Genomic DNA, 55,183 nt, shown 5'->3' with positions numbered 1-55,183 from the left:
GCGGCGATCGGGAACGCGTGCCGCTGCCCGGGAACGGGCCGCCAGACGTAGGTCAGGTATTCGGGCATCGGAACTCCCCAGTGAGATCGTTTTGGCAAGATTGCCAGCGGTGTTCAGGCTGATCAATTACACGAAAGAGGGAGGTCAGCAAGGCCCTTCGTCGCTCGTAAGCTGTCGTCATGGCCGACACCCCAAGGGCACGTGCGCTCGCGAAGGAGCTCCGTGCCGCACGAACGGCGACCGGGCTGACGGCGAGGGAGCTCTCGCGAATGCTGGGCTGGTCGGAAGCCAAGGTGAGTCGGCTCGAAACCGCGCGCCGCGGAATTCACGTCGAGAGCGTCGAAGCGATCCTCACAGCCCTCAAGGTGAACGGTTCCGAGCGCGACCGCCTGATCAAGTTGGCCCGCGAGATCCGTGAGCCCGCGTGGTGGGAAGTCGGTCGCGACATCCCGGAGCAGCTGACGGCCCTCCTCGACGCCGAACAACGCGCCAAGCGGATCACCAGTGTCCAGCTCAACCTGATCCCGGGCGTCCTGCAGACCGAGGAGTACGCCCGGGAGATCATGACGCTCTCCGGGGTCGATGCGGCCGACGTTGATGAGCGAGTGCCGATTCGCTTGAAGCGGCAAGCGATCTTGACGCGCTCCAACCCCGTCGAACTGCGTGTGTTCGTCGACGAGGCCGTGTTCGCCCGCCCGGTCGGCGGTGCCGACGTGATGGCGGAGCAACTGCGGCACGTGCAGTCGGCGAGTCGCACGGAGAACGTGGAGATCCGGGTGCTCCCGCGATCGGTCGGTGCGCACGCCGGGTTGAGCGGCGCGTTCGTGCTCTTCGAGTTCGAGCGTTCGCGCCCAGTGGTCTACATCGAGGCTCGCCGGTCGGGAGCCTTCATCGACTCCCCGGATGACGTGGAGCTCTTCCTGGATTCAGTTGGATTGTTGGAGTCTCAGGCATCTGATTCCGCGTCTTCCGGCGCCATACTCGACTCGTACGTTCTGAAGTACGAGAGCGAGGCGACATGACCAGCGACTTAGCCGGCTGGAAGAAGTCCTCCCGCAGCGGCGCTGAAGGCGACTGCGTCGAGGTCGCGGTGGCGCGGGAGCGGGTCGGAGTCCGCGACTCGAAGAACCGCGAGGGCGATGTGCTGGTGTTCCCCGCGCAGCGTTGGGCCGATTTCGTGATGGGGCTGCGCCGTTCCCGGTGAACCTGCTCGGCTGTTCGGTCGGTGTGTGATCCAGCTCCCTCAAAACTGTCCCCGGCAGCGGAGCCCGACTTGTACTCTCTGCCTTCGTGATCGCTCATCTGAGTGACGGTCGTGATCACGAACGTGGAGGGGGCACTCGATGACCACCGGGATGGAAGGCTTGGCCGCCGGCGCCTCAGCGCTGCAGGGTCAGTCGGACGGCCTGCGCGCGGCCGTCGACAACGGCCAACTCGTGATGGATCCCGAGCGGGCCGAAGCTGTGGCCAAGGTCTATGACGAGAAGGCCGACGACTTCCGTGGGTTTTACCGGAACGGGCAGCGATTGCTCACCCGCAACGCCTACGGCGACTGCTTCATCGGGCATGACTTGGAGAACAAGTTCAACGAGAAGGTGCAGCCCAAGCAGGAGTCCGGGGCGGGACTTCTGCCCATCCTTCGAAAGATGGAGCAGACCCTGCGTGACATGGCGCAGGCGTACAGGGATTCCGCGCGTGACATGCAGAATACCGATGACGAAAACGCTCGAAATCTTCCGAAAGTCTGATCTGATGGTGGGTATGCACAAGGCGACTATGGGCAGCGCGCTGTTCGCTGCGACGGCGTTGTTGATCGCTGGATGCTCGGGTGGTCAAGGTACCCCCGGCCAGCCAGCCGGTGAGGCGGACAACGGCGCGCTGAAGAGCTTCGACCCGTGCACAGCGCTGCCCGCGGACCAAGTCCAGTCCTTCGGTGGTTCGTTTCCCGGGGTACCGAGCGATCTTGGTGTCGGGGAGGTCGGGTGTGACTTCCGTGGTCAGGACGTTGAGTTCGGTGTGCTGAAGGCGGAGACCAGCGACGAGAAGTATTGGCAGGGGCAACGAGACCAGTTCGACCAGTTCACTCCGAACCAGGTCGGCGCGCACAGCGGTTTCGCCGGTATTGCTTTGGGCGGTAAGGGTTTGGGTGGTTGCCGCCAGATCATGTATGTCGGTTCTGGTTCGGTGATCGTCGACATCACCTACAGCTCGGACAAGATGCCGAGTGACGAGGAGACCTGCGGCAAGGCCAAGGAGATCGCGCAGGCCGTCGAGTCGAAGCTGCCGAAGTAGGAACTGTCGAGGGGGAACGACATGGGGAACCAGTTCACCGACTTCGTCGGCGACGTCGGCTCGTCCGCCAAGGACGCGTTCGTCGGTGTCGCCGGTGGTGAGACCTCCGTGCAGGAGGAGGCTCGGCTCGCGCGGGAGGACGCTGCCAAGGCCGGGCGCCAGGATCTGAAGGCGCTCACCCAGCAGCAGCAGAACCTCCAGGTCAACGGCCACGACCCCACGTCGATCACCCAGCAGGACAACTGGCAGAACTGGGACCAGGCACGCTTGGCCAGTCAGCTGAAACCGTCTTTGAACATCGAGGCGATCAACCGTTCCGGGCAGGCGTGGGAAAAGCTCGGCCAGATGATCACCGAATCGCTCGGTGACCTCGATCAGCGGACCCGCGCCGCTGCTGGTGACGGGATGCGGGGGCAGGCCGCGGAGGCCGGGCTCAACGCGGCGAAGCCGCTGCAGGAGTGGGGCCGTGCCTTCGGCGACTCCGTTCGCGGAACGGGCCTGAAGATCCAGGAGGCCGGGGTCGCCGCAGAGCAGACCAAGGCCTCCATCCAGGAACCCGCCGGGTACGACGGCGCGCGCACCGCGGTGTCGGCGATGGTCTCGCCCGTCGGCGGTCTGATGGACGGCGCCGCGCAGATGCGGGAGCAGAAGGAAGCCGATCAGCAGGCTCGCCAGGTCGCGGAGAACGTCTACGGCAAGGGCTACCAGGGCGTCGACTCCAGCACTCCGACGTTCCCGCCGCCGGTGAACCCGCTGGCTCCGCCACCACCCCCGCCTGGAGGCGAGACGCCCGGCGGTCCCGGAACCGGAACCGGTAGCGGCTATTCCGGCAGTGGTTCCGGGAGCGGCAGCGGCAGCGGATCCGGCAGCGGCTCGGGCTCGTCCGGTTCCAGCGGTGGTTCCGCTCCCGCTCAGAGCAGTTCTCAGTGGGCCTCGCCGTCCCCGGCCGGTCCCGGCATCGGTGGCGGTGGGCAGCCCGGCACGACTCCGCCCGGGGCGGGTGGCCAGCCCGGCGGGTTCGCCGGCGCCATGCCGCCCGGTGCGGGCGCGGGTGCCGGTCGCGGGGCCGGAGGCATGGGCGGCGCTCGTGGCGCCGGTGGCGGCATGGGTGCCGGAGGCAAGGCCGGCGGTGGCATGGGCGCTGGTGGCCGGGCCGGCATGGGCGGACTCGGCGCAGGCGGCGCTGCCGGTGGTGCCGCAGGTGCCGGAGCGGGCGGCCGTGGTGCCGGAGGTGCCGGTGCCGGTGCCGGAGCGGGTGCGGGCCGCGGCGGTCAGGGCGGCGGAGAAGACGCCGAGCACGAGCGTCCCTCGTGGCTCGAAGAGCAAGAAGACATCTGGATGGACGACATGCCCAAGACCGCGCCACCGGTCTTCGGCGAGTGACGAGGGTGGGGGAAGTTTTCATGAAAACTTCCCCCCACCCATGATCTTCAGTAGCTGGGGGAGGAAGCGTGTCCGAGCGTTGGCTGCTGCCACCGCTGTGGTTCGACCTGTGCTGGGAGATCGGCGGGTTCGACGAGCACCCGTTCCCGATCTCCGTTCGCTCGCACGGTGAGACGCTCGAAGAGCGTGCCGTACTTCGCCAACGGGCCGTGCCTGAACTGCAGAAAGCCGGTCTGCTCGCGCAGAGCGGGTTGACCCAGCGGTTCGCGGAAGTCCTCGGGCAGCTCGCCAAGCCCGGCTTGTGGATCGAAGGGCTGTGGATGCCCGACGAGAGCACCGATTCCCCGTTCCGGCTGCTGTCGGTGGCCACCGAGCAGGGCGCGCTGCTGCTCGTCCAGCAATCCGGGGACGCCGAGAACTACGGCGGTGACCTGCGGATATCGGTTCTGCCGCGGACGTCGGTGGGGGCGGCTGCGGTGCAGGGCATGCCTCCGGCACCGGTCGGCAAGCGCCCGCGCCTGGCCGTTCCGTCGGCCGACATGGTCGTGCGGAGGCCTGCGGACGACTTCGAGAGCATCGACCACATGCAGTCCTCGGGCCCGCGCAAGGCTCCCGCCGCTGAAGCGCTGCGGAACTTCGTGGAGGCCCCGCACCACCGGGACGGCCAGTTCACGGCCAACCTCCGCGACCGCTACGGCCGCACCCACCGCTCCGCGGTGCTGAAGTGGTTCGACGCCCCGGAACCGGACGGCCGCTACGGCCTCACCCAGGCGCAACGCCCCGGTGTGGGCCCGGAGCTCGTCCTCGCGGGCCTCGGCGCACCAGAACTCACCTCCGCTCTCGAGAACCGAGTCGCCGAAGTCCGCGCCCTCGCCAAGGCCTGACCCTCCTTATCCGGTCGATCACGCACCGTCGTCGGCTGGTTGCGGGAGGATGTTGGTGCGTGGGCGCCCGTGGGCTCTAGGGTGCTCATCCGGGGGGACGGCACCGCCGGGACGGCGGGGCCGGATGACGACGTCGCCGCTGGCGAGCGCTTCGGCGACGGTGAATGGAGTTCTGGGTGTCCCTGCACGTCTCGATCGACTTCGGCACATCGAGCACATGCACGGTGGTCTCGGTCGGCGGCGCTGAACCACAGGTGGTCGTCATCGACGGGCAGCCGTTGGTGCCTTCGGCGGTGTTCGCCGCAGCGGACGGCACGTTGTTCGTCGGGCACGAGGCTGAGCGGCAGGCGGCGGTCGACCCCGCCCGATTCGAGCCGCACCCCAAGCGCCGCATCGACGAGGGCGAACTGCTCCTCGGCAGCACCGTGCTCAAGGTCGGCGACGTCATCCGCGCCGTCCTGCAGCGCGCGGTCGGCGAGGCCCGCCGATTCGCCGGTGGCGCGGCCGTCGACCTGCTCGTCCTCACTCATCCCGCCGACTGGGGTGCTGTGCGCTCGGCGGAGCTCCGGCAGGCCGCGACCGGCCTGGGCAAGGAGATCGTCCTGGTGCCCGAACCGGTCGCCGCGGCCGTCTTCCACTCGGCGGGCAACGGTCTGCCCGATGGCGGTGCGCTGGCCGTCCTCGACCTCGGCGGCGGCACGGTCGACGCGTCCGTGGTGCGCAAGCAGGGCGCGTCCTTCCAGGTCCTGGCGACCAGGGGGGAACCGAACTTCGGTGGCGCCGACATCGACCAGCTGCTGCTGGAACACGTCGGCAAGCTCGTCGGCGGCATCGACCCGGACGCGTGGCGCAAGCTCGTCGAGGGCCGCGAGATGCCCGATCGCCGACGCCGCCGCGTGCTGCGGCAGGACGTGCGCGGTGCCAAGGAGACCCTGTCCCGCCACGCCTACACCGACGTCCCCATGCCACCGCCGTTCTCCGACGCCCACGTCACGCGCGCCGACCTGGAGAAGCTCATCGCCGCGCCGCTGGCGAAGGCCGCCGAGCTCGTGCTGACGACGTTGCGCGACGGGCAGGTCGCGCGAAGACAGCTCGCCGGGGTGTTCCTGGTGGGCGGTTCGAGCCGGGTGCCGATGGTCGCGCGACTGATCCACGAGCGGACCGGCGTCGTCCCGGCAACCCTCGACCAGCCCGAAACCGTGGTCGCCCGGGGCGCTTTGCGCGCCGTGCGGCTCGACCCGGGACGCAGCGGCGGCCTGGCTCCCACCGGGACCTGGGCCGGCACGACCGTCCGCGACTACCCGGTCCCCGGCCACCAGCCGATCAGGGGAGATTCGGGAAGCCACCCCCGGCCGGTGGTCATGACCGGCGACGAACCGACCCGGCCGGTGACCAAGCGCCCGAAGCTCAAGCGCAAGCGGAAAACGCCGTGGCTGGTCGGCGCCGGTGCGGTGGTGCTCGCGGCGGTGGCCGGGATCACGGTGCTGCTGCTGTCCGGTCAACGGCCGCAGGCCGAACCGCTCGTGCCCGCGCAGCAGACGGCGAAGTACGACTACCAGTTCGCGCATCCGGGCAGCTGGCGCGACGTGGGCGGCGATCCGGCGAAGTTCCAGACCCTCATCGAGCCGGGAGACGCGCCGCAGGGATCGCTCATCGCGGTCGAGGAGGGGCGGCTGACCTTCGACACCGACGGCGACCGCACCCGGGCCGTCCAGCTGCTGCGCGGGGAGTACGAGAAAAGCGTTGCGGCGGGCGAGAAGTTCTCACTGTTCACGCCGTCCACCAGCTTCGCCGGACGAGACGTCGTGTACTACCGGGAAACCCTGCCTGAGGCGACGGTCGAGTGGTACACGCTGTACAAAGGTCAATTCAAACTGAGCGTGGGCTGCAAGTACGGACCGGCCGGGAAGGACGAGGTCGTTCGCGCTTGCGAACAGGTCGTGGGATCACTCGCCGTCCGGTGATGCATTTGCGAACGGACTCCATTCGGCGGAGCCACGTTTCAGGTTTTCGCAACCGCAAAACCGTCGGTGACCTGCAGGTTCCGGATTTCGCGTTTACAACAGCAACGGCTTGACCAGAAATCCAGGACAACGGGGAACCGAACGTGGCAATGTCTGCGTCGCAGGTTCATCAGAGCTTGATACCGAGTTTGAAGGGGGTCATCCAGAGATGGCTGGAATTGGTGCGGACACCGAGGCGATCCAGCAGGCGTCGGTTGACATCGACGAGGCGCGCAACGCCGTCGAGCAGGCGCTGCAGCAGCTGCAGGGGCAGCTCGAAGGCCCGGTCCAGAACTGGAAGGGCGCCGCGGCCGACGTCTTCCGCAAGCTGATGGAGCAGTACGAGCAGAGCGGCAGGACGATCATCCAGAAGCTGGACGAGCTGGGCCAGAACGTGCAGTCCTCGGGTCAGGACTACGCGGCCACCCAGGAGGAGCAGGCGCAGGAGATCTCCAAGATCACCAGCATGCTCGACGGCTGATTTCGTTTTACCGCGTGTCGCAGATTCCACATTTCTTGAGCTAGACGCATTCGAGGGGACAGGTAATGAGCGAGATCAACGTCAACTTCGCGGAGCTGCAGCAGGCTTCCGACGACCTGCAGCAGGCCGCCCAGAAGATCCAGGGTGAGCTGGACGACCTGGAGGGCAAGATCCAGAAGCTCGTCGCCACCTGGGAGGGCGAGGCCGTGGCTTCGTACCAGGAGGCTCAGGCGAGCTGGGACCAGGAAGCGGCCAAGATGCAGGAGACCGCCGCGAAGATGGGCATGGCCGTGGGTGCGGCCAACGAGTCCTTCCAGGCCGGCGAGAAGAAGAACGCCGGTCGCTTCGGTGGCTGAGCTCACCTCGCACTGATTTCCACGTCGATGGCTCCGGTGTTTTCTCCGGGGCCATCGGCGTGTCCGGCGGTTGATCTCCATTTGCGGAGGTCCGATCGCCTTTGCCGGGGTCCCCGACGGGGACCGGCGAGCATTGGCTATGCTGGATCCGGTTATCTGCCAGGTCAGAACCTCGAATTAGCAACCGAGGACCCGTTTTGACCGGGCCAGAAGCCACCAAGTACCCTCATTCTTTGTTGTGCGGTGCGCGGCTGCAGTTCGCGCCAGCGGAACGGACCCGCAAAAGCGGGTCTCGGTCCCGGCGGCGGTACTGGACGGACGTGCCGGTTCCACGAGAAGACCTCGTGCGGACCGACCGGCGTGATCGAGACGGGCTCCGCACTGACGATTCCGACGCGAACGACGACGAGGTAGACCCGTGCGCACGTACAGCCCGAAGCCCGGCGAGGTGACCCGCGCCTGGCATGTGATCGACGCCGAGGATGTGGTGCTCGGCCGGTTGGCAACTCAGGCCGCGACGCTGCTGCGCGGCAAGCACAAGCCGACCTACGCGCCGCACGTCGACACCGGTGACTTCGTCGTCATCATCAACGCCGAGAAGGTGGCCCTCACCGGTAACAAGCGCGACCAGGCGTTCCACTACCGGCACTCCGGGTACCCGGGTGGTCTGCGCAAGCAGTCCTTCGGCCAGGTGCTCGACTCGCACCCCGAGCGGCTGCTGGAAAAGGCGATCAAGGGCATGCTCCCGAAGAACAAGCTCGGCCGGGCCATGGGCAAGAAGCTCAAGGTCTACGCCGGCCCGGAGCACCCGCACCAGGCCCAGAACCCGCAGGCGTTCGAGATTAAGGCGAAGGTCGAGAAGTGACTGACGAACTGCAGCAGGAAGAGGCAGTGAACGCTGCCGCGGAGGAGACGGCCGAGACCGTCGCCGCTGACGAGACGGCCGACGCTGCCGCCGAGGAGACGGCCGACGTCGCCGCGGACGAGACGGTTGACGCCGTCGCCGCGGACGAGACGGCCGCCGACGAGCCGGCTCCCGCCCCCGTTCCGGTTCCGGTCGGTGGCGCGGTGCAGACCGTCGGCCGCCGCAAGGAAGCCGTGGTCCGCGTGAAGCTGGTGCCGGGCTCCGGCCGCTTCAAGCTCAACGGCAAGACCCTCGAGGACTACTTCCCGAACAAGGTCCACCAGCAGCTCATCAAGGAGCCGCTGGTCACCGTCGAGCGCCTCGAGAACTTCGACGTGCTGGCGACCCTGCGCGGTGGCGGCCCCTCGGGTCAGGCCGGCGCGCTGCGCATGGCGATCGCCCGTGCGCTGACGGTCTTCGAGTCGGAGGACCGCCCGGCGCTGAAGAAGGCCGGCATGCTCACCCGTGACGCGCGGGAGAAGGAGCGCAAGAAGTACGGCCTCAAGAAGGCCCGCAAGGCGCCGCAGTACAGCAAGCGCTGACGCGAACCCCAGCATCACCTGCGGGAGCAGGTTTGCCCACTCGGGCGAACCTGCTCCCGCAGTTTTTTCAGGCTCGGTCCCAGTTTTAGTCCAAACTGAGCAGGCAAAACGGACATTGATCATGCTCAGTTTGGACTAAAACTGGGAGTTGCCGCGCTCGGGGGATGCGTCGAGTGCCGGATGACCGGTTGTGCGAGGCTTGTCCGAGGACCGGTCGCAGACACGAGGAGGACTTGCTGCTGATGGCTCGGTTGTTCGGCACTGACGGTGTGCGCGGATTGGCCAATGGCGATCTCACGCCCGAGCTGGCGATGGCGGTGAGCTCGGCCGCCGCTCGCGTGCTCTACGACCGCGACGACTCCCGGCGCCGGGTGGCGCTGGTCGGTCGCGATCCGCGGGCCAGCGGCGAGATGCTCGAAGCGGCGGTCGTCGCAGGTCTGACCTCCGCGGGTGCGGACGTCCTGCGCATCGGCGTCCTGCCCACCCCTGCCGTGGCCTACCTGGTCAAGGAGCTGGGCGCGGACATCGGCGTGATGATCTCCGCTTCGCACAACCCGATGCCCGACAACGGGATCAAGCTGTTCAGCGCGGGCGGCAACAAGCTCCCGGACGCGATCGAGGACGAGATCGAGGCTCGCCTCACCGAGGATGTCGAGCGCCCCACGGGCGTGCACGTCGGCCGAGTCCGAGACGTCCCGGACGCCCTGCGCCGCTACACCGACCACCTGCTCATCGCCGCCCCGCATCGGCTCGACGGCCTCAAGGTCGTCGTCGACTGCGCCAACGGCGCGGCCTCCGAAGCCGCCCCGGACGCCTACCGCCGGGCCGGCGCTGAGGTCGTCGCCATCAACGCGGACCCCGACGGGCTCAACATCAACGACGGCGTCGGCTCCACCCACCTGGACGTGGTGCAGGCCGCCGTGATCGAGCACGGCGCCGATCTGGGCATCGCGCACGACGGTGACGCCGACCGCTGCCTCGCCGTGGACGCCGCCGGTGACGTCATCGACGGCGACCAGATCATGGCGATCCTCGCGGTCGCGATGTGCGAATCCGGCGAGCTGGCGGACAACACGCTGGTCGCGACGGTCATGAGCAATCTCGGCCTGCACCTGGCGATGCGCGAGCACAACGTCTCCTTGCGGACCACCGCCGTCGGCGACCGCTACGTGCTGGAGGAACTGCGCTCCGGTGGGTACTCGCTGGGCGGTGAGCAGTCCGGGCACGTCGTGCTGCCGGGTCACGCCACCACCGGTGACGGCCTGCTGACGGCGCTGCGCCTGATGGGCCGGATCTCGGCGACCGGCACCGACCTGGCCTCGCTGGCCAAGGTCATGCGCCGGCTCCCCCAGGTGCTGATCAACGTCCGCGTCGCGGACAAGGCCGCCGCCGTGGTCGCTCCCGAGGTCGTCTCGGCCGTGGCCGAGGCGGAGGTCGAGCTGGGCGAGACCGGCCGGGTCCTGCTCCGCCAATCCGGCACGGAACAGCTGGTCAGGGTCATGGTCGAGGCGGCCAGCGAGCAGAACGCTCAGGACGTCGCGGAAAAACTGGCGAAAATCGTTTCCGCAATTCGGTGATCTTTGTGATGTGAGTCTCCACGGGGCCCGAATCTGTGAGACCCTGCTCACATGGGTGCCATCGTCGTCGCCATAGCCGTAGGGCTCGTTGCTGTCGGGCTCGTTGTCGGGATCATCGCTCTAGGTGCGCTGATGATCGTCGGCCTGAAGGCCGTCAACACAGCTCACGAGGGCCGTTCTTGGTACGTCAACCGACGGCAGCAGCACAAGGTGTGAGCGACCGATGCGCCTCCTCGGCGACCTGTTCACGGTCTTGATCATCCCGCTCGTCTGCATGCTCCTGGGCGCGCTCATCTTCGCGGTCGTCCTCGCGCAGGGATGGGGCCTGCAGACGCTCGTGCAGTGAACGCCGTCCCACCAACGCCCCGCGTTCGTTAGGCTCGCGGGGCGATCACGGTTGGACGGAGGTTGGCGTGCTTCAGATTTTTTGGCCGTTGGTGGGGCTCCTCATCGGCGGCGGTCTGGGTTTCCTGGTCGGCTTTCTCGTCTTCCGCCCCAAACAGGCCGGGCACGGTTACGCCCAGCAGCCGCAGTTCGCCCAGCCTCAGCAGTGGCAGGCGGCGCCTCAGCAACCGTGGCAGCAGACGCCGCCGCAGCAGTTTCCTCCGCAGCACGGCTACGGTCAGCAACCGCGCCCGCCTCAGTGACGACGCGCTAGTCGTCACCATCGTCGCCGTCTACGGAGTAGAGCTATGTGGGATCTCATCCTGTTTCTGCCCATCGGTTTCGGGATCGGATTTCTGATCGCGTTCCTGGTCCACCGCAAGCGTTCGGTTCAGCATGCCTACCCGCAGGGGCAGCAGCAGTGGGGCCAGCAGGCGCCCCAACAGCAATGGGGCCACCCCCAGCCACCGCCTCAGCAGCAGTGGGGTCAGGCGCCTCAGCCACCGCAGCAGCCCCACCCTCCTCAGCAGGGGTACGGGCAGTACCCGCAGCGATGACTTCGAGCCCGGTGACAAGAACGAGCTGATTGGAAAAACGCGGGGTTCCTGGCCTGGCAGGATGCGGACCCATGGGATCCATCGTGCGCCCCTTGATCGGAATCGTTCTCCTGCTGCTCGTCGCGGGGGCGATCACCCTCGTGATCGTGCTGGCGAAGAAGCGGAACAAGCCTGGCCAGCAGCCTTACGGCCACCCCCAGCAGTACCCGCAGCAGCCCCAACAGCATTGGGGTCAACTCCAGCAGCAGTGGGGTCAGGCGCCTCAGCCACCGCAGCAGCAATGGGGGCAGGCACAGCAGCCCCACCCGCCGCAGCAGGGGTACGGGCAACCTCCCCAGCAGTGAATGCTCGGCTTCGCGGATGCAAGTACCTGGGCCGTTCCGACCTCAAAGGCGCCTGACCCTGCGAAGATGAGGAACCAGATCGTCTTGGTTCACGTCGGAACCTGTGCTTGAGCGCTTCGAGAGCGACGGCAGGTTTCACTGATGGAGGGGGAAGGGTGACCGGGTTCGGGGCTAACGCCGGTGAGTTCTCATCGGCAGGTGGAAGTATCCGTGCGGCGGCGGATCCGGTCCGCGACCAGCACAGCAAGAACATCTCCGACATGGGCATGGGGCAGGCCGACTTCGGCAAGGCCCATGGCGAGAACTTCCAGCCGTACGACCAGGCCATGAAGAAGATCGGCAAGTGCGTCGAAAGCCTCGCCGCCGGCATGGACGACTTCGCCGGAAAGCTGGAGCAGACCGGCTCCGGCTACGACTGGTCTGACGCGGATGCCGCCAGCACCGTCGGAAAGTCCGGGGGTAACTGATGGGCGACGACTCGAACCTCCCGCCCTGGGAGGACGTTAAGACGGTCCTCGACGATCCGAACGTCTCGGACGACAAGAAGCGCCAGCTCGCGATCGCATACGGCCAGAACTCCGACGAGATCTGGGGCAATGGCATCAATGACGAGGTCGAGCCCTACCTCGACAAGTACGACGACGGGTACTGGCGTCTTCATGGCGAGGGTTTTCTCAATTCTGACATTGAGCAGAACCTCAAGGACTCCTACAAAGACGCCAAAGACGAGTCAGACAAGGCCGCGAAGAAGGAGAAAGAGCACGACCAGGCGGTCAAGGACGGCAAGGGCAAGCTCGACGACGCCAAGCGCAAGTCCGAGAACGGCGAAAACGGCGGCGCAGGCGCCAAGTCCGGTGATGAGCTGCTCGACGCGGGGAAACCCGGGCTTCGGTTCTTCGACACCTGGATCCCGCTCTACGAGAAGATCGAGAACGACTACGGGGACAAGACCAAGGTCCGGAAGCTCGACCAGATCCACGAGCTGTACGACCAGCAGCGCCAGCTGAACTTCGACAAGTTCGCGAAGAACATCGAAGACCTGAAGAACGCCGAAAAGGGCATGCGCGAGTCCGTGCAGACCATGTCCGACAAGCTCGGTGGTTTGTGGAAGAGCTGGACCGGTGGAGCGTCGGACGCGTCGCAGGACTTCTTCTCGTCGAAGTTCACGCCGACCGCGCAGGAACGTGTGATCCAGAAGGTCAGCGACGCTGCCTCGAACACGCAGGACACCGTGAAATCCGTGTCGTCGATGATCCAGGACAAGGCGAACGCTGCGCTGGAGCTCGACAAGTTCTCAGAGCGCATCGGCGAGAAGGCCGAGCAGGACTGGGACACCACCATCACGGTGGCGAACGACACCGAGGACGACACGACGCTGCGCAAGGCTTGCCAGATCTGGGGAATCCCGATCGACGAAAGCTGTGGCGACTTGAAGCCGGACGTCCGGGACAAGATCAAGCAAGAATGCCACAAGGTCGTCCGCCACACCTTTGCCAAGTCCGTGGAAGACACCTGCGCCGGCTTCGTGAAGATGTGCGAGGACACCAAGAAGAACATCGACGACGCCTGGAAGAAGCTCAACGACGAGTTGGGCAAGGCCGAGGAGAACCCCTTCCAGAACCCGGGTCCGGCCGACAAGGGCGGTGACCAGAAGCCCGGAGGCCAGCAGCCAGGCGGTCAGCAGCCCGGTGGTCAGCAGGGTGCCGGTGGCGCGGGTGCAGGAGGCGCCGGAGCGGGTGGTGCTGGAGCCGGTGGTGCCGGTGCCGGAGGCGCGGGCGCTGGCGGCGCTGGAGCTGGTGCCGGCGCTGGTGGTGCCGGCGCTGGTGGAGCGATGCCTCCCACGCCCGAGATGCCCAAGCCTCCGGAGATGCCCGAGATGCCGCAGGGCCCGGGCATGCCCGGACAGGGCGGGCCAGGCGGCCCCGAGGGCGAGAAGGTCACGCTCGGCGAGGGCCAGAACGCGGTGACCGTGCAGGAACCGGGCGCCGACGGCAAGACCCAGGTCCAGCTGATGGGCCCCGACGGCCAGCCCAAGACCTACGCGGTCGACTTCGGTCATGGTCAACCGGGTCAGGTGCCCGGCCAGCCCCCAGCCGGTCCCGGTGGTGTGCAGACCATGCCCGCCCCGGCTCCCGGAGCCCCTGTCCCCGGCGGAGGTCAGCCGATCCCGGTCGAGGCAGGACCGGACGGGCGCGCCGTCATCCACGAGGGCGATCGCACCATCACGCTGGAGCAGGGCCCCGGCGGTGAGATGAAGGTCAGCGTCGACAACGGCGGCGGCCAACCTCCGCTGAACCAGACGGTCGACTTCGGCGACGAACCGAAGCCGCCGACCCTCGGTGGACCGGGAACCCCGCCAGGGGAAGGAATCGTCGGCGGCCCGTACCCGGCGGAGCCGCCGCAGCCCGGTGTTCAGCCCGGCGTCCCGCCGGTCGAGCCCGGGATCCCGCCGGCCGATCCCATTTCCCCTGCGCCCGCACCTGATCTCGCCGGAGCCGGAGCCGGAGCCGGAGCCGGAGCCGGAGCCGGAGCTGTGGGCGGTGCGGCAGGTGGTTTCACGACCATGCCCGCGCCGGACACCAGCGGGTTCACCACGATGCCCGCGGCGGACGCGACTGGCGAGCCCGTTCCCGGCTCTCCGGCGGCGACCACGGCTCAATCGGCGGGTGTCGGTTCGCCGGCTCCCCAAGGCGACGGCGTGCAGAACTCCTTCGCGAGCATGGCGGGCAACCTGTTCGGCGACGGCCCCGACGGGGCCGCTCCAGGGCAAGCTGGTTCCAGCGGTCTCTCGTCGCTGGGCGGAGGTGACCCCGCTGGAGGAGCACCGCACGGTGCGGGTTCGGCCGGGCTCTCCTCGCTCGGCGGTGACCCGGGTGGCGGTGGTCAGCCCGGTGGCGGGCAGAGCGGCCAGGGCGGTTCGTCGGCGATGGGCGGCGGCATGATGGGTGGCGGCATGATGGGCGGCGGTCAGGGCGGCCAGCAGGGCGGCGACCAGGAACGCACCAACGCCAGCCCGTGGCGCACCGAGGGCCAGCTCTTCGACGACGGCGTGGACGCGTCCAACGTGCGCTTCCGGTCGGTGCTGGGTGAGGACCGGGACCGGTGAGCCCGGGTTCCGGTGAAGGGGTGCAGCGGTGACCGCTATCAGTGAGAACGCCAAGGCTTTCCGCAACGCGATGGAGGGCCTGGCGCGGGAGAACTCGGCGAGCGTCCGCGCCGTCGAGCAGAGCTGGGCCGATTCGGCGAAGGCCGCTGACAAGTCCGCGCAGGAGACCACGGAGAAGGGCCAGAAGCTCGTGGAGCGCATCCGCGAGCGTGCCGAGAACCTCCGTCGCGCGGACGAGAAGTCGGGCGTGCAGGAGATCTCCGTCAGCGAGGAACCGGAGACCGTCGATCCCGATCCCGAGGTGGAGCGCTTCTCCCAGCAGCTCTACGCGACGCAGAAGAGCAAGGCGGAGGAAGCGGCTGCGACAACAGCGCAGTCGGCGGAAACCCCGCCGCAGCAGGTTAATACCGGGACGCAGCAAGGGAACTACGGCCAACAGGCCCCCCAACCCCCTGCGCCGCCGGACAACGGGTGGAACGTCCAGGCGGGCCGGTTCGGGCGCCGGAACGAGCAGCAGGCACCGCCCGCCGCTCCTCCGAAACCGCCGGCGCCGCCCAAGCCGGCCCCGCGGCGCAAACCTGCCGCCTTCGACGATGACGACGACTACGAGAACCAGAGCTGGTTGCGCTGAGCGCGCTTTCGGGCCGTGATCCGCTGGATCACGGCCCGAGTCATCACTGCTGCGGGTAACCGCCAGGCGGTTGCTGAGGCGGGTACCCGGGCTGCTGCGGGTAACCCGGTTGCTGCGGCTGCTGGGGGTACCCGGGCTGCTGTGGAAAGCCTTGCTGCTGTGGGTAGCCCTGTGGGAGGTATCCGCCCTGTTGCGCGGCGGCTCGACCGGGCTTGGGCTTGAAGGTGCTGCGGACCACCGGCAGCAAGGAGAGGCCGGAGACGATCGCGCCAGGCAGGAAGGTCGCCCAACCTGCGAAGGGCGTGAGCGCTTCGAGAACCGTGTCTCCGTGCTCCGGATCCAGGGTCATGAAGAGGAAGACGATGAGCCACACCAGGTTCGCCAGCAGCAGGATCGTGCCCCCGAGCAGGACGAATGGCGACACCCAAAGTCGAAGGGACAGCAGAACGCCGCCGACGATCAGCGCAAGGCCGCCGGTCCCGCAAAGCAGGATGTCGACCAGCGCAGAATCGATGCCGTCGAAGAAGATGTAGATGCCGGAGATGATCGAGATCGCAGCGGCGAGGATCCCGATGATGCGTCCGGCGTTGGCGCTCTGCGGCTGCTGTGGATAGCCCTGCTGTGGGAACTGCTGCTGTGGATAACCCTGTGGATATCCGGCCTGAGGCTGAGGATGGCCAGGCTGTTGGGGGTATCCCTGCTGCTGCGGATAGCCCTGCGGAGGCGGGTATCCCGGCTGCTGGCCAGGCTGCTGGGGCTGGCCGTACGGGGGCTGCGGGGGAGTCATGGTGATTGATTGTCGCGCACCAGGTCACCGCTGTGGGAGAGATCGGCCCGGTGACCTCGCGGAGCCGGAACGGGCAGGTCTACGCCGCGAGCTTGCCGTGGGTGTTGACCTGGTCGATGGTGCTGCCCTTGATGTTCTCGTTGAGCAGGAGGTCGCCTCGGCGGTCGCCTGCGAGGGAGCGGAGGAAGAACGCCGTGAGCAGGCCCTTGGTGATCCGCTGGGTGGTGTACTCCGGCTTGCCGTGCAGCAGCAGCTGGGACCAGTGGATTCCCTCGGTGAAGCCGAGGTGGGTCGCCTTCTTGATCGTGCGCAGCTGCACCGGGCCGCCCCAGGCGCGCGAGATCGGTTCGGCGTTGGCCACCGGGGGTGCCAGCAGGTCCTCGGCGGCGGCGAGGTGCAGGGCCGGGGCCGTCACCTGCGGGGCCGCGTCGAGCGCTGACGGGTGCGTTTCGGCGGCGGCGAGGGTCGCGACCGCCTTGATGCGCGGGTCCTCGGCCGCGGCCAGGACCGCGCAGCCGCCGCCCATGGCGTGACCGGCCGCGCCGAGCTTGTTCGCGTCGACGCTGATCTTGCCGTCGCCGAGCCGGACACCGGCCGCGATGTCCAGCGCCGTGCGCATGTCCTCGGAGTAGAGGCGGTGGGAGGCCAGCGGGCCACCGTGGGTCGACGGCGTGACCACGACGATCCCCCAGCTCGCGAGATGCCTCATCAGAGCCAGGTAGCGGCGCGGTGGCTGGAGCCAGCCGTGTCCGAACACGATCGCGGGCAGGCCGGTCCCCTTGCTCGGGGTGCAGACCATCCCGGGCAAGCCGACCAGCGCCAGGTCGCCGTGCAGCACCTCGTGCGGGCCGCGGCGGGACAACTCGACGAACGCGTGCTTCGCGGTGGGAAGCTTCTTGGCTTTGCGCGCCATGGTCGACAACGGTAGCCGATCTCCCTCCTCCCGCGCGTTGGACGCTACTTTCGTGGTCCTCCTGCCGGGCGGTGCTCGCCTGATGATCGTGGCGGCCGCTCCCGCTCGCGCGGGGCGACGTGGGTCACCAGGGCTCCGTCATGTTCCTTCCTGCCGGAATGGCTACCCTGACTCGCGTGTGCGGCATCGTGGGTTACGTAGGACATCGCCAGGCGCTGGAAGTCGTGCTGGGCGGGCTCCGGCGACTTGAGTACCGGGGTTACGACTCGGCAGGCGTGGCTCTGCTCGACGGCGAGGGCGGCCTCGCGGTCGAGCGCGCGGCCGGAGCGCTGTCGAACCTGGAGAAGAAGCTCTCCGAGAGCGACGACACCAAGTTCCTGGGCAACGGCGGGATGGGGCACACCCGGTGGGCCACCCACGGTGCGCCCACCGACCGCAACGCCCACCCGCACCGGGACGCGGCCGGCCGCGTCGCCGTGGTGCACAACGGCATCATCGAGAACTTCGCCGCGCTGCGGGTTGAGCTGGAGGCCACCGGCGTCGAGATGACCAGCGAGACCGACACCGAGACCGCCGCGCACCTGGTGTCGGCGGCCTACTCCGCGGGTCCCACCGCCGGTGACCTCTCCGCCAGCGTCTGCGCCGTCGCACGACGTCTGGAAGGCGCCTTCACGCTGGTCGTGACGCACGCCGACGAGCCGGGCACGATCGTCGCGGCCCGCCGCTCCTCGCCGCTGGTGGTGGGAGTCGGCGAGGGCGAGCACTTCGTGGCCTCCGACGTGGCGGCGTTCATCGAGCACACCCGCGACGCCGTGGAGCTCGGTCAGGACCAGGTCGTCACCATCACCAGCGACGGCTACCGGGTCACCGACTTCGACGACAACGACGTCGAGGCCAAGCCGTTCCAGGTGGACTGGGACCTCTCGGCCGCCGAGAAGGGCGGCCACGACTACTTCATGCTCAAGGAGATCGAGGAGCAGCCGGGCGCGCTCGCCGACACGCTGCGCGGGCACTTCGTCAACGGCCAGGTCGTCCTCGACGAGCAGCGGTTGACCGAGCAGGACCTCCGCGACATCACCAAGGTCTTCATCGTCGCCTGCGGCACGGCCTACCACTCGGGCATGCTGGCCAAGTACGCCATCGAGCACTGGTGCCGCATCCCGGTCGAGGTGGAGCTGGCCAGCGAGTTCCGCTACCGCGACCCGGTTCTGGGGCGCGACACCCTGGTCGTGGCGATCTCGCAGTCCGGTGAGACCGCCGACACGCTCGAAGCCGTGCGGCACGCGCGAACCCAGCGGGCGCGGGTGCTGGCGATCTGCAACACCAACGGCGCGCAGATCCCGCGCGAGTCCGACGCGGTGCTCTACACCCACGCCGGCCCCGAGATCGGCGTGGCCGCGACCAAGACGTTCCTCGCGCAGATCGCGGCGAACTACCTGGTCGGCCTGGCCCTGGCGCAGGCTCGCGGCACCAAGTACTCCGACGAGGTGGCGCGCGAGTTCGACGAGCTCGCCGCGATGCCCGAAGCGGTCCGCGCGACGCTGTCCACCGTCGACCAGGTGCGCAAGCTCGGTCACGAGCTGTCCGGGTCGAAGGCGGTGCTGTTCCTCGGCCGTCACGTCGGCTACCCGGTGGCGCTGGAGGGTGCGCTCAAGCTCAAGGAGCTCGCCTACATGCACGCCGAGGGGTTCGCGGCGGGCGAGCTCAAGCACGGCCCGATCGCGCTGATCGAGGACCGGCTCCCGGTCGTGATCGTGATGCCGTCGCCGACCGGCAGGGCCCTGCTGCACGCCAAGATGGTGTCCAACATCCGCGAGATCCAGGCGCGCGGCGCCCGCACGATCGTCATCGCGGAGGAGGGCGACGAGGAGATCAAGCCCTTCGCCGACGAGCTGATCACCATCCCCGCCGTGCCGACGCTGCTGCAGCCGCTGGTCTCCACGGTCCCGCTCCAGGTCCTGGCCGCGGAGATCGCCCGAGCCCGCGGTTACGACGTCGACAAACCCCGCAACCTCGCCAAGTCCGTCACCGTCGAGTGATGTTCTCCTGGGGTGTCTGACCGGTTCGGCGAGAGGGCTCGTGATGCAGGGCGTGTGGACTCCTGACCAGGTTCGAGGTGCCGAGCAGCGGTTGTTCGCGCGGACCCCGGAGCCCGTCGTGATGCGCCGGGCCGCCTACGCGGTGGCGGGGCAGTGCGCCCGGGCGCTGTCCGACCAGACCGGCGGCGTGGCCGGTCGCCGGGTCGCGCTGCTGGTCGGCGCGGGGAACAACGGCGGAGACGCCCTGTGGGCGGGTGCGTTCCTGCGGCGGCGCGGAGTCGGGGTGACGGCCGTGCTGCTGGTGCCCGAGAAGACGCACGCGGCCGGGCTCGAAGGGCTTCGCCGCGCGGGAGGCCGGGCCGTTCCCGCCGAGGGCGCCAACGCCGACACCTCCGGGATCGGCGCCGAGGCCTCCGACGCCGTGGAGCGGGCTGACCTGGTCATCGACGGGATCGTGGGTCTGTCGGCGCGCGGCCCGCTGCGCCCCACCGCCGCTGAACTCGTGCGCCGGGTGCTGGTGCCGATCGTGGCCGTCGACCTGCCCAGCGGGGTCGATCCGATGACCGGAGCCGTCGAAGGGCCCGCGGTGACGGCGGATCTGACCGTGACGTTCGGCGGGCTCAAGCCCTGCCACGTGCTCGGCACCGGTGCGGTGCACTCCGGCGAGGTCACCGTCGCGGGCATCGGCATCACCGAGGAATTGCCCGCCCCCGAGGTGTCGCTGCTGGACGCCGCCGAGGTCGGCGAGGAGTGGCCGATCCCGGGCCCGGCGGACGACAAGTACAGCACCGGGGTGGTCGGGATCGCCGCCGGCTCGGCGACCTACCCGGGTGCCGCGGTCCTCGCGACCGGGGCGGCCGTGCAGGCCACCGCCGGGATGGTGCGCTACGCGGGCCCCGCCGCCGACGACGTGCGAAGCCGCTGGCCGGAGGTCGTGGCGACGGGTTCGGTCGGCGACGCCGGGCGGGTCCAGGCGTGGGCGGTCGGGCCGGGCATCGGACTCGGCGCGAGCGGCCGCGAAGTGCTGCGGTTCGTCCTCGAATCCGGGCGGCCGGTGTGCGCCGACGCCGACTCGATCACGATCCTCTCCGACGACGAGACCACCTGGGACTCCCGCGATCCGGACGCTCCGCTGGTGCTGACCCCGCACGCCGGTGAGTTCGCGCGGCTGGCGGGCGAAGGCCCCGGCATGGACCGGGTCGCGGCGGCCCGCGAGGTCGCCGCCCGGTACGACGCGTTCTTGCTGCTCAAGGGCAACACGACCGTCATCGCCGCACCCGATGGGCGGGTTCTGGTCAACGACGCCCGCCAGGCGTGGCCCGCCACCGCGGGGTCCGGTGACGTGCTCACCGGGCTCATCGGTGCGCTGCTGGCGACCGGCATCGAGCCGCTGCGCGCCTGCGGGTACGCCGCGCACGTGCACTCCCTGGCCGCCGAGCTGGCAGCGCACGGTGCCACCGGCGACGGGCCGCGATCCGAGGCGGGGGCACCGATCGGCGCTTCCGCGCTGCTCGCAGCGGTCCCGCATGCGATCCGCGCGGTCCGGGACGCCGCTCTGCCGTCCTGACGCGGGTGGCCGTTCGATTTCGCGCGAAGTTCGACAGCATTCCACCCGATGGTGGGAAGTCGCGTGGGTTCTCCGGTTCGTCCGCGTCTCGTCAGTGCGTTGAGCTGCGCAAAGGCGACGTGGCGCGAAAGGCGGGATGCCGAATGTGGGACCATGGTCGAGCCATGAGCAACCAGCACGCGTACCGCGCCGACCTGCGAATAGACGTTGACGCCCTTCGCCACAACGTCGGCGTGCTCGCGGGCCGCGCCGGGGCCTCGGGCGCGCGGACGATGGTGATCGTCAAGTCCGACGGCTACGGCCACGGCGCTCTCACCGTCGCCAGGGCTGCGCTGCAGGCCGGGGCCGACCAGCTGGGCGTCGCGTCGCTCGGCGAAGCGCTCCAGCTGCGCGAGGGCGGGATCACCGCGCCGGTGCTGTGCTGGCTGTTCACCGAGGCCGACGAGTTCGGTCCCGCCGTCGCCGCCGACATCGAGCTGTCCGCGTCCTCGCAGTCGACGCTGGAGCGCATCGTCGCCGCCGCTGCCGCCCAGGACCGCGTCGCGCGGGTCCACCTCAAGATCGACACCGGGCTCGCGCGTAGCGGGTGCCCGGCGGAGCTGTGGCCGGCGCTGGTCGAGGCCGCCGCCAAGGCCGAGGCCGACGGGCGCATCCGGGTCGAAGCGGTGTGGTCGCACCTGGCCTGCGCCGACGAGCCCGGCCACCCGTCGATCGACCGTCAGGCCGAGCGCTTCCAGCGCGCCCACGAGCAGGCGCGCGCTGCCGGGCTCGACCCGATCCGGCACCTGGCCAACTCCGCTGCGGTGCTCACCCGGCCCGACCTGCACTTCGAGCTGGTCCGCCCGGGCATCGCCGCCTACGGCCTGGACCCGGTGCCGCAGGCGGGCGACCACGACCTGCGGCCTGCCATGACCTTCCGCTCCTCGGTGTCCCTGACCAAGCGCGTTCCCGCAGGTGAGAGCGTTTCCTACGGTCACTCCTGGACGGCATCCGAGGCCACCAACCTGGCGCTGGTCCCGGTCGGCTACGCCGACGGCGTGCCGCGCAGCCTGTCCGGTCGCATGGACGTGTGGCTGGCGGGGAAGCGGCGACCGGTGCGCGGCCGGGTGTGCATGGACCAGCTGGTGGTGGACTGCGGCGATGACGAGGTCGTCGAAGGCGACGAGGTCATCGTCTTCGGCTCGGGTGATCGCGGTGAGCCCACGGCCGCCGAGTGGGCCGACGAGCTCGGCACCATCCACTACGAGATCGTCACCGGCATGTACCGGCCGCGGGTGACCAGGACGGTCGTGGACTCCGAAGCGGGGACGCCATGACCGGAGCGGTTGGTTTCCTTCCGGGAGTGGGGCGCAGCGCACATTGCGGTGTGCAAGCCGGGCCGCGTTCTGTAACGATCTTCACGTTCCGCCGCCGGAACCGAGTGGAGGCGACGTGAAACCGGTGTGGCAGGCATTGGCCTGGACGAGCGGGGTGATCGGGGCCGCGATCACCGGCGCCGCAGTGGGCGCGGCCGCGCACAGCACGCGCGCAGCCGTGCAGCGCAAGGGCGAGGAGGCCTTCGTCGAGGAGCCCCTCGGCAGGCTGCAGCCGGACCGGCACTCCACCGTCGCCGCCGACGACGGCGTGCCGCTCTCGGTGCAGGAGATCGGTCCTGCGAGCGGAGGTGATCCCGCGCTGACCGTCGTGTTCGTGCACGGCTTCGCGCTGGACTCCCGATGTTGGCACTTCCAGCGGCGGGACCTGCCCGAACTGCTGGGGCCCAAGACGCGGCTGGTGCTGTTCGACCAGCGCAGCCACGGTCGATCCGGCCACTCCAGCAAGAAGAACAGCACCATCGACCAGCTCGGCCGGGACCTCGACGCCGTCCTCCGCGCGGCCGCTCCGCGCGGCCCGATCGCGCTGATCGGCCACTCCATGGGCGGCATGACGATCATGGCCCTCGCCGAGCAGAACCCCAAGCTGTTCGCCGACCGGGTCCGCGCGGTGGCGCTCATCGGCACCTCCGCGGGACAGCTCGGCGAAGCGGGACTGCCGCGCACCTGGCTCTCCCGCGCCAACCCCGTCCCGCGCGGTCTCGCGCTGCTGTCCGAGCTCAACCCGGGCTTGGTCGAGCGCACCCGCAAGATGGGCGACCGGCTGGCGTGGAGCATCATCCGCGCGCTGTCCTTCGGGGATCGCAAGGTGCCCCCGGCGGTCGTGGACCTGATGGCCGAGATGATCGGCGCCACCACCGTCGAGGTCGTCACCGACTTCCTCGAGACGATCAGCCTGCACGACCGCAAGAAGGCCCTCGCCGCGCTGAACACCTGCGAGGTGCTGGTGCTCAGCGGCGACGTCGACAAGCTCACGCCGTACTCCCCGCACGCGGAGGTTCTCGCCGGGGAGCTGCCGGACGCGACGCTGGTGAAGGTCGAGGGCGCCGGGCATCCGGTGATGCTCGAACGGCCCGGCCTGGTCACCGACCAGATCGTGTCCCTGCTGCGGCGTGCCACCGGGATGAAGTTCAAGAAGGGGACCGGGAGTTGAGCGCCGCGCTGAAGACCGTGGAACTGCCGCAGGAATCGGACACGCTGGAATTCGGCCGCCGGCTCGGCGAGGCGCTCCGAGCGGGCGATCTGCTGCTGCTCGACGGGCCGCTGGGCGCGGGCAAGACCGTCCTGACCCGCGGCATCGCGGCGGGCATGGGGGTGACCGGCAGGATCACCTCGCCGACGTTCGTCATCGCCCGCGTGCACCGGTCCGAGAGCGACGGGCCCGCGCTGGTGCACGTCGACGCCTACCGGTTGGGCGGCATCGACGAGATCGACGACCTGGACCTCGACACCGACCTCACCGACGCCGCGGTCGTCGTGGAGTGGGGCGAGGGCCTGGCCGACCAGCTCTCCGACACCCACCTGATGGTGCGCCTGCGTCGCCGCGAGGACGACGTCCGCGAACTCACCCTGGAGCCGCACGGCGAGAACTGGCCGGAGCGGCTGGGCGCGCTCACCGGGTGACGGAGTTCCTGGCCGGGTTCCCCGGTCTCCTCGCGCTCGTGATCGCCGGAGTCGTGCTGTTCGCCGAATCCGGTTTGCTGATCGGTGTTTTCCTGCCCGGTGCGGGAACGGTCCTGGCCCTGGGCTGGCTCGCCGGTCAGGGCGCGCTGCCGGTGTGGTCGGCCGCGCTGGTGGCGTCGCTGGCCACGATCGCCGGGTGCCAGCACGGTTTCCTGCGCGGCGCGCACCCGGGTGCGCTGAACCGGCGCCTGGTCGAGCGGGTCGGCGAGCAGCGCATGAAGCGCGTCGAGTCCGCTCTGGACGGACGAGCCGAGCCCACGGCCGCGCTCTCCCAGTGCTTCGCCGTCGTGCGCACCCTCGTGCCCCGGCTCGCCGGCCGGGCCGGGATGTCGCACCCGCGCTTCACCGCCTGCAACGTCCCGGTCGGCGCTGCCTGGGGCACCGGCCTGGCCCTGCTGGGCGCCTTCTCCGGCGAGGCCTACGCCAAGGTCCAGGCGGCGGCAGGACTCTTCGGCCTCCCCCTCCTGGCCCTGGCGGCAGCCGTGCTCGCCCTCGTCTGGTGGACCCGCCGCAGGAGGCGCGCCTCCGGCACCGGGGCCGAACCCGAGCGGGTGCGCCGCTGACGCGGTCTCACCCGGCACTACCGGATGAGCTGGACGGCCATCGTCACCACCTCAAGCCACTTGATCGGGAAGCGGCTTGAGGCGGCGCGGGGGTCAGTTGATCTTGCGGGTGTGGCCGGTCCAGTACTGGTCCCGGAGCTTGAACTTCTGCAGCTTGCCGGTGGCGGTGCGGGCGAGCGAGGTGCGGAACTCCACCGAGGTCGGGGCCTTGTAGCGGGCCAGGCGCTGCTTGCAGTGCTCGATGAGCTCCTGCTCGGTGGCCTGGCCCCCGTCGGTCAGCACGACGAGCGCCTTGATCGTCTCGCCCCACTTCTCGTCGGGCACGCCGATCACCGCGACCTCCTCGACCTCGGCGTGGCTGAACAGCACGTCCTCCACCTCGATCGAGGAGACGTTCTCACCACCGGTGATGATGACGTCCTTCTTGCGGTCAGAGATGGACAGGTAGCCGTCCTCGCCGATCGTGCCGCCGTCCCCGGTGCGGAACCAACCGCCCTGCAGCACCGCCGCGGTTTCCTCCGGCTGCTGCCAGTAGCCGCGCAGCACCACGTTCGAGCGGGCGAGCACCTCACCGGTGTTCGACGTCGACAGCCGCACGCCGAGCGCGGGAGCACCTGCGCGCACCAGCTTCTCGGCGCGCTGCGCCGGGGGCAGGTCGTCCCACTCCGAGCGGCTGCGGTTGATCGTGAGCAGCGGCGAGGTCTCGGTGAGCCCGTAGATCTGGATGAACTCCCAGCCCAGTTCGGACTGCACCCGCTCGACCGTCTTCGTCGGCGGCGGGGCACCCGCGACGATGATGCGCACCTTGTCCCGCCCCGGGATCTCGCCGTCCCAGTCCTCGGCGGCGGCGAGCACGGCGTTGACCACGGCGGGAGCCGCGCACATCACGGTCACGCCGTGCTGCTCGACCCGGCGCAGGATCTCCGCGCCGTCGACCTTGCGCAGCACGACCTGCTCGACGCCCATGCCGGTCATGCCGAACGGCATCCCCCAGCCGTTGGCGTGGAACATCGGCAGCGTGTGCAGGTAGACGTCCCGATCGGTGACCCCGGCGTGCAGCGCGAACGTGGTGGCGTTGATCCAGATGTTGCGGTGGGTGATCTCCACGCCCTTGGGCCGCGCAGTCGTGCCGCTGGTGTAGTTGATCGCGGCGATGGCGTTCTCGTCCGGCTCCCACGGTTCCGGCTCGGCGTCGAAGCGGTACAGCTGCGCGTCCGACTCGGAGCCGAGCACGAACTTGTGCTCGCACTCCACGCCCGCGAGGTGGTCGGTGAGCTCGGGGTCGATGAGCAGCACCTTCGCCTCGGAATGCTCGACGATGTAGGCGATTTCGTCGGCGGAGAGCCGGAAGTTCACCGGCACGATCACCCTGCCGGACCCGCACACGCCGAAGAACGAGGTCAGCAGCCGCGCGCTGTTGTGCGAGACGATCGCGACCCGCTCGCCCTGCGCGACGCCGAGCGCGTCCAGCCCGGCCGCCTGGGCGGCGGCCAGCTCGCCCATCCGACGATAGGTGACGGCGCCCCACGACTCGGCCGGCTGATCCGGCTCGTCGACGACGCCGGTGCGCTCGCCGTACGCGGTGACGGCCCTGTCGATGAAGTCACGAACCCCGAGCGGTACGAACATGCTGACTCCTGCGCCTTGAGGACTTGATCGCGAGTGCGCCGGACGGCGCGAAGGCCAGCAGCACCCCTGGTGAGAGCACTGCTGGTTCGCGTCGCCACCGACGCATGGCGTGTGCGTACCTCATCGTGGCCATGACCACAATCACCAGCGCGGTCCGATGCGCTCCTCAGGCGGTGGCGCTGAGCTCGGTGGAGAGGTCCTTCGCGAGGCGCTGCATGTGCGGGATGATCTCGTCGGTGGTGATCCGCGTCATCCGGCCCTCCGGGCCCGAGATGGAGATGCCCGCGCCGGCCGGGGCGCCCGGGACCGCCACCGCGTAGCAGCGGACGCCGACCTCCTGCTCCCCGTCGTCGATGGCGTAGCCCTGCTTGCGGATGCGGCCGAGCTCTTCGTGCATCGACTCGACGTCGACGATGGTGCGCTCGGTCTGCGGGTTCATCGCCGTGCGGGACAGCAGCTGGGTGACCTCGTCGGTGGGCATGTTCGCCATGACCGCCTTGCCGACCGCCGTGGCGTGGGCGTCGACGCGCCGCCCGACCTCCGTGAACATCCGCATCGAGTGCGGTGAGGGGACCTGCGCGACGTAGACGATCTGCGCGCCGTCGAGCACGGCCATGTTCGCCGATTCGCCGGTGACCTCGGTCAGCTCCGCCAGGTACGGCCGCGCCCAGGAGCCGAGCGCGCGGCTGGCGGTCTCGCCGAGCCGGATCAGCCGCGGCCCCAACGCGTATCGCCGCGAGGGCTGCTGCCGGGCGTATCCGCTGTTCACCAGGGTCCTGATGATGCGATGGATGGTCGGCAGGGGCAGTCCGGAACGCTCCGCGAGTTCGGACAGCGCGACCTCACCGCCGGCATCGGCCATCAGTTCCAGGAGCTCGAAGGTGCGGTCGACGGACTGCACCCCTCCGCCCTGGTTCGCCCGCCGTGGGCCAGTGGTCATCGCAGAACTCCCTCTCCCGGATCCAGTCGAAGTCTAGTTCGTGGTGCGTGCGCCAGCTCATGTTGCTTTCGACGCATAGTGGAAACTAACATCCACGATGCAGAATTTCATCTGGATGTTTTGTGCTTGTGACGGACCAGCTCGCGGGTGCGGGTCGGCTCGTCACGCGGCAAGGTGAGCCATCAGCCACCGTCTGAAATCCGGCAGCAGAAAGAGGTGGACGATTCATGTCCGAAACGGCAGGGGTGAAGGTCCTCGGCGGCGCCGTGGACCGCGGTGACGAGATCCTCACCGCCGAGGCACTGGAGTTCGTGGCCGGTCTGCAGCGCGCCTTCGGTGCGCGTCGCGACGAGCTGCTCGAGCGTCGCAAGACCCGTCGCGCGGAGGCCGCGAAGAACGGCCGCCTCGACTTCCTCGAGGAGACCAAGCACGTCCGCGAGGGTGACTGGCAGGTCTCCGCGCCGCCGGCCGACATCGCCGACCGCCGCGTGGAGATCACCGGCCCGACCGACCGCAAGATGGCCATCAACGCCGCCAACTCCGGCGCGAAGATCTGGCTGGCCGACCTGGAAGACGCCAACACCCCGCACTGGGACAACGTCGTCTCCGGCCAGGTCAACCTCTTCGACCTCGTCCGCAAGCAGATCGAGCTGCACATCCCGGGCGGCAAGTCCTACACGCTGCGCGACGACGTGAGCCACGCGGTGCCGCTGGTGCGCCCGCGCGGCTGGCACTTCGACGAGAAGCACATCGAGGTCGACGGGAAGCCGGTCGTGGCCGCGCTGGTCGACTTCGGCCTGCACTTCTTCCACAACGCGCGTGAGCTCATCAACCGCGGCAGCGGCCCGTACTTCTACCTGCCGAAGATGGAGAGCCACCTCGAGGCGCGCTTGTGGAACGAGGTGTTCACCCACGCGCAGAAGGAGCTGGGCATCCCGCACGGCTCGGTGCGCGCCACCGTGCTGATCGAGACCTACCCGGCCGCGTTCGAGATGGAGGAGATCCTCTACGAGCTGCGCGACCACTCCGCGGGTCTCAACGCCGGTCGCTGGGACTACCTGTTCAGCGTCATCAAGACCTTCCGCGACTCCGACAAGTACATCCTGCCGGACCGCAACGCGGTGACCATGACCGCGCCGTTCATGCGCGCCTACACCGAGCTGCTGGTGAGCACCTGCCACAAGCGCGGTGCCTTCGCCATCGGTGGCATGGCCGCGTTCATCCCGACCAAGGACGACTCCAACGCCGCGGCGATGGACAAGGTCCACGCCGACAAGAAGCGCGAGGCCGGCGACGGCTTCGACGGCTCCTGGGTCGCGCACCCGGGCCTGGTCCCGATCTGCTTCGAGGAGTTCGACGCGGTCCTCGGCGACAAGCCGAACCAGATCGAGCGCAAGCGCGAGGACGTCGAGGTCACCGCCGACCAGCTGCTGGCCGTCGGCGAGACCCCCGGTGACAAGACCATCGAGGGCCTGCGCGCCGCGGTCGACGTCGGCATCCGCTACATCGTGTCCTGGCTGGGCGGCAACGGCGCCGCGGCGATCCACAACCTGATGGAGGACGCCGCGACCGCCGAGATCTCGCGTTCGCAGATCTGGCAGTGGCTGCACAACAACGTGCAGCTGGCCGGCGGCCAGACGGTGACCCTGGAGCTCGTGCGGGAGATCCTGGCCGACACGGAGAAGGCGCTGCGCGCGGAGGCCGGTTTCCCGACCGAGAACCTCTCCAGCGCGGTGGAGCTGTTCGAGCAGGTGGCTGTGGCCGACGACTTCGTCGACTTCCTGACGCTGCCCGCTTACGAGCAGATCGACTGATACGTCATCGCGGGGGCGCCGGAATCACCGGCGCCCCCGTTGTGTCCATGTAGGAGGGTGCAAGTGGCTGAAACGTCGTTGGACTCCGCAGAAGTCGCCCGGCGGCTCGCGCGCTTATCAGCGGTCGACGAGCACATGGCTCGGACCTATCCGGGCGCTCGTCCCGATCTGCAACCGGTGCACACCTGCTACGTGCCCGCTGACCGCGTCGACGCGGGAGTGCTGCGGGACTGGGCGGAAGCCGCGGTGGCGGTGCTCGACGAGCACGCGGCCACGCCCTCCCGGCTCGCCGAGATCCTGGGCCTGGACGCGGAGATCGCGCAGGCCGTGCACCCGAGGGTCCGGGCGAAGCTGGCCGGTTCTCCCGTGCAGGACCTGCGGATCGACTTCGAGGACGGCTACCGCGCGAACGCCGAGGACGCCGACGCCGAGCGCACCGCTGCCGTCGTCGCCGACTGGCTGCGGGATGGCGTCGCACCGGCCAACTTCGGGCTGCGGGTCAAGTCCTACGACACGCCCGAGCTGCGCGAGCGCTCGGTGCGCACGCTCGACCTCTTCCTGACCGCGCTGCTGGCGCGCACCGGCAGCGTGCCGGACGGATTCGTGCTGACCTTCCCGAAGGTCGTCGACGTCGCGCAGGTCGAGGTGTTCGTCGAGATCCTCGGCCTGCTGGAGCAGCGCTTCGAGCTCGCCGAGGGCTCGTTGCGCTTCGAGATCCAGGTGGAGACCACGCAGTCCATCGTGGATTCCGACGGCCAGTTCGCGCTGCCGCGCTTCCTGCGCGCCGGGTCCGGCCGGGTCACCGGGCTGCACTTCGGGACCTACGATTACACGGCCTCCTGCGGGCTGACCGCTGCCAACCAGCACCTCGCGCACCGCGCGTGCGACTACGCCCGGCACGCGATGCAGGTGGCCGCCGCCGGTACCGGGGTGTTCCTCTCCGACGGCTCCACCAACGTGCTGCCGGTCGGCGACCGGGTCGTCAAGGGCTGGCAAACCCACTACGAACTGGTCCGGCGCTCGCTGGTGCACGGCTTCTACCAGGGCTGGGACCTGCACCCGGCGCAGCTCGTGACCCGCTACGCGGCCGTCTTCGCGGCCTTCCGCGACTCGGCCCCGGCAGAAGCGGCACGGCTGGCGGCCTACACCGGGTCGGGGTCCGCCGAGGTCCTCGACGAGCCCGCCACGGCACGCGCGCTGGCGGCCTCGTTCGTCCGGGCGCTCGACAACGGCGCCACCGACGCCGACGAGGTGAAGGCGATGACCGGACTCGCCGAGTCGGATCTCCGGGCACTGGGGCGCCTCTGACCCCCTCTCCTCCGTCCGCTCTTCGATGAACTGCACGACGCGCGGGGCAGCCTTCTCCACAGGCCGCCTCGCGCGTTGTTGACTGCGTCGACGACACCGTGAACTGTTTCGCCGATCCGGGCGTTGAGCTGTGGAGCGCTCGGATCGAGGGATCGCGGAGTCCTCGGAGGAGCGTCGGACGGCCCTGGCCGGCGCCCGCGCGGTTCGCCCGCCCGCATCACGCCAGGGACCTTCGACGAAGGGAACCGCTGTGCCCAGCACTCTGCTGTCAGGCTCCGCGACGCACGTCGGCGGCCGGAAGAACAACCAGGACTCCGTGCTGGTGTCCGAGGGGCTGTTCGCGGTCGCCGACGGGATCGGGGGGTTCGTCAACGGCGACGTCGCCAGCAGACTCGCCCTCGACACCCTGGAATCGGCGTTCGCGGACGACCGCACGGTCGCCGGTCTGCTCGACTCCACGCGCAAGGCGAACGAAGCGGTGTGGCTGAAGTCCCACGCCGACGGGACGTCCATGGGCACCACGCTGGTCGCGGTGGCGATGACCAGCGATGCCGGGACCGTCGCGGTCAACGTCGGCGATTCGCGGCTGTACCGGTTGCGCGACGACTCGCTGGAGCAGCTCACCCGCGATCACACCGTGCTCGCCGAGCTGCTGCGCAGCCGCGAGGTCAGCGACGCCGACGCGCGCAACCACCCGCACCGGCACGTGCTGACCCGGGCCGTGGGTGTGGGGCCGGAGGTCGAGATCGACCACCACGAGCTGTCCGCGGAACCGGGCGACCGCCTGCTGCTGTGCTCCGACGGCCTCTTCAACGCCAAGAGCGCCGAGGACATCGAGCGGCTGCTGGGCTCTGACGGCGATCCGCAGGACCTCTGCGACGGCCTGGTGGAGGCGGCGCTGGAGGCCGATGCCGACGACAACGTCACCGCCCTGGTCCTGGAGATCCGGTAGGGGAGTTCGCACGCGTTGTTGACCCTTCCCCGCGGTCAAGGCTCATGCTCGTGCCGTGAACGAGTTGTTGAGCATCGGGGAGTTCTCGGCGCGGTGCGGGTTGTCCGCGAAGATGCTGCGCTCCTACGCCGGGATCGGGCTTCTGGTGCCGGCCGCGGTCGACGCCTGGTCCGGCTACCGCTACTACTCGACCGGTCAGCTGCACCGAGCGCGCGTCATCGGCCTGCTGCGGCAGGCGGGTGTTGCGGTCGACGACATCGCGCGCTACTTCGCCGACCCGAGCGCTGAGCGGTGGGAGCGCTGGGACCGCGAGATCGTGGAGTCCTCCGACTCGCGCCGGAAAGCCCTGGCCGAGGCGCGCGCGGCCCTCCTCGCCGAAGTCTCCCCAGCACATCCGCCCAGGAAGGGGTTCGTCGTGACCAGCACGCTTCAGTCAGGAGCCACCACGCACACCGGTGGCCGGGAGAGGAACCAGGACGCCACGCTCGTCGCCGAGGGCTTGTTCGCGGTGGCCGACGGCATCGGCGGTTTCGTCAGCGGCGACGTCGCCAGCAGACTCGCCCTCGACACCTTGGAATCGGCGTTCGCGGCCGACCGCACGACCGCCGGTCTGCTGGAGGCGGCGCGGCGGGCGAACGAGGTGGTGTGGGAGAAGGCGAACGCCGACGGGACGTCCATGGGCACCACGGTGGTCGCGCTCGGGTTGACCGACGACGTGGGAGCGGTGGTGCTCCACGTGGGTGATTCCCGCCTGTACCGGCTGCGCGACGAGCGCCTGGAGCAGCTCACCCAGGACCACAACGTGCCCGCGGAACTGCTGCGCACGCACCAGGTCACCGACGAGGAAGCCCGGAATCACCCGCACCGGCACGTGCTGACCAGGGCGATCGGTGTCGGGCCGGAGGTCGAGGTGGATCACGCCGGGGCCTCGGTCAAGCCGGGCGACCGGCTGCTGCTGTGCACCGACGGGTTGTTCAACACCCAGAGCCCGGACGAGCTCAGGGACCTGCTGGCCTCCGGCAGCGACCCCCAGCGGACCTGCGACGACCTGGTCGAGGCGGCCCTCACCCGAGAAGCCGACGACAACGTCACCGCCCTCGTCCTCGACGTCCAGTAGGGCCCGAACCTCACCAGGTCCCAGTTTTAGTCCAAACTGAGCCATGATCATGTCCGAAATGTCGGCTCAGTTTGGACTAAAACTGGGACCTGCCCACCAGAGTCCCGACCGCGGCGAGCCTCCGCGGCCTTCGTCGCACCCTGCTCATCTGTTCTTGGGGCGGGTTTGGGGTGGAGCGGGGGCGGGGGTTGTGGGGGGAGACTGGGTGCGGTCGGTTTCTTGGAGGTTGTGGGATGGATCGGGATGTGCGCGAGAAGCTCAAGGAGCAGCTCGGGGATCACCAGATATTCGGGGAGCCCGTGCGGCAGGGGGACACGACGCTCGTCCCGGTCGGGGAGGTGCAGCTCGGCGGGGGTTGGGGCGGACCTCGCGGTGACGCGGGTGGTGGCGGCGGCGGAGTGCAAGCGCGAGCCATCGGCGCGTTCTCGATCGAGGTCGATGGTGCGGTCACCTGGCACCCGGCGGTGAACGTCAACCGGATCGTCTGGGGCGGTCAGCTCGCACTGGCGACCGCGCTGGTGGCCTTCGCCGTCGCGTTCCGCCGCCGTCGCTAGGTGCCGATCGACTGGGGATCCATCCCGGACCAGGCGACCAGCTCGGCGGAGAGCTCCGCGATCGTCGGCCGGGACTCGGGGGCCGGAGTCAGGCACTCGTCCACCGCGCGCGAGAGCGCCGCGGGCAGCCGCCGGTGCGTGCGCAGCGGTGCTGCTCGCTCGGTGCGCTGCGGGTAGTGGCGCCCGCCGCCGGCGGTGCGCTCCCGGTGGCAGGCGGAGGCCCACGGCGTGGTGCCCGACAGCGCCTCGTACAGCGTCACGCCCAGTCCCCAGACGTCGGCGGCGGGAGACATCCGCTCACCGTCGGCCTGCTCCGGAGCGAGGTAGTCGAAGGTGCCCGCCGAGCTCTTCTCCCCGATCCGGCACACCAGGCTCAGGTCCAGCAGGACCGCGCGACCACCGATCTCGACCACGTTGGACGGTTTGACGTCCAGGTGCGCCCAGCCGTGCCCGTGCAGGTACCGGAGCGCCGAGCACAGCTGGATCCCCAGCACCGCGGAGTCCAGCGGGCGAAGCCTCCCCATCTCGGCGATCAGGTAGCTGAGGGTGTGCCCGGGCAGCGTCTCGGTGATCAGCACCGGGCGTTCGGGTTCCGCGCTGCGCACGATCTCGTAACCGCGCAAGAGGTGCGGGTGGGTGAGCTGGGTCAGCAGCACGCCTTCGTTGCGCAGCCAGGCGATCGCGCGCTCGTCGGTCGCGCGTTCGGGCCGGATGGTCTTGGCGATGCAGCGGCAGGACCGCTGCTCGCTCCACACGTCGTAGACGTCGAGCCGGCTGCCGCGTCGAAGGTGGTCGACGACGAGGTAGCCGGGCGCGAGGGTGTCGCCGGCCGCCAGCGGAGCGCCGGGTGGTCCCCAGCCGCGCTCCGGTTCTCCGCTGCGGAACGACGAGGTCAAGGATTCGATCAGCACCGCTGCGTCAGCTGTGACTGCGGTGGCGACGGCGGTGGCCGCTGCTGCTGTCCCGCCTCCGGCGGTGGTCATCGCTGCTGTCGCGCCTGCGCCGGTGGTCGCTGCTGCTGTCGTGCTTGCGGCGGTGGTGGTCGCTGCTTCCGCGCGAATGGTGCTGCTTGGCCGGGGAAACCATCTGGAACAGCTTGGAAAGATCCACTGCGCACTCCCGAAAGTCCATGATCATTTGGTTGCTCGGCGGCAACCCATCGGACCATTCTTCCGTAGATCGAGTGGCCCATGCGACCAATTCCGAACGAAAAGACGCATGAAAGAACCGCGGCCGGTGATGGCGAGTGCCATCACCGGCCGCGGTGGGGAGAAGGAACTCAGCCCTGGAACGCGACAGCGGCCGCGGCGTCGACGATGCCGTAGCCGTAGATCGGGTTGTACAACCCGCGCGCGTTGACGATCGGGGTGCGAGCCGTGGAGATCAGCGCCTTCTCGACGCCCGCGGCATCACGTCCTTGCGCGCCCAGCAGCGCGGCGACCCCGGCGACCTGCGGGGCGGCCATCGACGTGCCGGCGAGCGCGTCGTAGTCAGCCTGCCCGCACTCCGGCTTGCCCATCCCGCGCGGCACGCTGGACCACACGTCTCCGTCGCACTCCCCGAGCGACGAGCCGCCAGGAGCGGACACGGCCCGCAGGTTCAGCTTGACCCCGAGGTTGGAGTACACCGCGTGCATCTCGTTGGCGTCGGTGGCCGCCACGCACAGCGCGCCCTGCTCCCAGGACGGGGTGTCGCACAGCGGCGCGGTCTCGTTGCCCGCCGAGGCCACCACGACGACGCCCTTCTCGCGGGCGTAGGCGATGGCCTCCTTGGTGGCCGACTGGATGCCGAGCAGCGTCAGGACCTGGATGCCGGGCTGGGCGCCGAGGCTCAGGTTGATGACGTTGGCGCCGTGATCGGCGGCGTAGCGCACACCCGCCCCGATCTCCTCGAACGTGCCGGAGCCGTTCTCCAGCGCCTTGATCGGCATGATCTTGGCGTCCGGCGCGACGCCGGCGATGCCGACGCCGTTGTTCGCGGCCGCGGCCGCGATTCCCGCGACGTGCGTGCCGTGCACGTCGCCTTCCTGGCCGACGCCGTCAGCGCCGGTCCAGTCCCCGTTCCCGCAGGGGCCGGGTGCTCCGCCGCAGGCGAAGGTGGCGCCGGGGACGAGCTTCCCGCTGAATTCGGGATGCCCGAGGTCGACGCCGGTGTCCACCACGGCGATGGTCTGCCCGGCACCGGTGCTGGAGGCCCAGGCCTCCGGTGCGTGCATCTGCTGCAAGCCCCACTGCTTCTCGGCCAGCGGGTCGCCGCCGGCGGCACCGGCACTCGCTTGCGTGGCCACCAGCGATAAGCCGACCAGGCTCGTGGTGATCAGGGTCCGCATCCGCATTGCGACTCCCAAGGGTTGGCGCGGCATTTGGCGGATCAACGATTCGGTCGACGAATAGTTTCACTCGCAAGCGGGATTGGGGCCGATCACCAGGAGGAGTTCCTTCGGCTGGAGCAATGTGGAAGGCGGGTATTCCATTTTGGTGACGAACGAAAAGCGGTCACGCATCCGCAATTACGACATCTGGGTTTTGCGCCGCTGGGAGAACAGGAGGTTCAGGAGGAGAGCGGCGATGCACCCGGTGCTGATGCCGGAGTCGAGAACGGTGCGCAGCGATTCCGGGAAGTGGTCGTAGAACGAAGGTGCCACGACCGGGATCAGGCCGATGCCGAGCGCTCCCGCGACGATCAGCGCGTTGTGCGGATCGCCGAGACCGGCGTTGCTCAGGGTGCGGATGCCGCTGGTGGCAACGGATCCGAACAGCACCAGCGCGGCTCCGCCGAGGACCGGCTGCGGCACCAGGGAGACGACCGCCCCGGCGATCGGGAACAGGCCGAGCAGCACCAGCACGCCGCCGCCGGTCGCCACGACGAAGCGGCTGCGCACGCCGGTCAGCGCGACCAGGCCGATGTTCTGCGCGAAGGCGCTGCAGGTGAAACCGCCGAAGAGGGCGGACAGGGCGCTACCGGCACCGTCGGCGCGCAGCCCCGCGGCGATGGTCTTCTCGTCGGCGGGCCGGTCCACGATCTCGCCGAGCGCGATCATGTCGGCGGTGCTCTCCATCATCGCCACCAGCATCACGATGCAGATGGACAGCGTGGCGGTGAGGCTGAAGGTGGGCGTCCCGAGCTGGAAGGGGATCGGGAGGTTGAACAGCGGGGCCGATTCGAAGGTCGAGGTGTCGATCAGGCCCATCGGCCAGGCGACCAGGCTGCCCGCGAGAAGTCCGATGAGCAGCGCGATCCGGTTCAGGAAGCCGGTGAGGAAGCGGTTGAACAGCAGCACCAGCACGAAGGTGAAGGCGCCGAGCGCGATCTTCTGCGGTGCCGCGTAGTCGGGTGCCGCGCTGTCCTGCCCGGCGATCCACTTGATCGCCACCGGCATCAGCGAGAGGCCGATCAGGGTGATCACGGTGCCGTTGACCACCGGCGGGAAGAACCGCACCAGCCGGGAGAAGTACGGCGCGGCGATGAACGCGAGGACTCCGGCGATGAGCACCGAGCCGTAGACGACGGACAGCGGGTTCTGCGATCCGCTCTGCTGGGCGACGATCGCGAGGATCGGCGCCACGGACCCGAACGTCACACCGTTGACGAACGGCATCCGGGCGCCGATCTTCCACACCCCCAGTGCTTGGAGCGCGGTGGCCAGGCCCGCGGTGAACAGGCTCGCGCCGATCAGCAAGGTCATCTGCAGCGGTGGGAGGCCGATGGCTTCCCCGACGATCAGCGGTGGTGCCACCACTCCCGCGTACATCGCGGCGACGTGCTGGATGCCGAAGGCGAGCATCCGGGCGGGAGGCAGCACTTCATCGCACGGGTGCGTCGTGCTGCCGGTGTCGGTTCTGGCCATGTGTTCGCTCCCCAAACCCGCTGGGTCGATGTCGTCACGTCACTATCGGCACGAGCTGTTCTTTCCTGGTTCTCGTTGTGTTGCAACAGAATGAAGATCCAAAGTGGACTTGTGGGCACGTTGGACCGGACGCCGCTTTCGCGAGCGCCTGTGGTGAGAGGGGAAGTTCTCAGAACTCCGCGGTGCTGTACCACGCCATCGGCGCTTCGGGCACGTCGTCGCGGCGGACGACTCCCTCGATCAGGCCGTAGGGGCGGTCGGCGGCGAAGAAGACCTCGTTGTCGTTCTCCAGCCCGAAGGGCTTGAGGTCGACGAGGAAGTGGTGCTTGTTCGGCAGCGAGAGGCGGACCTCGGCCACCTCGGGGTGCGCCTCCAGCGCGGCCTTGCCCATCGCGTGGAGGCTCTGCTGCAGCGCGAGGCTGTGCGTGGTGGCGAACGCCTCCAGCATCGTGGCGCGGACCGACTCGAAGCTCTTGGCCCAGTCCACGTCGGTGTGCAGGTAGCGCCAGCGCGCGGTGACCGCTGTGGACAGGATCCGGTCGGTGGTCTCCGGCAGCGTCGTGTACTCGTCCTTCGGGTACCCCCAGAACTCCGAGCCGGTCGACTTCAGCACCACCAGGTCCTTCAGGCCCGAGACCACGTGCGCCTGGTCGCCGTCGATGGTGACCGCGGTCGTGCGCTTCTCGTCGTGCGCGCGGGAGAACGAGTGGTCGTGGCCGGTGCCCTCGACGGGAATCCGCTGCCAGGCGTACTCGTCGATGAGCACGCGCGCCCCGGTGATGCCCTCGGCGGTGGAGACGAAGTGCCTGCCCAGCCGCAGCGCGAAGTCCTCGATCTCGCCGACCGGCTGCTCCTTGGCGAAGGCGTAGACGGTGTTCTTCTGCGTGTCGGTCGGCAGGCAGTTGCCGTTGTCGCCCGTCAGGTGCACCGCGTCGAGGTCGCCGCGCAGGGCGCTGCTGACGTTGAGGTCCTTGATGGAGTGCCGCGGTGTCGAGCGGTCCACGGTGACGAGGCGGACCTCGGCCTTGCCGTACTGGTTCGGGCCCATGGAGATGCCCATGATTCAGCTCCCTCGGTAGGTGGAGTAGGCGAACGGGCTCAGCAGCAGTGGAACGTGGTGGTGCTGCTCGGGATCGGCGATCCGGAAGGTGATCGACACCTGCGGGTAGAAGGTGGCGGTGCCTCGCCGGTCGAAGTACGCACCGGTGTCGAAGGTCAGCCGGTAGTCGCCCGCGTCGAGGCGGTCCGGGCCGAGGTCGCGGCAGCGGCCGTCGGCGTCGGTCAGGCCGGTCGCCGCGGGGTTCCCGTCCGCCAGGGGCTTGCCGTCGGCGGCCTCCAGCCGGACTGCGATGCCCGCTGCGGGAGCGCCCTGGGCGGCATCGAGGACGTGCGTGGTCACAGCGCTCATTCTTCGATCACTTTCGCCAGCCGCAGTGCGGCGATCTTGCGGAGTTCGGAGTCGACGATGCGCAGCTCGTCGGCGGGGTCGTTGTCCAGGCGGGAGCGCAGGATCTGCAGCAGCTCCTCGCCGCTGCGTCCGCTGGCGCACACCAGGTAGACGTGCCCGAAGCGGCGTTCGTACTCGATGTTGGCCTTCCGCAGCTCCTCGGCGAGGTCGTCGCCGACCCCGGCCTGCTCGCTGCGGGAGAAATCGGCGCTCCGGCCGGTTTCGGAGGTGCGTTCGCCGATGCGGGGGTGCGCGGCCAGCGCTTGGGAGATCTCGGCGTCGGTGAGGCCGGGGGCGGCCTCGGCCGCGGCCCGCTGCACGGACCCGTCATCGGCGAAGGGGCGCGCATCGGCGATGTCGGCGGCCCATCGGGTGATGTCCAGGCAGCTCAACAGCCTGTCGATGAGCTCGGCCCGAGGTGCGTCGTTGAGCCGTTGCGCACCGGTGGTGGTAGCCATGCGCTTCTCCGCTGAAGTGGTTCACATGCCGGCTCGATCGTCCCGAGAGAACTCGGGGACCGCAGTGCCGGTCCGGTGCGGAAAAAGCTACGACCACCCCGAGAGGGTGTCAACAGTTTGTTGAAAGAGCGAGGTCAGCGAGGCCGTGAAAGGTGAAGCGCTCAGCTCTGCTGCTGATCGCGGTTGAGGTAGTTGTAGACCGTGAAGCGGCTGACGCCGAGCGCCTTGGCGACGGTTTCGACGGACTTGCGCATGCCGAACGCCCCGCGCTCCTCCAGCAGCCGGACGGCCTTCTGCTTCTCCGGTCGCGGCAGGTCGGGCAGCTTCGCGCCGAGCTCGACCTCCACCTCGCGGATCAGCCGGTCCAGGGCGCTGGTGAGCTCCTGGCCCGGCACGCGCACGGCGACCGCCGGAGAGCCCTCCCAGTCCAGCACGATGTCGCCCGGCTCCTGCTGGTCGACGGGGACGGCTGTTGCCCCGATGCGTTCCAGCAGCGGGGCGATCGCGGTGGCCAGCGGATGCATCGTGACCAGCCTAGACCCGGTCGTCCTCGGCGGTGACCTGCAGGGTGATCCGGTTCGCCCCTGCCGCCAGCGCCTTGTCCAGCACCTCGGCGAGCGCGGGCAGCAGTCGTTCGCGGTCGGCGGTGATCGCCGTGCCCAGCGGGCCGAAGTCCGGTTCCAGATCGGCTGCCAGCAGGCAGTCCCGGGCGGCCAGCGCGTGCGCCGGTGGCTCGCCCTCGCCTTCGAACGGTTCCGTGGTGAACTCTGCGCGCAGCATCATGGACCGACCTCCTTGCTCGAGACGGTAGCGTTCGCTCGCAACCACGACCCAGACGGGAAGCCGATGATCACCGACCGGTTCGACGTCAACCTGTCGATCCTGTTCACCGAGCTCGATCTGCTGGAACGGCCGGCCGCGGCCAAGGCCGCCGGGTTCGACCGGGTGGAGTTCTGGTGGCCTTTCGCCTCCGCCACACCTGCCGAGGCCGAGGTCGAGAAGTTCGTCCGCGCCCTCGACGAAGCCGGGGTCTCGCTGGTCGGGCTGAACTTCTTCGGCGGTGACCTGGCCGCCGGTGAACGAGGTGTGCTGTCGGATCCGGACCGGTGCGGGGAGTTCGCGGCCAACATCGACGTGCTCTGCGAGATCGGCGAGCGGCTCGGCTGCCGCGCGTTCAACGCGCTCTACGGCAACCGCGTCGACGGCGTGGATCCGCGCCACCAGGACGAGGTCGCCACCGAGAGCCTGGTGCGCGCCGCCCGCGGCGTCGCCAGGATCGGCGGTACCGTGCTCGTCGAGCCCATCAGCGGGATCCCGACGCATCCGCTGCGGACCGCCGCCGACGGGCTCGCCGTGGTCGACCGGGTGCGCGAGGCCGGCGGTGTGGACGACATCCACCTGCTGCTCGACCTGTACCACCTGGTCACCAACGGCGATGAGCCGGACGTGGTGCTGGACGAACGCCCGGAGTCGATCGGGCACGTGCAGATCGCCGATTCCCCGGGGCGCGGCGAACCCGGCACCGGGTCGATCGACTTCGCGCACTACTTCGCCCGGCTCGACGAGGTCGGCTACACCGGCCACATCGGACTCGAATACAAACCCAGCGGCGCCAGTACCGAAGCCTTCGGCTGGATCTCGCGCTGAACCTAGGAGGCTGCAGTTGCCCGGTCCCGTTCTCATCGCACCGGACAAGTTCAAGGGCACCCTCACGGCACCGGAAGTCGCCGAGGCGGTCGCCGCCGGGTTGCGCGAGGCGCGCCCCGACGTCGAGCTCCGGTTGGCCCCCGTCGCCGACGGCGGTGACGGCACCGTGGAGGCCGCGCTGGCGGCCGGGTACGCCCGGATGACGGTTCCGGTGAGCGGCCCGACCGGATACCCGGTCGACACCGAGATCGCCTACGACGGTGAGACCGCCGTCGTCGAACTCGCTTCCGCGTCCGGCCTCGCGCTGCTGGACCCCGACGACCTCGACGCCCTCGGCGCCTCCAGCGACGGGACCGGCGAGGCTCTCCTCGCGGCCCTCAACACCGGCGTCCAGCGGATCGTGCTGGGCGTCGGCGGGAGCGCCTGCACCGACGGCGGCGCCGGACTGCTCAACGTGCTCGGCGTGCGGATCCTGGACGTGAACGGCAATCCGGTCGCGCCCGGTGGCGGCCCGCTGGCCAACGTCGGCGAGATCGACCTGTCCGGGCTGGACCCGAGGATCGCCGATGTCGAGCTGATCCTCGCGTCCGACGTGAACAACCCGCTCACCGGTCCGAACGGCGCGGCCCACGTCTACGGGCCGCAGAAGGGCGCGGACCCCGAGCAGGTGGAACTGCTCGACACCGCGCTGGGCAAGTACGCGCAGGCCATGAAGGCCGCGGGCGGACTGGACGTGGCCGACCATCCCGGTGCCGGAGCCGCGGGCGGAGTCGGTTTCGCCGCGCTGGCAGCGCTGGGCGCGACCATGCGGCCCGGCGTCGACGTCGTGCTGGACCTGGTCGAGTTCGACCGCCACCTCGAAGGCGCGGGACTGGTCATCACCGGGGAGGGCGCGCTCGACGAGCAGACCCTGCACGGCAAGGCCCCGGCGGGCGTCGCCGCACGGGCGATCGCGGCCGGCATCCCGGTCATCGCCATCGCGGGCCGCTGCGACCTCACGCCGGAACGGCTGGCCGAAGCGGGCATCGACGCCGCCCACGCGCTGCTCGACGTCGAACCCGACCCGCAGCGCTGCATGTCGGACCCCGACCCGATCCTGACCACCCTGGCCCGGACGCTGGCCGACGAACACCTCTGACCAGCGCGAAACGTCCCCCGCCCGAGCGGAAACCGGCGGGGGCGTTTTCGTCCTCACCGGGACGCACCGCACTTGGTGCAGCTGCTGCCGCCGCCTCCCTGCTTCGGGATCCAGGCGTGGGCGCCGCCGCTCGGGCACTGGTTCGCGGACGACTCACTCGTGGTGCGCCTCCCAGCACTCGTCCGCCGAGACCGCTTCCGCCCACAGGCGCATCCGGTCGTCACGTCGGCGGAAGTGGGCGTGGAGGGAGTGGCCCCTGCTGAGGACCGCCAGGTTCTCCCGCCGGTCGTGCTCGATGTGCCGGTCATCCCCGATGCGCCCGACGTTCCGGCCTTCGTCGTCGGCGGAGCCCAGGAGGTGGACGGTCACCGGGTGAGCGTGTTCACCGGTCATGGACGCCATCCACTCGCACACGGCCACGGGAGACGAGAGCACCGCGACGGGGGATCTCGACAACCGGGCGTCGCGGGTGCTGACCTCTTCGAGCGGAGCACCCGTCGAGATCTCGACGTAGGCGTGCCAGTGGACGTGGAGGTGCCGCCACCGGTCGGGGTCGTGCAGCATGGAAGCCCTTCGGGAGCAGGGGAACCCGCCCCGGTGCCGGGAGAGTGCCGGGGAGGACGGCACCAGGGCGGGAGATCGGGGTGATCGCGGTCAGCGCTCGGTGACCGCGGAGATCACGTCGCCGTCGATGGCGGTGGACCGGTCGATCTCCCCGCGCAAGGCGGCGGCGACCCGGTCGCACACCAGCACCAGCTCCTCGCGCTCGCGCCGGGTGCAGTGACCGGCCTCGACGTTGTCGACCGCGGCCGCGATCGACACGATGGCAGCTCGCATGATCATCGCGGTGTTCCTCATGGCCGGATCACCCTTGCGCGGGCGGTTTCTCGCGGCATCGGGGTCGCAGCCGCAGACGTGGTGATCGCGTAGCACGACGGGCAGGTCGGCCACAGCCAAGCGATGTCGCGGTCGTCGCCGACGCGATCGGCAGCCGCGTGCCGTCGACCGTCAGCTGGCGTCCAATGGATCGGATGTGCTGAGCGGTCCACGAATCCCCCATGATTCGGACGGACGAACAACATCAGGTGATGCATGCAGAGAAGATATTCTGCATGCAGAATCCTGGTCCATGCCCTGATCCGGTGGTACTGGGATCCCGTAAGAGTGTGCTTAGGATTGCTGCATGGTCAGCAGCAACGCCGACACCCCACGCGCGAGGGCGTTCGGCGCGCAACTCCGCGAAGTGCGGAAGGAACGCGGGCTCACCACTCGCAAGCTCGCTGAGCTCATCGGGCGCAACGACTCGCACATCTCGCGGTGGGAGAACGGCAGGCTGATCCCGTCCCCGGAGGACACCGCAACGGTTCTCGCCGTGCTCGGCGTCAGCGGCGCCGACCGCGAGCTCCTGCTCGAACTCGCCCGCGATGCGCTCGACCCGAACTGGATAGCGCCCGGGGTGGATCGGCAGCTTGCGGCGCTGACGGAGTACGAGCGGACCGCGAAGCGCATGACCAACGTCGAGCCGCTCATCATCCCGGGGCTGTTGCAGACTTACGACTACGCGCGGCACATCATGTCGGCGTTCGGCAACCCCAGGGGAGAAGCCGAGCAGCGCGCGACCCTGCGCGTGGGCAGGCAGCACGTGCTGACCGATTCCCCGCCGACGAACCTCGTGGCGATCATCGGCGAGTACGCGCTGCGCTACTCGGTCTGCCCGGACGACGTGATGCTCGCCCAGCTGGAGCACCTGCTGCGGAACTCCGAGCTCGACAGCGTCGAGATCCGCATCGTGCCGCTGGCGACCCCGACGCCCGCGATGCTGAACGGATCCTGGGCTCTTCTGGAATTCGACCGGGCGAAACCCGTTGTGCACCACGAGCACTTCCGCTCCTCGGCGACGATCACCGAGGGCAAGTCCGTCGAGAAGTACCAGGCATCGGTGGGCACGCTGTTGGAGGTGGCGATGAGTCCCGATGAGTCCCGAAAGCTCATCGCCGAGGTCATCGAGCGCGAGGAGAGAGTGACATGACAGCACCGCACGTCCCGGACGGGTGGCGGAAGTCCAGTTTCAGCGGCGGCCAGACGAACTGCGTCGAGGTGGCTCGGTTGGGTGAGGGTGTTGCTGTGCGCGACACCAAGAACCGGGGCCAGGGCTACTTCGCGACGGATGCGGCGCAGTGGTCGGCTTTCGTCGACGCCGTCAAGGCCGGCAGGTTCGGACGGCGCTGAGCGCCTGACGCGAGAGAGCCCCTGCTGCTGGTTCCAGCGGCAGGGGCTCGTCTTTCGGCTCAGTCGTGGTCCTCATCGGACTTCGAGGGGCGGAGGATCAGGGCCATAACCACGATCAGCAGGAGGACGATCACCGTGCCGCCGCCGAAGAGCAGCCACGTCGTGTAGCTCCCGCCGCTGGACTCGCCCGGCGGCGCGGGGGCGACGTTGAGGTAGTAGCCGCCCTCGGTGGTGTGCCCGTCGTCGAAGGTCGTCGTGTACTTCACCGTGTGCAGACCGGGTTTCAGCGGTTCCATGTGGACGGTCGCGTGGTTCGCGCTGACGTCCGGATCGCCCGAGACCTGGTCGGTTCCCGCGGGGTCCTTGACCTCGATGCGCGGTGGCTTCGACTCGTCCAGCGCCCCTGCGAAGTCCATCTCGATGCGGTCCACCCCGGCCTCGGCGGTTTCACCGGGCCCGGGGACGGCGATGTTGAGCCCGCTGTGCGCGAGCGCGGTGCCCGCGCCCAGCAGGACCAGCAGCGCGGTCATGACCGCACCGAGGGTGGTTCTCAGAGGTCGGCGCATGCGATTCGGTTGTCGGTGAACTCGGCCGGGTGCACCACCAGCGACTTGGCCGCCTCGGCGGGCTTGTCGTTCTCGGCCGTCATGAAGCCGCGACCGCTCGCGTCGGCGCTGAAGGCCAGGTGGATCTCGTTCGGCGGCATCTCGGGCCCTGCCGGGTCGAACTTCAAGTGGTCGCCGCCGGCTTCCTCCGCGCACGGCTTGGCGTGCACGTGGGCCATGTACTTCGAGTTCGGCGGCAGCCCGGTCATCTCCAGCGTGACGGTGGTGCCGCCCGGGTGGATCGCGAGCCACGCGGTGCCCGCGGCCTGGTCGGTGCCCGGCGGGCGGGTGGGCAGCAGCGCGAAGGCGTTGCTGCGCAGCTGAGCTCCCTGGACGTCCTTGGCCGCCGTGGCGTTCGGGTCGCCCATGTTCATCTCCATGCCGCCACCGGCCTGCGCGTCGCCGCCGTGCTGCATGTGCGTGCTGTGGTCCTGTGACGAATCCTCGCCGCCACAAGCGGAAAGAGCCGCGCAGGCGACGAGCCCGGCGGCGAACGCCTTGCGATGTGTCATGCCCTCATCAACTTCTTCTTCTCGGGTGTTCCTGTCCTGCTCGGCGGTGCCGGATGCGCACGCGGCCCGAACCTCGTGGGTGCGCCGCTCGCTCGCGGGTCCGAGGCAGGGGTGCGAGCGGGGTGGCCGGGCGCGAGGCCCGGCCACCGGGCTCACATGTTCTCGGCGGCCTGCTTGATGGCCTGCCGGATGCGGCCGTAGGTGCCGCAGCGGCAGACGTTCTCGATCTTGTCGATGTCCGCGTCGGTGGGCTCGCTGGTCTCGTTGAGCAGCGCGACGGCGGTCATGATCTGGCCGGGCTGGCAGAAGCCGCACTGCGCGACGTCGCGGTCCAGCCACGCCTGCTGCACCGGGTGCAGCTCGTCGCCGTCGGCCAGGCCCTCGATCGTGGTGATCTCGGTGCCGTCGGCGTCCTCGGCCGTGACCTGGCAGGTCTGGACCTCTTCGTCGTCCTGCAGGCAGGTGCAGGCCCGGCACACGCCGACCCCGCAGCCGTACTTGGGACCGGTGATGCGCAGCTCGTCGCGCAGCACCCACAGCAGTGGCATCTCCGCGGGGACGTCGACCTCGACGTCCTTGCCGTTGACGGTGAACTCGTACTTGGGCATGTCGTTCGGGGACTCCTTAGCGGAAAGCTCTCTTCAGGCCGGAATCAGTAGTTGACCGGGAAGCTGCGCGGCTTGGTGCCGGTCGCCCGCGCGTAGGCGGTCGCGACCGCGCCCGCGCACACCGGAACGCCCAGTTCGCCCACGCCGCCCGGCTCGTCGGTGGTGGCGGGCAGGACGTGGATCTGCAGCTCCGGCGGGGTGTGGCGCTGACGCGCCCACATGAAGTCGCCGTAGCTGCCCTCGCGCACCGCGCCGTTGTCGATGTGGATGCCGGCCTGCAGCACCGTGGAGATGGCGTCGGTCAGACCGCCCATCATCTGGGCCTCGATGCCGCGCGGGTTCAGCGGCAGACCCGCGTCGACGACGATCACGGCCTTGGTGACCCGCGGCTTCTTCGGGTCAACGGCGTTGATCTCGACCAGGCAGGCCGCGACCGACTTGAACTCCTCGTGCATCGAGATGCCCTGGGCGTGGCCCTGGGGCATCGAACGGCCCCACTTGCCTTCCTTCATGACCCGCTGCAGCACGGTCTTGGCACGCTCGGTCTTGGCGTTCTCCAGCCGGAACTCCGCCGGGTCGGAACCGGCCTTCTCCGCGATCTCGTTGACGACCAGGTCCTCCGCGGTGCGGAAGGTCGCCGAGTGCACCGAGCGCCAGCTGCCGGTGTGCACGCCCTCCAGCGACAGGTCGTTCAGCGAGATCGTGGTCGTGCCGAACTCGTAGGGCACCGACTGGGTCAGGTTGAAGTACAGCTGCGCGGCCGGGAGCTTGCCGATGCCCGACTCGACGGCGGTCGAGGTGATGAGGTCACCGATGCCGTGGTTGAAGTCGGTCGCGACGCTGGCCATCTTGTGGGTCCAGGACCGGACCTTGCCGCTGCGGTAGGACGCCTTGATGCGGTGGTGCGAGGCGGGCCGCATCCGGCCGTGCCGGGTGTCGTCGTTGCGGGTCCACATCAGCTTGACCGGCTTGCCGATGGCCTGGGAGACCTCGGCGGCCTCGATCGCCGCGTCGTGGAACAGGTGCCTGCCGAACGAACCTCCGGCACGGGTGACGTGCACCTTGACGTCGAGAACGCCGATCTTCGCCGCGATGTCCTTCTGCGCCACCTGCGGAGACTGCGCGGGGACCCACACCTCGGCGCTGCCGTCCTTGACGTCGGCGACGGCGTAGTTGACCTCCATCGGCGCGTGGCTGACGAAGGCGAAGTCGAAGCCCTCGTCGATCTCGTCGCCGTCGTCGTCGGAGATCGAGTCGTCGAGGCTGCCCGCCATGCCGGCCAGCTCCTCCTGGATGTCCGCGGAGGACTTGTCGGTGATCGGGCCGTCCTTCCAGGTCACCTTGAGCTGCTTGGCCAGCTCCATGGCCTGCCAGGTGTACTCGGCGCACACCGCGACACCGCTGGAGATCTCGGCGGTGCCCTTGAAGCCCGACTTGCCGCGGATCGCGGAGTCGTCGTAGGACGCCACCTCACCACGCAGTGACGGGGGACGGACCACGACGGCCACGACCGAGTTCGGGATCTTCAGGTCCGAGACGTAGCGGGCCTTGCCGGTGACGATGTCGGTCGCGTCGGCGCGGGTGTGGCCCTTGCCGAGGACCTTGAAGTCCTTCGAGTCCTTCGGGGTGGCCGGGACCGACGGCGCGAGCACCTTGGCGGCGTCCTTGGCCAGCTCGGCGAAGGTGGCCTTGCGGCCGCCGGGGCCGACCACTCCGGTTCCCTGCGTGACGAGGCCGTTCGCCGAGACGCCCCACTTCTTGGCGGCGGCGGTCACCAGCCGGGAGCGCGCGGTGGCGGCCATCTGGCGCAGCGGCTTCCAGAACGTGCGCACCGACGAGGAGGCGGCGGTGAACTGGTTGAACAGCAGCTCGGGCCGGGCGTCGGACAGCTCCACCATGATGTCCTGGGTGCGCGCGCCGAGCTCCTCGGCCAGCATCATCACGACGGCGGTGTTGAGGCCCTGCCCGGACTCGAGGCGCGGGAGCTCGAAGCGGACCTTGTTGTCCGCGGTGAACTCCAGCTTCATCAGCGCCATGGTCGGCGCGCTGGCGATCTCCATGATGTCGCCGAAGTCCATCAGCCCCGAGACGGGCGGGAGCGGCAGCTGACCGGCGACCGGGGTGGCAGCGGCGGCGGCTTCACCCTCCATCACGTACTTGCCCGCGACCGTCAGCATCGGGGCCGCCGCGACGTAGGTGAGGAAGCGGCGGCGGCGGGTACCGGTCGCCGACGAGCTCGCCTCGTGGTCGGTGGTGGGGGGAACCATCCAAACTCCTCTCGCGCGCCGGCACTGGAATGGCCCGACCGGGACCATTCACCGAGCGGAAAAGACGTGCCGACGTACTTCAACGGGCCAGGCAGGACTTGTCCGACTTCAGAGCCGTGGCTAACCCCGCGCGATGCGGGCGGTGCGCATCGCGTTATCGAAAATTCATTTCCGGTGGCCAAGAGTGATCAAAATGCGACATATGGCCGCCAATGTCACTTCGAGTGACCGAGAAGCTTTTCGAAGATAACTTTCCGGGGCTGTGCCGACTTCCTCTGGGGTCGGGGGAAATGGTGCATGAAAAGTCGGTGAGACCGGTTTTCCCGGCCAACGTCGCGAGAGCCTACCTGAAGGTTAAGAAGCCTCTGAATCACCCTATGGGAAGCGTTTGAACTAGGCCGAACGGAGCAATTCGTTGCGAAGTGGAACCCTTTTTGGCCGGATGGCCGATCAATCGGAACCGGTTCAGAGCCACCGGAGTTGCCCAGGCTGTTCGGCGGTAGTTCGAAGATCGTCGGGATAACTGGCAATGCAATTCAGCATTGCCCGGCACGTCTGCTAATCTTCCCGCGCATCCTGCCCGACCAGCGTATATAACAATTGTGTCGATAGCTCCCGAAAGCGCGTTGACCATGGATGAGCGCAGTCCTAGGCTGCGTCGTCATCTGATGGGTCGATGCGCCCTGAATTTCTCAGCGTGCCCGCAGGCCCGGCCGTTTCGAGGCGCACCGGGTCGGCGCCGGTTCTTCCCGCTGCGGCCAACCAACGGAGAAGGTTTGAGACGAGGTCCATGTCAACGCTGAAACGCCTCTTCGCCTCCGGCACGATCCAGCGGCGACTGCTGGCCATCGCACTCGTCCCGAGTGTCGCGGCCCTGCTCGTCGGCGTGGGCTTGTCCGGATACCTGATTTTCCAGGGCCTTGGCGTGCAGAACTACGTCGGCAGACTCGCCGACGCCAAGGACCCCTCGGCCCGCTTCGTCGCGAACCTGCAGGACGAGCGCCAGCTCTCCCTGGTCTACCTCAGCAACCGCAACGAGCGCCGCAACCTCGACGAGATCCGGAAGAAGTTCGACGCCTCGCTGGTCGAGATGGACGGCGTCGCCGAGGAGTTCGCCGATTCCGTGCCCACTGACGCGCGCGGCAACTTCGACGAGTTCCGCTCGCAGCTGGCCGCCGTCAAGGAGGTCCGCAAGCAGGTCGACGGCGGGCCGGGCGAGATGGACGCCGTCTACAAGTTCTACAACGGGCTCTTCGACGCCTACAACATGAGCCTGCGGACCTACGTCCGGTACGCGCCGGACGCCCAGGTCTCCTACGAGAGCTCGGTGTCCGCCGACCTCATGGACGCCGCCGACGCCATGGCCCGCGGTCACGCGCTCGCTCTGGGGCGCACGTCGGTCGGCATGACCCCGGCGCAGTACCACGAGTACGCGCACCAGATCGGCGCCTTCCACGACAACCTGAACTCGCTGACCCCGCGCATGACGCCGGTCGAGCAGCAGACCTACAAGGACCTGCAGAAGGGCTCGTCGTGGACCCGAGTCGACGCGGTCCAGGACGCGATGGAGGTCGCCGGTGGTCAGGCCGCGGCCGGGCAGGTCATCAAGGTCCCCGTCAGCACGACCGACTGGATCGACTCCACCCACGACCTCGCGGGTGAGCTCAACGCGCTGTCGAGCTCGCACTACCAGTACGCGTTGCAGCTCGGTGGCGTCGTCGCCGGCGAGACGCTGCTGACCTCGGGGATCACCGGCGCGATCATCGTGCTCGTCGTCCTGATCGTCTTCCTGATCGCGCTGCGGCTGTCGAACCTGCTGGTGCGACGCCTGAACAAGCTGCGCAGCCAGACGCTGGCGCTGGCCGAGCAGGAGATGCCGTCGGTCGTGGCGCGACTGCGCAACGGGAAGCAGGTCGACGTCGAGCGCGAGGTCTCCTGGCTGCGCTTCGGCAACGACGAGATCGGTGAGGTCGCCAACGCCTTCAACGAGGCGCAGCGCACCGCCATCCGCGCGACCGTCGCCGAGTCCGAGACTCGGCTGGGCGTCCGCTCGGTGTTCCTCAACATCGCGCACCGGAGCCAGGTCATGGTCCACCGCCAGCTGCAGGTGCTGGACAAGGCCGAGCGCAAGCTGGAGGACCCGGACCAGCTGGAGCTGCTGTTCCAGCTCGACCACCTGGCGACCCAGTCCCGCCGCAACGCCGAGAACCTGATCATCCTCGGTGGTCAGCGTCCTGGCAGGCAGTGGCGAAACCCCGTCCTGCTGCACGACGTCGTGCAGGGCGCCGTCGCCGAGACCGAGCTCTACGCGCGGGTCGAGATCCAGCAGCTGCCCGAGATCTCGGTGCAGGGCCGCGCGGTCGCCGACCTCGTCCACCTGCTCGCCGAGCTGGTGGACAACGCGACGTCGTTCTCGCCGCCGGAGTCGCACGTCGAGGTGCGCGGAAACGTGGTCGGCAAGGGCATCATCGTCGAGATCGAGGACCAGGGAATCGGTCTGGAGCCGGAGAAGCTCGAAGAGCTCAACCAGTTGCTCTCCAGCCCGCCCGACTTCTCGGTGATGGCGCTGACCGAAGAGGCCCGGATGGGTCTGTTCGTGGTCGCTCAGCTGGCAGGCAGGCACGGCATCAAGGTCACCCTGCGCGACTCCGCCTACGGCGGGATCCGCGCGGTGGCCCTGATCCCGAACCACATCGTCGCCGAGCGCGGCCCGCAGACGGAGCGCCAGGACCGCGTCGAGCAGAGCGGACCGCAGGCCGCCGTTCCGGCCGCCGAGCCCGAGACCCGGCCGAAGATCCCGCGCAAGCGCTGGATGGAGGGCCGGCTCGACCCCGACGTCGCGCCGGACCCGATCGGGCCGGACAGCCCGATCACACCGCACAACCCGGTCAGCCAGGACAGCGCGACCCAGCGCTGGACCCACCCCGGGGTGAACGGATCCGGCCCGTCGACCGGCGAGATCAGCGCGCAGCAGCCGCGCCCGGCAGAGCAGCGCCGTCCGGCGCCGCAGCAGCGTCCGCCGGAACCGCCGCGTCAGCCCGCTCCCCGGGTCAACGAGCAGCGTCCAGAACAGCGTCCCGAGCAGCAGCGTCCGGGGACGGGACGGCGGATCACGCCCGAGGCCCCGGCGAACATGCCGGGCCTGTCGTCGAACATGCCCAACGCGTCTGGTGAAATCCACCCGGCGGAGGGCGTCGTGAACGGAACCAACGGCTCTGGTCCGCCGAAGAGCGGTACCACTGCGGGAGTTTCGGTGAGCGCGTCGGCCAACGGTTCGGCGGACAAACCGCCGCTCCCGCAGCGCAGGCGGGGCCAGAAGGCCAACCTCGCGGCACCGCTGCGCGCGCAGATCGACCAGGGTCAGAAGCCCGAGGCCGCACCGCAGCAGCCCGCTCCCAGCAGCGGCCCGCCGCGGACGCCCGACCGGTTCCGCAACAGCATGAACGCCTTCCAGACAGGCACCAAGCGAGCGCGCATCAACGACGGGAACGACGAGGCTGCGCGGCCAGGAGGAAACGAGGCATGACGCTGAAGGCTTATAGCAAGGAAGTTGACTGGCTGCTCAACGATCTCGTGCAGCGGCTGGCCGGCGCGGACAAGGCCGCGTTGCTGTCCTCCGACGGTCTGCTGCTGGGCAAGACCCCGCAGCTGGGCCAGGCCGACGCGGAGCACCTGGCTGCGGTGGCCTCCGGCTTCCAGAGCCTGTCGAAGGGCGCGGCGCTGCAGTTCGACGGCGGCGAGGTCTACCAGACCGTCGTGGAGATGGCGAACTGCTTCTTGATGGTCACCGCGGCCAGCGAAGGCGCCTGCCTCGCGCTGATCGCCGCGGCGGACGCCGATCTCGGGATGATCGCCTTCGAGGCGAACCGCATGGTCACCCGCGTCGGCAACTACCTGAGCTCGGCCCCCCGTGCCGCCGGTTCCCCCGTTGATGTGTGAGCGCGATGTCCGGCGGGCGAGGATGGTTCGACGAGGACGCGGGACCGGTGGTGCGGCCGTACGCCCTGACCAAGGGGCGTACGCGGGCCACGAGCTACGAGCTCGACCTCATCACGCTCGTCGTGGCGCGCCAGCCGTTGCCGCCGAACGCGCGTGCGCTTTCACCCAACTACCAGCGCGTTCTGTCGGCGTGCGGATATCCGGTCTCGGTCGCCGAGGTCGCTGCGCGGGCCGATCTTCCGCTGGGCGTGGTGAAGATTCTGATCAGTGACTTGATCGAGCGGGACTACGTGGTCTTCGGACCGGATTCGTCGCCGACGGCCGGGCCGAGTCTCGACATGATGCAGAAGGTGCTGGATGGAATCCGCAAACTCTGAACAAGCCAGCCTCAACGCGGTCGCGGCGAAGATCCTCATCGCGGGTGGTTTCGGTGTCGGCAAGACGACCCTGGTGGGGTCGGTCAGCGAGATCGTGCCGCTGCGGACCGAGGAGACGCTGACCGAGGCCAGCACCGGGGTCGACGACCTGACCGGTGTTGAGCGCAAGACCACCACCACGGTGGCCTTCGACTTCGGCCGCATCACGATCAGCTCCGACCTGATCCTCTACCTGTTCGGAACGCCGGGCCAGGAGCGCTTCTGGTTCATGTGGAACGAACTGGCCAACGGGGCGCTCGGGGCGATCGTGCTGGCCGACACCCGGCGGCTGGACACCTGCTTCGCGGCGATCGACTACTTCGAGGGTCGCGGGCTGCCGTTCATCATCGGCGTGAACTGCTTCAACGGAACCCAGATCTACGATCCCGAAGAGGTCCGGCGCGCGCTGGACATCGACGAGAACGTGCCGATCATGCTGTGCGACGCGCGGCAGCGGGACTCCAACAAGCAGTTGCTGACGACCTTGATGGAGCACGTCATGGCCGTCACCCGCGCCAAGCAGCAGCACGCGATGCGCTGATCCGCCCCCCGTGCGGCAGGCCCCCGGCATGAGTCCGGGGGCCGCCGCGCATCCGGGGTCCGGTCCCGGGACCACCTCCCGGGCCGCCGGTCCGCCTCGGACCCGACGACCGCCCGTGACCAGCGCTGACGTACGCTGGATAGCTGTGCTCGTCATTGCGCTGGACACCTCGACGCCTGCGGTCACGGCAGGGCTGGTCGCCTTCGACGACGACCGCCCGCGGGTTCTCGCCGAGCGCGTCACGATCAACCCGCGCGCCCACGGCGAACTGCTGATGCCGCACCTGGTCGACGTCATGGAGGAAGCCGGTCGAGGCTTCGCCGACGTCGAGGCGATCGTCGCCGGCATCGGGCCGGGTCCGTTCACCGGTCTGCGAGTCGGCCTGGCCACCGCCGCCGCCCTCGGGCAGGCCTGCGACGTGGCCGTGCACCCGGTCTGCGGCCTCGACGCCATCGCCGCCGCTGCCGGGGTGAGCGGACCGCTGCTGGTCGCCACCGACGCGCGCCGCAAGGAGGCCTACTGGGCCGCCTACGACGGCGCGACCCGCGTCGACGGTCCGCACGTGGCCCGCCCCGCCGACGTGCCCGTGGACGGGTACCGGGTCGCCGCGGGCGAGCTCGCCGACGCCGTCGGCCTCGACGCGGTCGAACCGCGGTTCCCCACGCCCGCCGGCCTGGTCTCCGCCGCCGACCTCGACGCCGAGCCCGGGCCGCTGGTCCCGCTCTACCTGCGGCGGCCGGACGCGGAGGAGCCCGGGAAGCGGAAGTCGGTGCTCACCAGGTGAGCGAGCCGAGCACCGAGGTCGAGATCCTCAAGCTGCGACGGGTCGACCTGCGCCGCTGCGCGCAGCTGGAGCAGGTGCTGTTCGCCGACGACGACCCGTGGTCGCAGTCGGCGTTCTCCTCCGAGCTGGACCAGGGCCACCACTACGTCGGCGCCTACCTGGGCGAGCGGTTGATCGGCTACGCGGGACTGGCGGTCAACGGCCGCCCGCCGCACGTGGAGGCCGAGGTGCACACCATCGGCGTCGACCCCGACCACCAGGGGCGCGGGGCGGGCAAGGCGCTGCTGCGCGCGCTGCTGACCCGTGCCGACGAGCGCCGGGCGACGACCTTCCTGGAGGTGCGCACCGACAACGAACCGGCCATCGCGATGTACCGCGACCACGGCTTCGAGATCGTCGGACTCCGCCCGCGCTACTACCAGCCTTCCGGGGCCGATGCCCACACCATGCGACGTGAAGCGCCGAAGGAGGCGTCATGAGCGGCACTGTTGCTCCCGGTTCTCAGGCTCCGAGCGACCGGATCGTCCTGGGGATCGAGAGTTCCTGCGACGAAACGGGTGTCGGACTGGTCCGGCTCTCCGCTGACGGCGGTGTCGAGCTGCTGGCCGACGCCGTGGCGTCCAGCGTGGACGAGCACGCTCGGTTCGGCGGTGTCGTTCCCGAGATCGCCAGCCGCGCGCACCTGACCGCGATGGCTCCGACGATGCGCCGCGCGCTGGACGAATCAGGGCTCGCTCTGTCCGATGTGGACGCCATCGCGGTCACCGCGGGGCCGGGTCTGGCCGGTGCGCTGATGGTCGGCGTCGCCTCCGCCAAGGCCTACGCGACCGCGCTGGACGTGCCGCTGTTCGGCGTCAACCACCTGGGCGGGCACGTCGCCGTGGACACCCTGGAGCACGGCGCGCTGCCGGAACGCTGCCTGGCGCTGCTGGTTTCCGGCGGGCACAGCCAGCTGCTGCTGGTGGAAGGCGTCGGCGAGAAGATCACCGAGGTCGGCAGCACCATCGACGACGCCGCGGGCGAGGCCTACGACAAGGTGGCCCGCCTCCTCGACCTGCCCTACCCGGGCGGCCCGCCGATCGACGCGCAGGCCAAGCTCGGCAACCCGAAGGCCATCGCGTTCCCGAGGGGTCTCACCGGCCCGCGCGACGCCAAGTACGACTTCTCCTTCTCCGGCCTCAAGACCGCCGTCGCCCGCTGGGTCGAGACCGAGCAGCGCGCGGGCCGGGAGATCTCGGTGCCGGACGTGTGCGCTTCGTTCCAGGAGGCCGTCGCCGACGTGCTCACCGCCAAGGCGGTGCGCGCCGCGCAGGACCACGACCTCGACACGCTGGTGATCTCCGGTGGTGTGGCGGCGAATTCTCGGTTGTCGGAGCTCGCGCGCGAGCGCTGCGCCGCCGCGGGGATCACGCTGCGCGTGCCGCGTCCGCGGCTGTGCACCGACGACGGCGCGATGATCGCCGCGCTCGGAGCCCACGTGCTGCACGCCGGTGCCAAGCCGTCGCCGCTGGACATGCCGGCGAACCCGGGGCTGCCGGTGCACGCCATCGTCGTGCGGTGACGATCAGCGCGGCAACCAGAAGGCCTTGATGGTCGCGAGGTGCTCGCGGCGGGTGGCCCGCGCGTTGACCCGCCGCAGGCCTTCCGCCGCCGCGTCGTGCCCGACGCCGTAGGCGTCGATCCCGAGCCGCCGGGCCAGAGCGATCGACCGGCGCAGGTGGAACCGCGTGGTCACCACGGTCAGGGAGCCGTGCTCCTCGGCGGCCCTCCGGCAGGACGAGTAGGTGTCCACACCGGACTCGTCCAGCACCAGCGACTCCTGCGGAATGTCCTGCGAGAGCAGGTAGTTCGCCATCGTCACGGGCTCGCTGTGCCCCCGGGACTCGGGCGACCCGCTGACGATGATCCGCCGGACCTTGCCCGCCCGGAACAGGTCCCGGGCGACGTCCAACCGGCCCTGCAGGATCCGGCTCGGGGCTCCGTCCCAGCGGACCCCGGCTCCCAGCACGAGGGCGACGTCGTTCGCGGGAACGTCCTCGACACCCCGAACCCGCCCGGCGCT

Annotated in this window: 61 protein-coding genes (2 of these 61 cut by a window edge); 41 read left to right on the top strand and 20 right to left on the bottom strand. The window is 69.4% G+C overall.

Going from position 1 to position 55,183, the window contains the following annotated elements:
- A protein-coding gene (locus FHU35_RS26355) for an HC3 family zinc finger protein (RefSeq protein WP_145744512.1) crosses the window boundary here: on the bottom strand, positions 1-68 show its 5' portion. Its footprint begins 169 nt before the window's first position; only the first 68 of its 237 coding nucleotides appear in the window; it begins with the start codon at positions 66-68; the stop codon falls past the left edge of the window.
- 111 nt (positions 69-179) lie between these two features.
- Here FHU35_RS26355 and FHU35_RS26350 point away from each other — a divergent pair, with 111 nt between their 5' ends.
- From FHU35_RS26350 to FHU35_RS26260, 19 genes are all read left to right on the top strand, one after another.
- Positions 180-1,022: a helix-turn-helix domain-containing protein gene (locus FHU35_RS26350; protein ID WP_145744510.1), complete on the top strand. Its 843-nt coding sequence runs from the start codon at positions 180-182 to the stop codon at positions 1,020-1,022.
- Positions 1,019-1,204: a DUF397 domain-containing protein gene (locus FHU35_RS26345; protein ID WP_145744508.1), complete on the top strand. Its 186-nt coding sequence runs from the start codon at positions 1,019-1,021 to the stop codon at positions 1,202-1,204. The genes FHU35_RS26350 and FHU35_RS26345 overlap by 4 nt, the downstream gene beginning before the upstream one ends.
- Before the next feature lie 139 nt (positions 1,205-1,343).
- The gene (locus FHU35_RS26340) at positions 1,344-1,748 is read left to right on the top strand and encodes a hypothetical protein (protein WP_246110585.1); all 405 of its coding nucleotides are present in this window, start codon (positions 1,344-1,346) and stop codon (positions 1,746-1,748) included.
- On the top strand, positions 1,714-2,292 hold the full coding sequence (locus tag FHU35_RS26335) for a DUF3558 domain-containing protein (RefSeq protein ID WP_246110584.1): 579 nt from the start codon (positions 1,714-1,716) through the stop codon (positions 2,290-2,292). Before FHU35_RS26340 ends, FHU35_RS26335 begins: the two co-directional genes overlap by 35 nt.
- A gap of 21 nt (positions 2,293-2,313) precedes the next feature.
- The gene (locus tag FHU35_RS29470; protein WP_186459627.1) at positions 2,314-3,675 is read left to right on the top strand and encodes a hypothetical protein; all 1,362 of its coding nucleotides are present in this window, start codon (positions 2,314-2,316) and stop codon (positions 3,673-3,675) included.
- A gap of 68 nt (positions 3,676-3,743) precedes the next feature.
- Positions 3,744-4,559 carry an ESX secretion-associated protein EspG gene (locus FHU35_RS26320; protein ID WP_145744506.1) on the top strand — a complete coding sequence of 272 codons (816 nt, stop codon included), beginning with the start codon at positions 3,744-3,746 and terminating at the stop codon, positions 4,557-4,559.
- A gap of 164 nt (positions 4,560-4,723) precedes the next feature.
- On the top strand, positions 4,724-6,523 hold the full coding sequence (locus tag FHU35_RS26315) for a type VII secretion-associated protein (RefSeq protein WP_145744504.1): 1,800 nt from the start codon (positions 4,724-4,726) through the stop codon (positions 6,521-6,523).
- A 208-nt stretch (positions 6,524-6,731) separates the two neighbouring features.
- A complete protein-coding gene (locus FHU35_RS26310; RefSeq protein ID WP_145744502.1) occupies positions 6,732-7,043 on the top strand; it encodes a WXG100 family type VII secretion target in 312 nt (103 codons plus the stop codon).
- 65 nt (positions 7,044-7,108) lie between these two features.
- Positions 7,109-7,399: a WXG100 family type VII secretion target gene (locus FHU35_RS26305; protein ID WP_145744500.1), complete on the top strand. Its 291-nt coding sequence runs from the start codon at positions 7,109-7,111 to the stop codon at positions 7,397-7,399.
- A gap of 418 nt (positions 7,400-7,817) precedes the next feature.
- On the top strand, positions 7,818-8,264 hold the full coding sequence (rplM, locus tag FHU35_RS26300) for a 50S ribosomal protein L13 (protein WP_125093019.1): 447 nt from the start codon (positions 7,818-7,820) through the stop codon (positions 8,262-8,264).
- Positions 8,261-8,845, top strand: a complete 585-nt coding sequence (gene rpsI, locus FHU35_RS30060; RefSeq protein ID WP_145744498.1) for a 30S ribosomal protein S9 — start codon at positions 8,261-8,263, stop codon at positions 8,843-8,845. The genes rplM and rpsI overlap by 4 nt, the downstream gene beginning before the upstream one ends.
- A gap of 242 nt (positions 8,846-9,087) precedes the next feature.
- A complete protein-coding gene (gene glmM, locus FHU35_RS26290; protein ID WP_145744496.1) occupies positions 9,088-10,422 on the top strand; it encodes a phosphoglucosamine mutase in 1,335 nt (444 codons plus the stop codon).
- 51 nt (positions 10,423-10,473) lie between these two features.
- Positions 10,474-10,638, top strand: a complete 165-nt coding sequence (locus tag FHU35_RS29460) for a hypothetical protein (protein ID WP_186459625.1) — start codon at positions 10,474-10,476, stop codon at positions 10,636-10,638.
- A gap of 7 nt (positions 10,639-10,645) precedes the next feature.
- Positions 10,646-10,768: a hypothetical protein gene (locus FHU35_RS30245; RefSeq protein ID WP_281290272.1), complete on the top strand. Its 123-nt coding sequence runs from the start codon at positions 10,646-10,648 to the stop codon at positions 10,766-10,768.
- Between the two features lie 67 nt (positions 10,769-10,835).
- On the top strand, positions 10,836-11,069 hold the full coding sequence (locus FHU35_RS26285; protein ID WP_145744494.1) for a hypothetical protein: 234 nt from the start codon (positions 10,836-10,838) through the stop codon (positions 11,067-11,069).
- Between the two features lie 386 nt (positions 11,070-11,455).
- Complete coding sequence (locus tag FHU35_RS26275; RefSeq protein WP_186459624.1) at positions 11,456-11,707, top strand: hypothetical protein; 252 nt, start codon at positions 11,456-11,458, stop codon at positions 11,705-11,707.
- Between the two features lie 155 nt (positions 11,708-11,862).
- Positions 11,863-12,174 carry a hypothetical protein gene (locus FHU35_RS26270; protein ID WP_145744492.1) on the top strand — a complete coding sequence of 104 codons (312 nt, stop codon included), beginning with the start codon at positions 11,863-11,865 and terminating at the stop codon, positions 12,172-12,174.
- The gene (locus tag FHU35_RS26265) at positions 12,174-14,813 is read left to right on the top strand and encodes a hypothetical protein (RefSeq protein WP_145744489.1); all 2,640 of its coding nucleotides are present in this window, start codon (positions 12,174-12,176) and stop codon (positions 14,811-14,813) included. Before FHU35_RS26270 ends, FHU35_RS26265 begins: the two co-directional genes overlap by 1 nt.
- A gap of 28 nt (positions 14,814-14,841) precedes the next feature.
- Positions 14,842-15,444, top strand: a complete 603-nt coding sequence (locus tag FHU35_RS26260; RefSeq protein WP_145744488.1) for a hypothetical protein — start codon at positions 14,842-14,844, stop codon at positions 15,442-15,444.
- Positions 15,445-15,487: 43 nt separating this feature from the next.
- Here FHU35_RS26260 and FHU35_RS29455 read toward each other — a convergent pair whose 3' ends face one another.
- Positions 15,488-16,231, bottom strand: a complete 744-nt coding sequence (locus FHU35_RS29455) for a hypothetical protein (RefSeq protein ID WP_186459623.1) — start codon at positions 16,229-16,231, stop codon at positions 15,488-15,490.
- 79 nt (positions 16,232-16,310) lie between these two features.
- Positions 16,311-17,144: a dienelactone hydrolase family protein gene (locus FHU35_RS26245; RefSeq protein WP_145744486.1), complete on the bottom strand. Its 834-nt coding sequence runs from the start codon at positions 17,142-17,144 to the stop codon at positions 16,311-16,313.
- Positions 17,145-17,320: 176 nt separating this feature from the next.
- Between FHU35_RS26245 and glmS the strand changes: the two genes are divergently transcribed.
- The 6 genes from glmS (at position 17,321) to FHU35_RS26215 (ending at position 24,369) form a co-directional block, all read left to right on the top strand.
- Entirely contained in the window at positions 17,321-19,183 is a 1,863-nt protein-coding gene (glmS, locus tag FHU35_RS26240) for a glutamine--fructose-6-phosphate transaminase (isomerizing) (protein ID WP_145744710.1), read from the top strand.
- Positions 19,184-19,226: 43 nt separating this feature from the next.
- Entirely contained in the window at positions 19,227-20,750 is a 1,524-nt protein-coding gene (locus FHU35_RS26235) for an NAD(P)H-hydrate dehydratase (protein ID WP_145744484.1), read from the top strand.
- Between the two features lie 164 nt (positions 20,751-20,914).
- Positions 20,915-22,066 (top strand): alanine racemase, encoded by a 1,152-nt coding sequence (alr, locus tag FHU35_RS26230; RefSeq protein ID WP_145744482.1) that lies wholly within the window; start codon positions 20,915-20,917, stop codon positions 22,064-22,066.
- A 115-nt stretch (positions 22,067-22,181) separates the two neighbouring features.
- A complete protein-coding gene (locus FHU35_RS26225; protein WP_145744480.1) occupies positions 22,182-23,276 on the top strand; it encodes an alpha/beta fold hydrolase in 1,095 nt (364 codons plus the stop codon).
- On the top strand, positions 23,273-23,746 hold the full coding sequence (gene tsaE, locus FHU35_RS26220; protein WP_246110583.1) for a tRNA (adenosine(37)-N6)-threonylcarbamoyltransferase complex ATPase subunit type 1 TsaE: 474 nt from the start codon (positions 23,273-23,275) through the stop codon (positions 23,744-23,746). Before FHU35_RS26225 ends, tsaE begins: the two co-directional genes overlap by 4 nt.
- The gene (locus tag FHU35_RS26215; RefSeq protein ID WP_145744478.1) at positions 23,743-24,369 is read left to right on the top strand and encodes a DedA family protein; all 627 of its coding nucleotides are present in this window, start codon (positions 23,743-23,745) and stop codon (positions 24,367-24,369) included. The genes tsaE and FHU35_RS26215 overlap by 4 nt, the downstream gene beginning before the upstream one ends.
- Positions 24,370-24,462: 93 nt before the next feature.
- On the opposite strand, the gene FHU35_RS26210 is transcribed toward FHU35_RS26215, so the two are convergent.
- Together FHU35_RS26210 and FHU35_RS26205 are read right to left on the bottom strand one after the other, a co-directional pair.
- Positions 24,463-25,998: an AMP-binding protein gene (locus tag FHU35_RS26210; protein ID WP_145744476.1), complete on the bottom strand. Its 1,536-nt coding sequence runs from the start codon at positions 25,996-25,998 to the stop codon at positions 24,463-24,465.
- 166 nt (positions 25,999-26,164) lie between these two features.
- Positions 26,165-26,938, bottom strand: a complete 774-nt coding sequence (locus FHU35_RS26205) for an IclR family transcriptional regulator (protein WP_145744475.1) — start codon at positions 26,936-26,938, stop codon at positions 26,165-26,167.
- A gap of 227 nt (positions 26,939-27,165) precedes the next feature.
- On the opposite strand from FHU35_RS26205, the gene aceB reads away from it, so the two are divergent.
- From aceB to FHU35_RS26180, 5 genes are all read left to right on the top strand, one after another.
- On the top strand, positions 27,166-28,752 hold the full coding sequence (gene aceB / locus FHU35_RS26200) for a malate synthase A (RefSeq protein WP_145744473.1): 1,587 nt from the start codon (positions 27,166-27,168) through the stop codon (positions 28,750-28,752).
- Positions 28,753-28,815: 63 nt separating this feature from the next.
- A complete protein-coding gene (locus FHU35_RS26195; RefSeq protein ID WP_145744471.1) occupies positions 28,816-30,060 on the top strand; it encodes a DUF6986 family protein in 1,245 nt (414 codons plus the stop codon).
- Between the two features lie 250 nt (positions 30,061-30,310).
- Positions 30,311-31,012 (top strand): protein phosphatase 2C domain-containing protein, encoded by a 702-nt coding sequence (locus FHU35_RS26190; protein ID WP_186459622.1) that lies wholly within the window; start codon positions 30,311-30,313, stop codon positions 31,010-31,012.
- Positions 31,013-31,067: 55 nt separating this feature from the next.
- Positions 31,068-32,129 (top strand): protein phosphatase 2C domain-containing protein, encoded by a 1,062-nt coding sequence (locus FHU35_RS26185; protein ID WP_145744467.1) that lies wholly within the window; start codon positions 31,068-31,070, stop codon positions 32,127-32,129.
- 233 nt (positions 32,130-32,362) lie between these two features.
- Complete coding sequence (locus FHU35_RS26180; RefSeq protein ID WP_145744465.1) at positions 32,363-32,683, top strand: hypothetical protein; 321 nt, start codon at positions 32,363-32,365, stop codon at positions 32,681-32,683.
- On the opposite strand, the gene FHU35_RS26175 is transcribed toward FHU35_RS26180, so the two are convergent.
- From FHU35_RS26175 to FHU35_RS26135, 8 genes are all read right to left on the bottom strand, one after another.
- Entirely contained in the window at positions 32,680-33,666 is a 987-nt protein-coding gene (locus tag FHU35_RS26175) for a serine/threonine-protein kinase (RefSeq protein WP_246110582.1), read from the bottom strand. The two genes, FHU35_RS26180 and FHU35_RS26175, sit on opposite strands and share 4 nt — an antisense overlap.
- Positions 33,667-33,962: 296 nt before the next feature.
- Positions 33,963-35,018, bottom strand: a complete 1,056-nt coding sequence (locus FHU35_RS26165; RefSeq protein WP_145744460.1) for a S8 family serine peptidase — start codon at positions 35,016-35,018, stop codon at positions 33,963-33,965.
- Positions 35,019-35,192: 174 nt separating this feature from the next.
- A complete protein-coding gene (locus FHU35_RS26160) occupies positions 35,193-36,530 on the bottom strand; it encodes a nucleobase:cation symporter-2 family protein (protein ID WP_186459621.1) in 1,338 nt (445 codons plus the stop codon).
- A gap of 169 nt (positions 36,531-36,699) precedes the next feature.
- Positions 36,700-37,590, bottom strand: a complete 891-nt coding sequence (gene pucL / locus FHU35_RS26155) for a factor-independent urate hydroxylase (protein ID WP_145744458.1) — start codon at positions 37,588-37,590, stop codon at positions 36,700-36,702.
- Positions 37,591-37,593: 3 nt separating this feature from the next.
- Positions 37,594-37,938 (bottom strand): hydroxyisourate hydrolase, encoded by a 345-nt coding sequence (gene uraH / locus FHU35_RS26150; RefSeq protein WP_145744455.1) that lies wholly within the window; start codon positions 37,936-37,938, stop codon positions 37,594-37,596.
- Positions 37,935-38,435 carry a 2-oxo-4-hydroxy-4-carboxy-5-ureidoimidazoline decarboxylase gene (gene uraD / locus FHU35_RS26145; RefSeq protein ID WP_145744453.1) on the bottom strand — a complete coding sequence of 167 codons (501 nt, stop codon included), beginning with the start codon at positions 38,433-38,435 and terminating at the stop codon, positions 37,935-37,937. The genes uraH and uraD overlap by 4 nt, the downstream gene beginning before the upstream one ends.
- Positions 38,436-38,596: 161 nt before the next feature.
- Positions 38,597-38,959, bottom strand: a complete 363-nt coding sequence (locus FHU35_RS26140; protein ID WP_145744450.1) for a helix-turn-helix domain-containing protein — start codon at positions 38,957-38,959, stop codon at positions 38,597-38,599.
- 10 nt (positions 38,960-38,969) lie between these two features.
- A complete protein-coding gene (locus FHU35_RS26135; RefSeq protein ID WP_145744448.1) occupies positions 38,970-39,218 on the bottom strand; it encodes a hypothetical protein in 249 nt (82 codons plus the stop codon).
- 63 nt (positions 39,219-39,281) lie between these two features.
- On the opposite strand from FHU35_RS26135, the gene FHU35_RS26130 reads away from it, so the two are divergent.
- Together FHU35_RS26130 and FHU35_RS26125 are read left to right on the top strand one after the other, a co-directional pair.
- Entirely contained in the window at positions 39,282-40,082 is an 801-nt protein-coding gene (locus FHU35_RS26130; protein WP_186459620.1) for a hydroxypyruvate isomerase family protein, read from the top strand.
- A 10-nt stretch (positions 40,083-40,092) separates the two neighbouring features.
- Positions 40,093-41,220 (top strand): glycerate kinase, encoded by a 1,128-nt coding sequence (locus FHU35_RS26125; RefSeq protein ID WP_222429504.1) that lies wholly within the window; start codon positions 40,093-40,095, stop codon positions 41,218-41,220.
- Between the two features lie 153 nt (positions 41,221-41,373).
- Here FHU35_RS26125 and FHU35_RS26120 read toward each other — a convergent pair whose 3' ends face one another.
- Positions 41,374-41,784: a hypothetical protein gene (locus FHU35_RS26120; protein WP_145744444.1), complete on the bottom strand. Its 411-nt coding sequence runs from the start codon at positions 41,782-41,784 to the stop codon at positions 41,374-41,376.
- 90 nt (positions 41,785-41,874) lie between these two features.
- Complete coding sequence (locus FHU35_RS26115) at positions 41,875-42,063, bottom strand: hypothetical protein (RefSeq protein WP_145744442.1); 189 nt, start codon at positions 42,061-42,063, stop codon at positions 41,875-41,877.
- A gap of 340 nt (positions 42,064-42,403) precedes the next feature.
- On the opposite strand from FHU35_RS26115, the gene FHU35_RS26105 reads away from it, so the two are divergent.
- Together FHU35_RS26105 and FHU35_RS26100 are read left to right on the top strand one after the other, a co-directional pair.
- Positions 42,404-43,249, top strand: a complete 846-nt coding sequence (locus tag FHU35_RS26105) for a helix-turn-helix domain-containing protein (RefSeq protein ID WP_145744438.1) — start codon at positions 42,404-42,406, stop codon at positions 43,247-43,249.
- Positions 43,246-43,449 carry a DUF397 domain-containing protein gene (locus FHU35_RS26100; RefSeq protein WP_145744436.1) on the top strand — a complete coding sequence of 68 codons (204 nt, stop codon included), beginning with the start codon at positions 43,246-43,248 and terminating at the stop codon, positions 43,447-43,449. Before FHU35_RS26105 ends, FHU35_RS26100 begins: the two co-directional genes overlap by 4 nt.
- 59 nt (positions 43,450-43,508) lie before the next feature.
- On the opposite strand, the gene FHU35_RS26095 is transcribed toward FHU35_RS26100, so the two are convergent.
- The 4 genes from FHU35_RS26095 to FHU35_RS26080 all read right to left on the bottom strand — a co-directional run bounded on the left by FHU35_RS26095 (position 43,509) and on the right by FHU35_RS26080 (position 47,441).
- Positions 43,509-43,979, bottom strand: coding sequence for a copper resistance CopC family protein (locus FHU35_RS26095; RefSeq protein WP_186459619.1), 471 nt, complete (start codon positions 43,977-43,979; stop codon positions 43,509-43,511).
- A gap of 20 nt (positions 43,980-43,999) precedes the next feature.
- Positions 44,000-44,566, bottom strand: a complete 567-nt coding sequence (locus FHU35_RS26090; RefSeq protein ID WP_145744432.1) for a superoxide dismutase family protein — start codon at positions 44,564-44,566, stop codon at positions 44,000-44,002.
- Positions 44,567-44,718: 152 nt separating this feature from the next.
- On the bottom strand, positions 44,719-45,174 hold the full coding sequence (locus FHU35_RS26085; protein ID WP_145744430.1) for a (2Fe-2S)-binding protein: 456 nt from the start codon (positions 45,172-45,174) through the stop codon (positions 44,719-44,721).
- A 44-nt stretch (positions 45,175-45,218) separates the two neighbouring features.
- On the bottom strand, positions 45,219-47,441 hold the full coding sequence (locus FHU35_RS26080) for a xanthine dehydrogenase family protein molybdopterin-binding subunit (RefSeq protein WP_145744427.1): 2,223 nt from the start codon (positions 47,439-47,441) through the stop codon (positions 45,219-45,221).
- Positions 47,442-48,231: 790 nt separating this feature from the next.
- On the opposite strand from FHU35_RS26080, the gene FHU35_RS26075 reads away from it, so the two are divergent.
- The 7 genes from FHU35_RS26075 to tsaD all read left to right on the top strand — a co-directional run bounded on the left by FHU35_RS26075 (position 48,232) and on the right by tsaD (position 54,682).
- Positions 48,232-50,967: a sensor histidine kinase gene (locus FHU35_RS26075; protein ID WP_186459618.1), complete on the top strand. Its 2,736-nt coding sequence runs from the start codon at positions 48,232-48,234 to the stop codon at positions 50,965-50,967.
- Complete coding sequence (locus FHU35_RS26070) at positions 50,964-51,380, top strand: roadblock/LC7 domain-containing protein (protein ID WP_145744423.1); 417 nt, start codon at positions 50,964-50,966, stop codon at positions 51,378-51,380. The genes FHU35_RS26075 and FHU35_RS26070 overlap by 4 nt, the downstream gene beginning before the upstream one ends.
- Positions 51,381-51,385: 5 nt before the next feature.
- A complete protein-coding gene (locus FHU35_RS26065; RefSeq protein WP_145744699.1) occupies positions 51,386-51,757 on the top strand; it encodes a DUF742 domain-containing protein in 372 nt (123 codons plus the stop codon).
- Positions 51,738-52,337 carry a GTP-binding protein gene (locus FHU35_RS26060; protein WP_145744421.1) on the top strand — a complete coding sequence of 200 codons (600 nt, stop codon included), beginning with the start codon at positions 51,738-51,740 and terminating at the stop codon, positions 52,335-52,337. Before FHU35_RS26065 ends, FHU35_RS26060 begins: the two co-directional genes overlap by 20 nt.
- Positions 52,338-52,482: 145 nt before the next feature.
- A complete protein-coding gene (tsaB, locus tag FHU35_RS26055) occupies positions 52,483-53,121 on the top strand; it encodes a tRNA (adenosine(37)-N6)-threonylcarbamoyltransferase complex dimerization subunit type 1 TsaB (protein WP_145744419.1) in 639 nt (212 codons plus the stop codon).
- A complete protein-coding gene (rimI, locus tag FHU35_RS26050; RefSeq protein WP_145744417.1) occupies positions 53,118-53,600 on the top strand; it encodes a ribosomal protein S18-alanine N-acetyltransferase in 483 nt (160 codons plus the stop codon). Before tsaB ends, rimI begins: the two co-directional genes overlap by 4 nt.
- Positions 53,597-54,682 (top strand): tRNA (adenosine(37)-N6)-threonylcarbamoyltransferase complex transferase subunit TsaD, encoded by a 1,086-nt coding sequence (gene tsaD / locus FHU35_RS26045; RefSeq protein WP_145744415.1) that lies wholly within the window; start codon positions 53,597-53,599, stop codon positions 54,680-54,682. Before rimI ends, tsaD begins: the two co-directional genes overlap by 4 nt.
- Before the next feature lie 3 nt (positions 54,683-54,685).
- On the opposite strand, the gene FHU35_RS26040 is transcribed toward tsaD, so the two are convergent.
- A protein-coding gene (locus FHU35_RS26040; protein ID WP_145744413.1) for a SanA/YdcF family protein crosses the window boundary here: on the bottom strand, positions 54,686-55,183 show its 3' portion. 75 nt of this gene lie beyond the right edge of the window; only the last 498 of its 573 coding nucleotides appear in the window; the start codon falls outside the window, past its right edge — the gene reads right to left on this strand; the stop codon is at positions 54,686-54,688.

The sequence above is a fragment of the Saccharopolyspora dendranthemae genome (assembly GCF_007829955.1).
Classification (GTDB): Bacteria; Actinomycetota; Actinomycetes; order Mycobacteriales; family Pseudonocardiaceae; genus Saccharopolyspora; species Saccharopolyspora dendranthemae.
Note: the sequence above shows the minus strand (reverse complement) of the source record. Positions and strands in the feature narration are given on the sequence as shown.

Coding starts and splice junctions, on each gene's coding strand:
- FHU35_RS26350 (WP_145744510.1), top strand. CDS start 180: ATGGCCGACACCCCAAGGGCACGTGCGCTCGCGAAGGAGCTCCGTGCC.
- FHU35_RS26345 (WP_145744508.1), top strand. CDS start 1,019: ATGACCAGCGACTTAGCCGGCTGGAAGAAGTCCTCCCGCAGCGGCGCT.
- FHU35_RS26340 (WP_246110585.1), top strand. CDS start 1,344: ATGACCACCGGGATGGAAGGCTTGGCCGCCGGCGCCTCAGCGCTGCAG.
- FHU35_RS26335 (WP_246110584.1), top strand. CDS start 1,714: ATGACGAAAACGCTCGAAATCTTCCGAAAGTCTGATCTGATGGTGGGT.
- FHU35_RS29470 (WP_186459627.1), top strand. CDS start 2,314: ATGGGGAACCAGTTCACCGACTTCGTCGGCGACGTCGGCTCGTCCGCC.
- FHU35_RS26315 (WP_145744504.1), top strand. CDS start 4,724: ATGGAGTTCTGGGTGTCCCTGCACGTCTCGATCGACTTCGGCACATCG.
- FHU35_RS26310 (WP_145744502.1), top strand. CDS start 6,732: ATGGCTGGAATTGGTGCGGACACCGAGGCGATCCAGCAGGCGTCGGTT.
- FHU35_RS26305 (WP_145744500.1), top strand. CDS start 7,109: ATGAGCGAGATCAACGTCAACTTCGCGGAGCTGCAGCAGGCTTCCGAC.
- glmM (WP_145744496.1), top strand. CDS start 9,088: ATGGCTCGGTTGTTCGGCACTGACGGTGTGCGCGGATTGGCCAATGGC.
- FHU35_RS29460 (WP_186459625.1), top strand. CDS start 10,474: ATGGGTGCCATCGTCGTCGCCATAGCCGTAGGGCTCGTTGCTGTCGGG.
- FHU35_RS30245 (WP_281290272.1), top strand. CDS start 10,646: ATGCGCCTCCTCGGCGACCTGTTCACGGTCTTGATCATCCCGCTCGTC.
- FHU35_RS26265 (WP_145744489.1), top strand. CDS start 12,174: ATGGGCGACGACTCGAACCTCCCGCCCTGGGAGGACGTTAAGACGGTC.
- FHU35_RS29455 (WP_186459623.1), bottom strand. CDS start 16,231: ATGACTCCCCCGCAGCCCCCGTACGGCCAGCCCCAGCAGCCTGGCCAG.
- FHU35_RS26245 (WP_145744486.1), bottom strand. CDS start 17,144: ATGGCGCGCAAAGCCAAGAAGCTTCCCACCGCGAAGCACGCGTTCGTC.
- FHU35_RS26235 (WP_145744484.1), top strand. CDS start 19,227: ATGCAGGGCGTGTGGACTCCTGACCAGGTTCGAGGTGCCGAGCAGCGG.
- alr (WP_145744482.1), top strand. CDS start 20,915: ATGAGCAACCAGCACGCGTACCGCGCCGACCTGCGAATAGACGTTGAC.
- FHU35_RS26210 (WP_145744476.1), bottom strand. CDS start 25,998: ATGTTCGTACCGCTCGGGGTTCGTGACTTCATCGACAGGGCCGTCACC.
- FHU35_RS26205 (WP_145744475.1), bottom strand. CDS start 26,938: ATGACCACTGGCCCACGGCGGGCGAACCAGGGCGGAGGGGTGCAGTCC.
- aceB (WP_145744473.1), top strand. CDS start 27,166: ATGTCCGAAACGGCAGGGGTGAAGGTCCTCGGCGGCGCCGTGGACCGC.
- FHU35_RS26180 (WP_145744465.1), top strand. CDS start 32,363: ATGGATCGGGATGTGCGCGAGAAGCTCAAGGAGCAGCTCGGGGATCAC.
- FHU35_RS26175 (WP_246110582.1), bottom strand. CDS start 33,666: ATGACCACCGCCGGAGGCGGGACAGCAGCAGCGGCCACCGCCGTCGCC.
- FHU35_RS26165 (WP_145744460.1), bottom strand. CDS start 35,018: ATGCGGATGCGGACCCTGATCACCACGAGCCTGGTCGGCTTATCGCTG.
- FHU35_RS26160 (WP_186459621.1), bottom strand. CDS start 36,530: ATGGCCAGAACCGACACCGGCAGCACGACGCACCCGTGCGATGAAGTG.
- pucL (WP_145744458.1), bottom strand. CDS start 37,590: ATGGGCATCTCCATGGGCCCGAACCAGTACGGCAAGGCCGAGGTCCGC.
- uraH (WP_145744455.1), bottom strand. CDS start 37,938: ATGAGCGCTGTGACCACGCACGTCCTCGATGCCGCCCAGGGCGCTCCC.
- uraD (WP_145744453.1), bottom strand. CDS start 38,435: ATGGCTACCACCACCGGTGCGCAACGGCTCAACGACGCACCTCGGGCC.
- FHU35_RS26140 (WP_145744450.1), bottom strand. CDS start 38,959: ATGCATCCGCTGGCCACCGCGATCGCCCCGCTGCTGGAACGCATCGGG.
- FHU35_RS26135 (WP_145744448.1), bottom strand. CDS start 39,218: ATGATGCTGCGCGCAGAGTTCACCACGGAACCGTTCGAAGGCGAGGGC.
- FHU35_RS26130 (WP_186459620.1), top strand. CDS start 39,282: ATGATCACCGACCGGTTCGACGTCAACCTGTCGATCCTGTTCACCGAG.
- FHU35_RS26120 (WP_145744444.1), bottom strand. CDS start 41,784: ATGCTGCACGACCCCGACCGGTGGCGGCACCTCCACGTCCACTGGCAC.
- FHU35_RS26115 (WP_145744442.1), bottom strand. CDS start 42,063: ATGATCATGCGAGCTGCCATCGTGTCGATCGCGGCCGCGGTCGACAAC.
- FHU35_RS26105 (WP_145744438.1), top strand. CDS start 42,404: ATGGTCAGCAGCAACGCCGACACCCCACGCGCGAGGGCGTTCGGCGCG.
- FHU35_RS26100 (WP_145744436.1), top strand. CDS start 43,246: ATGACAGCACCGCACGTCCCGGACGGGTGGCGGAAGTCCAGTTTCAGC.
- FHU35_RS26095 (WP_186459619.1), bottom strand. CDS start 43,979: ATGACCGCGCTGCTGGTCCTGCTGGGCGCGGGCACCGCGCTCGCGCAC.
- FHU35_RS26090 (WP_145744432.1), bottom strand. CDS start 44,566: ATGACACATCGCAAGGCGTTCGCCGCCGGGCTCGTCGCCTGCGCGGCT.
- FHU35_RS26085 (WP_145744430.1), bottom strand. CDS start 45,174: ATGCCCAAGTACGAGTTCACCGTCAACGGCAAGGACGTCGAGGTCGAC.
- FHU35_RS26080 (WP_145744427.1), bottom strand. CDS start 47,441: ATGGTTCCCCCCACCACCGACCACGAGGCGAGCTCGTCGGCGACCGGT.
- FHU35_RS26075 (WP_186459618.1), top strand. CDS start 48,232: ATGTCAACGCTGAAACGCCTCTTCGCCTCCGGCACGATCCAGCGGCGA.
- FHU35_RS26070 (WP_145744423.1), top strand. CDS start 50,964: ATGACGCTGAAGGCTTATAGCAAGGAAGTTGACTGGCTGCTCAACGAT.
- FHU35_RS26065 (WP_145744699.1), top strand. CDS start 51,386: ATGTCCGGCGGGCGAGGATGGTTCGACGAGGACGCGGGACCGGTGGTG.
- FHU35_RS26060 (WP_145744421.1), top strand. CDS start 51,738: ATGGAATCCGCAAACTCTGAACAAGCCAGCCTCAACGCGGTCGCGGCG.
- tsaD (WP_145744415.1), top strand. CDS start 53,597: ATGAGCGGCACTGTTGCTCCCGGTTCTCAGGCTCCGAGCGACCGGATC.